General features: G+C 62.7%; 45 protein-coding genes (2 of these 45 cut by a window edge). 21 read left to right on the forward strand and 24 right to left on the reverse strand.

What is annotated here, in order from left to right; all coding sequences use genetic code 11:
* Positions 1-1,937, forward strand: partial view of a hypothetical protein gene (locus ACSSV3_RS00260; protein WP_354325214.1) — the 3' portion only. 43 nt of this gene lie to the left of the window's left edge; the window shows 1,937 of its 1,980 coding nt (coding positions 44-1,980); the start codon falls outside the window, past its left edge; the stop codon is at positions 1,935-1,937.
* 47 nt (positions 1,938-1,984) lie between these two features.
* Here ACSSV3_RS00260 and ACSSV3_RS00265 read toward each other — a convergent pair whose 3' ends face one another.
* From ACSSV3_RS00265 to nadB, 3 genes are all read right to left on the reverse strand, one after another.
* A complete protein-coding gene (locus ACSSV3_RS00265; RefSeq protein WP_354325212.1) occupies positions 1,985-2,875 on the reverse strand; it encodes an alpha/beta fold hydrolase in 891 nt (296 codons plus the stop codon).
* 38 nt (positions 2,876-2,913) lie between these two features.
* Positions 2,914-3,840 carry a TraB/GumN family protein gene (locus ACSSV3_RS00270; protein ID WP_354325210.1) on the reverse strand — a complete coding sequence of 309 codons (927 nt, stop codon included), beginning with the start codon at positions 3,838-3,840 and terminating at the stop codon, positions 2,914-2,916.
* Positions 3,841-4,042: 202 nt separating this feature from the next.
* Complete coding sequence (nadB, locus tag ACSSV3_RS00275; RefSeq protein ID WP_354325209.1) at positions 4,043-5,644, reverse strand: L-aspartate oxidase; 1,602 nt, start codon at positions 5,642-5,644, stop codon at positions 4,043-4,045.
* 211 nt (positions 5,645-5,855) lie between these two features.
* Between nadB and ACSSV3_RS00280 the strand changes: the two genes are divergently transcribed.
* Complete coding sequence (locus tag ACSSV3_RS00280) at positions 5,856-6,014, forward strand: hypothetical protein (RefSeq protein ID WP_354325207.1); 159 nt, start codon at positions 5,856-5,858, stop codon at positions 6,012-6,014.
* Positions 6,015-6,039: 25 nt separating this feature from the next.
* Here the strand turns inward: ACSSV3_RS00280 and ACSSV3_RS00285 are convergent, their stop codons facing one another.
* On the reverse strand, positions 6,040-6,993 hold the full coding sequence (locus ACSSV3_RS00285) for an ABC transporter ATP-binding protein (protein WP_354325206.1): 954 nt from the start codon (positions 6,991-6,993) through the stop codon (positions 6,040-6,042).
* Positions 6,994-7,066: 73 nt separating this feature from the next.
* Between ACSSV3_RS00285 and ACSSV3_RS00290 the strand changes: the two genes are divergently transcribed.
* Positions 7,067-7,327 carry a zinc-finger domain-containing protein gene (locus ACSSV3_RS00290; protein ID WP_354325204.1) on the forward strand — a complete coding sequence of 87 codons (261 nt, stop codon included), beginning with the start codon at positions 7,067-7,069 and terminating at the stop codon, positions 7,325-7,327.
* Positions 7,328-7,393: 66 nt separating this feature from the next.
* Positions 7,394-7,873 (forward strand): hypothetical protein, encoded by a 480-nt coding sequence (locus ACSSV3_RS00295; RefSeq protein WP_354325202.1) that lies wholly within the window; start codon positions 7,394-7,396, stop codon positions 7,871-7,873.
* A 12-nt stretch (positions 7,874-7,885) separates the two neighbouring features.
* Here ACSSV3_RS00295 and ACSSV3_RS00300 read toward each other — a convergent pair whose 3' ends face one another.
* The 5 genes from ACSSV3_RS00300 to ACSSV3_RS00320 form a co-directional block, all read right to left on the reverse strand.
* The gene (locus ACSSV3_RS00300) at positions 7,886-8,860 is read right to left on the reverse strand and encodes an NAD(P)H-dependent flavin oxidoreductase (protein WP_354325201.1); all 975 of its coding nucleotides are present in this window, start codon (positions 8,858-8,860) and stop codon (positions 7,886-7,888) included.
* Positions 8,861-8,994: 134 nt separating this feature from the next.
* Entirely contained in the window at positions 8,995-9,627 is a 633-nt protein-coding gene (locus ACSSV3_RS00305; protein ID WP_354325199.1) for a YceI family protein, read from the reverse strand.
* A gap of 88 nt (positions 9,628-9,715) precedes the next feature.
* Positions 9,716-11,332 carry a glutamine-hydrolyzing GMP synthase gene (gene guaA / locus ACSSV3_RS00310; RefSeq protein WP_354325197.1) on the reverse strand — a complete coding sequence of 539 codons (1,617 nt, stop codon included), beginning with the start codon at positions 11,330-11,332 and terminating at the stop codon, positions 9,716-9,718.
* A 475-nt stretch (positions 11,333-11,807) separates the two neighbouring features.
* Positions 11,808-12,683, reverse strand: a complete 876-nt coding sequence (locus ACSSV3_RS00315) for a hypothetical protein (RefSeq protein WP_354325195.1) — start codon at positions 12,681-12,683, stop codon at positions 11,808-11,810.
* A gap of 138 nt (positions 12,684-12,821) precedes the next feature.
* The gene (locus ACSSV3_RS00320) at positions 12,822-14,378 is read right to left on the reverse strand and encodes a class I adenylate-forming enzyme family protein (protein ID WP_354325194.1); all 1,557 of its coding nucleotides are present in this window, start codon (positions 14,376-14,378) and stop codon (positions 12,822-12,824) included.
* Between the two features lie 57 nt (positions 14,379-14,435).
* Between ACSSV3_RS00320 and ACSSV3_RS00325 the strand changes: the two genes are divergently transcribed.
* On the forward strand, positions 14,436-15,242 hold the full coding sequence (locus ACSSV3_RS00325) for a PIG-L family deacetylase (RefSeq protein ID WP_354325192.1): 807 nt from the start codon (positions 14,436-14,438) through the stop codon (positions 15,240-15,242).
* Positions 15,243-15,251: 9 nt separating this feature from the next.
* Here the strand turns inward: ACSSV3_RS00325 and ACSSV3_RS00330 are convergent, their stop codons facing one another.
* The gene (locus ACSSV3_RS00330) at positions 15,252-16,679 is read right to left on the reverse strand and encodes a M20/M25/M40 family metallo-hydrolase (RefSeq protein WP_354325191.1); all 1,428 of its coding nucleotides are present in this window, start codon (positions 16,677-16,679) and stop codon (positions 15,252-15,254) included.
* 105 nt (positions 16,680-16,784) lie between these two features.
* Here ACSSV3_RS00330 and gyrB point away from each other — a divergent pair, with 105 nt between their 5' ends.
* From gyrB to ACSSV3_RS00345, 3 genes are read left to right on the forward strand one after another with little or no spacing between them, the layout of a single operon-like run.
* Positions 16,785-19,358 carry a DNA topoisomerase (ATP-hydrolyzing) subunit B gene (gene gyrB / locus ACSSV3_RS00335; RefSeq protein ID WP_454184725.1) on the forward strand — a complete coding sequence of 858 codons (2,574 nt, stop codon included), beginning with the start codon at positions 16,785-16,787 and terminating at the stop codon, positions 19,356-19,358.
* A 27-nt stretch (positions 19,359-19,385) separates the two neighbouring features.
* Positions 19,386-20,543, forward strand: a complete 1,158-nt coding sequence (locus tag ACSSV3_RS00340; protein ID WP_354325189.1) for an AI-2E family transporter — start codon at positions 19,386-19,388, stop codon at positions 20,541-20,543.
* A 5-nt stretch (positions 20,544-20,548) separates the two neighbouring features.
* Complete coding sequence (locus ACSSV3_RS00345; protein WP_354325188.1) at positions 20,549-21,325, forward strand: M50 family metallopeptidase; 777 nt, start codon at positions 20,549-20,551, stop codon at positions 21,323-21,325.
* Positions 21,326-21,332: 7 nt separating this feature from the next.
* Here ACSSV3_RS00345 and ACSSV3_RS00350 read toward each other — a convergent pair whose 3' ends face one another.
* The 6 genes from ACSSV3_RS00350 to ACSSV3_RS00375 all read right to left on the reverse strand — a co-directional run bounded on the left by ACSSV3_RS00350 (position 21,333) and on the right by ACSSV3_RS00375 (position 26,900).
* Complete coding sequence (locus tag ACSSV3_RS00350; RefSeq protein WP_354325187.1) at positions 21,333-21,974, reverse strand: hypothetical protein; 642 nt, start codon at positions 21,972-21,974, stop codon at positions 21,333-21,335.
* A 123-nt stretch (positions 21,975-22,097) separates the two neighbouring features.
* Entirely contained in the window at positions 22,098-22,727 is a 630-nt protein-coding gene (locus ACSSV3_RS00355) for a lysophospholipid acyltransferase family protein (RefSeq protein ID WP_354325186.1), read from the reverse strand.
* 93 nt (positions 22,728-22,820) lie between these two features.
* Entirely contained in the window at positions 22,821-23,579 is a 759-nt protein-coding gene (locus ACSSV3_RS00360) for a flavodoxin family protein (RefSeq protein WP_354325185.1), read from the reverse strand.
* A gap of 87 nt (positions 23,580-23,666) precedes the next feature.
* Positions 23,667-25,310 (reverse strand): carboxyl transferase domain-containing protein, encoded by a 1,644-nt coding sequence (locus tag ACSSV3_RS00365; protein ID WP_354325183.1) that lies wholly within the window; start codon positions 25,308-25,310, stop codon positions 23,667-23,669.
* A 124-nt stretch (positions 25,311-25,434) separates the two neighbouring features.
* Positions 25,435-25,737, reverse strand: coding sequence for an alkylphosphonate utilization protein (locus ACSSV3_RS00370; protein WP_354325181.1), 303 nt, complete (start codon positions 25,735-25,737; stop codon positions 25,435-25,437).
* Entirely contained in the window at positions 25,734-26,900 is a 1,167-nt protein-coding gene (locus ACSSV3_RS00375) for an isovaleryl-CoA dehydrogenase (RefSeq protein ID WP_354325179.1), read from the reverse strand. Before ACSSV3_RS00375 ends, ACSSV3_RS00370 begins: the two co-directional genes overlap by 4 nt.
* Before the next feature lie 114 nt (positions 26,901-27,014).
* Here ACSSV3_RS00375 and ACSSV3_RS00380 point away from each other — a divergent pair, with 114 nt between their 5' ends.
* Positions 27,015-27,797 (forward strand): ATP-binding cassette domain-containing protein, encoded by a 783-nt coding sequence (locus ACSSV3_RS00380; RefSeq protein WP_354325177.1) that lies wholly within the window; start codon positions 27,015-27,017, stop codon positions 27,795-27,797.
* Positions 27,797-29,335 carry an ABC transporter permease/substrate-binding protein gene (locus ACSSV3_RS00385; RefSeq protein ID WP_354325176.1) on the forward strand — a complete coding sequence of 513 codons (1,539 nt, stop codon included), beginning with the start codon at positions 27,797-27,799 and terminating at the stop codon, positions 29,333-29,335. Before ACSSV3_RS00380 ends, ACSSV3_RS00385 begins: the two co-directional genes overlap by 1 nt.
* Before the next feature lie 21 nt (positions 29,336-29,356).
* On the opposite strand, the gene ACSSV3_RS00390 is transcribed toward ACSSV3_RS00385, so the two are convergent.
* Positions 29,357-31,372, reverse strand: a complete 2,016-nt coding sequence (locus ACSSV3_RS00390; protein WP_354325173.1) for a class I SAM-dependent methyltransferase — start codon at positions 31,370-31,372, stop codon at positions 29,357-29,359.
* A complete protein-coding gene (gene lgt, locus ACSSV3_RS00395; protein WP_354325172.1) occupies positions 31,276-32,172 on the reverse strand; it encodes a prolipoprotein diacylglyceryl transferase in 897 nt (298 codons plus the stop codon). Before lgt ends, ACSSV3_RS00390 begins: the two co-directional genes overlap by 97 nt.
* 195 nt (positions 32,173-32,367) lie before the next feature.
* Between lgt and ACSSV3_RS00400 the strand changes: the two genes are divergently transcribed.
* The 3 genes from ACSSV3_RS00400 to ACSSV3_RS00410 all read left to right on the forward strand — a co-directional run bounded on the left by ACSSV3_RS00400 (position 32,368) and on the right by ACSSV3_RS00410 (position 39,730).
* Positions 32,368-34,083, forward strand: coding sequence for a class I adenylate-forming enzyme family protein (locus ACSSV3_RS00400; protein WP_354325171.1), 1,716 nt, complete (start codon positions 32,368-32,370; stop codon positions 34,081-34,083).
* Between the two features lie 66 nt (positions 34,084-34,149).
* Complete coding sequence (locus tag ACSSV3_RS00405; RefSeq protein WP_354325170.1) at positions 34,150-36,909, forward strand: [protein-PII] uridylyltransferase; 2,760 nt, start codon at positions 34,150-34,152, stop codon at positions 36,907-36,909.
* Between the two features lie 112 nt (positions 36,910-37,021).
* Positions 37,022-39,730: a TonB-dependent receptor gene (locus ACSSV3_RS00410; RefSeq protein ID WP_354325168.1), complete on the forward strand. Its 2,709-nt coding sequence runs from the start codon at positions 37,022-37,024 to the stop codon at positions 39,728-39,730.
* A gap of 85 nt (positions 39,731-39,815) precedes the next feature.
* Here ACSSV3_RS00410 and ACSSV3_RS00415 read toward each other — a convergent pair whose 3' ends face one another.
* Positions 39,816-40,478: a YggS family pyridoxal phosphate-dependent enzyme gene (locus ACSSV3_RS00415; protein WP_354325167.1), complete on the reverse strand. Its 663-nt coding sequence runs from the start codon at positions 40,476-40,478 to the stop codon at positions 39,816-39,818.
* Here ACSSV3_RS00415 and ACSSV3_RS00420 point away from each other — a divergent pair.
* From ACSSV3_RS00420 to ACSSV3_RS00445, 6 genes are all read left to right on the forward strand, one after another.
* Positions 40,477-41,034 carry a thiamine phosphate synthase gene (locus ACSSV3_RS00420; RefSeq protein ID WP_354325166.1) on the forward strand — a complete coding sequence of 186 codons (558 nt, stop codon included), beginning with the start codon at positions 40,477-40,479 and terminating at the stop codon, positions 41,032-41,034. The genes ACSSV3_RS00415 and ACSSV3_RS00420 overlap by 2 nt on opposite strands.
* 76 nt (positions 41,035-41,110) lie before the next feature.
* Positions 41,111-43,507: an FtsK/SpoIIIE family DNA translocase gene (locus ACSSV3_RS00425; protein ID WP_354325165.1), complete on the forward strand. Its 2,397-nt coding sequence runs from the start codon at positions 41,111-41,113 to the stop codon at positions 43,505-43,507.
* 142 nt (positions 43,508-43,649) lie between these two features.
* Positions 43,650-46,028 (forward strand): TonB-dependent receptor, encoded by a 2,379-nt coding sequence (locus ACSSV3_RS00430; protein ID WP_354325164.1) that lies wholly within the window; start codon positions 43,650-43,652, stop codon positions 46,026-46,028.
* A 185-nt stretch (positions 46,029-46,213) separates the two neighbouring features.
* Positions 46,214-47,128, forward strand: coding sequence for a hypothetical protein (locus ACSSV3_RS00435; RefSeq protein WP_354325163.1), 915 nt, complete (start codon positions 46,214-46,216; stop codon positions 47,126-47,128).
* Entirely contained in the window at positions 47,118-48,167 is a 1,050-nt protein-coding gene (locus ACSSV3_RS00440; protein ID WP_354325314.1) for a 7TM domain-containing protein, read from the forward strand. Before ACSSV3_RS00435 ends, ACSSV3_RS00440 begins: the two co-directional genes overlap by 11 nt.
* Positions 48,160-49,104, forward strand: coding sequence for a sugar-transfer associated ATP-grasp domain-containing protein (locus tag ACSSV3_RS00445; protein WP_354325162.1), 945 nt, complete (start codon positions 48,160-48,162; stop codon positions 49,102-49,104). The genes ACSSV3_RS00440 and ACSSV3_RS00445 overlap by 8 nt, the downstream gene beginning before the upstream one ends.
* On the opposite strand, the gene ACSSV3_RS00450 is transcribed toward ACSSV3_RS00445, so the two are convergent.
* The 3 genes from ACSSV3_RS00450 to ACSSV3_RS00460 are packed head-to-tail and all read right to left on the reverse strand — an operon-like array spanning position 49,082 to position 51,912.
* The gene (locus tag ACSSV3_RS00450) at positions 49,082-49,660 is read right to left on the reverse strand and encodes a GDYXXLXY domain-containing protein (RefSeq protein ID WP_354325161.1); all 579 of its coding nucleotides are present in this window, start codon (positions 49,658-49,660) and stop codon (positions 49,082-49,084) included. The genes ACSSV3_RS00445 and ACSSV3_RS00450 overlap by 23 nt on opposite strands.
* Positions 49,657-50,811, reverse strand: coding sequence for a DUF2157 domain-containing protein (locus ACSSV3_RS00455; RefSeq protein ID WP_354325160.1), 1,155 nt, complete (start codon positions 50,809-50,811; stop codon positions 49,657-49,659). The genes ACSSV3_RS00450 and ACSSV3_RS00455 overlap by 4 nt, the downstream gene beginning before the upstream one ends.
* 42 nt (positions 50,812-50,853) lie before the next feature.
* On the reverse strand, positions 50,854-51,912 hold the full coding sequence (locus ACSSV3_RS00460; RefSeq protein ID WP_354325159.1) for a substrate-binding domain-containing protein: 1,059 nt from the start codon (positions 51,910-51,912) through the stop codon (positions 50,854-50,856).
* Positions 51,913-52,097: 185 nt separating this feature from the next.
* On the opposite strand from ACSSV3_RS00460, the gene ACSSV3_RS00465 reads away from it, so the two are divergent.
* Complete coding sequence (locus tag ACSSV3_RS00465; RefSeq protein ID WP_354325157.1) at positions 52,098-53,846, forward strand: sensor domain-containing diguanylate cyclase; 1,749 nt, start codon at positions 52,098-52,100, stop codon at positions 53,844-53,846.
* On the opposite strand, the gene ACSSV3_RS00470 is transcribed toward ACSSV3_RS00465, so the two are convergent.
* Both ACSSV3_RS00470 and ACSSV3_RS00475 read right to left on the reverse strand, forming a co-directional pair.
* Positions 53,843-54,247 (reverse strand): acyl-CoA thioesterase, encoded by a 405-nt coding sequence (locus ACSSV3_RS00470; RefSeq protein ID WP_354325155.1) that lies wholly within the window; start codon positions 54,245-54,247, stop codon positions 53,843-53,845. The two genes, ACSSV3_RS00465 and ACSSV3_RS00470, sit on opposite strands and share 4 nt — an antisense overlap.
* On the reverse strand, positions 54,244-56,463 hold the full coding sequence (locus tag ACSSV3_RS00475; RefSeq protein ID WP_354325154.1) for a S9 family peptidase: 2,220 nt from the start codon (positions 56,461-56,463) through the stop codon (positions 54,244-54,246). Before ACSSV3_RS00475 ends, ACSSV3_RS00470 begins: the two co-directional genes overlap by 4 nt.
* Positions 56,464-56,583: 120 nt before the next feature.
* On the opposite strand from ACSSV3_RS00475, the gene ACSSV3_RS00480 reads away from it, so the two are divergent.
* On the forward strand, positions 56,584-57,671 hold the 5' portion of the coding sequence (locus tag ACSSV3_RS00480) for an aminopeptidase P family protein (protein ID WP_354325312.1). It continues 757 nt past the right edge of the window; the window shows 1,088 of its 1,845 coding nt (coding positions 1-1,088); the start codon lies at positions 56,584-56,586; the stop codon falls past the right edge of the window.

The raw sequence follows: 57,671 nt of genomic DNA on the forward strand, positions 1-57,671 counted from the left end.
CGCGGCTTGCGCTGGGGGTCACCGGCCACCGCGCCACCAATCCTGCATTTTCCGCGAATAGCGCAGCGATCACGGATGCGCTGGCCAGGCTGTTCGCACGGATCGAGGGGATCGCGGCAGGCCTCCGCGGCAATCAGGGCGCGGTGCGACTGCACAGCCTGCTGGTTGACGGCACCGATCAGGTGGCTGGCGAACTGGCGCTGGCGCGCGGGTGGGAACTGGTGGTGCCGATGCCGTTCGGGGCCGATCTCAACCTTGCGATCAACGCCCATCCGACGACCCCGGCCGATGCCGCCGCGCTATGCCGCGGGCAGCCGGCCGCCGATCCGCAGGTGGAGGCGCATGCCGCTGCAATCCGGTCGATCACGGCGCGCGCGCATCTGTTCGAACTGGCCGATCGCGATGCGCAGATCGAAACGCTGTTGCTGGCGACCCTCACCAATCCGCAAGACCGCGACGCGGCCCGCTCCTATGAAGCGCTTGTTTCGGGCAATGTCGCGCTCGCCGGGCGGGTGATGATCGAACGCACCGATCTTGTGGTCGCGGTGTGGGATGGCAAGATCGCCAATCTGCCGGGCGGCACCGGCCACACGATCATCAGCGCGCTGGAAATGGGCACACCGGTGTTGCTGATTGATCCGACCGCGCCGCAAGAATGGTCGATCCTGACCCGGCCAGAGGAGCTTGGGCATCCCGAACGCAACAACGCCCCCGATGCGGTGCGACAGGCGCGGCTTGAGGCGACCATTCGCGCCGCGATGGTGGCGCAAGGTTGGCACCCGCAGGGGCCAAGGCGCGAACAGTGGCGCGCCCGCTCCAGTTTCGCCTTCAGTCTCTATCGCCTGATCGAGCGGGTGTTTGGCGAAGGCACCCTGATCCCCGGCCGGATGCGGATCGAATACGAGGCACCCGATGCCATCAGCACCGGCAGTGCAGCCGGTTTGCTGGCGGCGGCGGAGGCGGCGCCGGGCGCAGACCCTCTGCTCGTAGCCCGGCTGCGCGGAGTGTTGCTGCCCATGTTCGCCCGGGCTGATGGCATCGCCAGCCGTCTTTCCGATGCCTATCGCAGCGGCATGTGCGTCAACTTCGTGCTCGCCGCGTTGGCGGTGATCATCGGCCTAGCCTTCTACCCGTTCGGCCTTGCGGAGGTGAAATGGGTGTTTGCCTCGGCCGAACTGCTGCTGCTGGCGGGGATTCTGGTTATCACGCTTGCCGGATCGCGCCTTGGCTGGCACCGGCGCTGGTTCGAAATGCGGCGGGTTGCCGAATATCTGCGCCACGCGCCCGGCCTGCTGCTGCTCGGCGTGTCACGCCCGACGGGGCGCTGGCCACGAAAAGGCGGACGCGGGCACGAAGCCGAATGGCCCGAACATTTCGCTCGCCACGCGCTGCGTGAAGCCGGTCTGCCCCGAATCCGTCTGACCCGCGCCTATCTGCGCGCCTGCCTTGAAGGAGTAGTGCTTCCCCATGTCGCGGCCCAGCGCGCCTATCATGAGGTCAAGGCCGCGCGGCTGGAACGCGTTCACCACCGGCTTGACCGGCTGGCGGGGGCCAGCTTTCTGCTCGCGGTAATTTCGGTTCTGGCCTATCTGCTGCTCAAATTCGCGGCACTCGCGGGCGTGGCACCCACAGACTGGGCGAGCGACCTTTCGCCGCTCTTCACCTTCTTTGGCGTCGCCTTTCCAACCCTCGGCGCGAATATCGCCGGGGTGCGCTATTTCGGCGATTTCGAGCGGTTCGGAGCGATTTCGCGCGCGGCGGCAGAACGGTTGGGTGAGGTCGAAACGCGCATCGGTTTGCTGTTGTCAGGCACCGACACGGCGCTCAGCTATGAAGCCGCCGCCGAACTCCTGCACGCGGTGGATGATGCAGTGGTGGGTGAAATCGAAAGCTGGCAGGCGGTTTTCGGCGCGAAGCACCTTGCGCTTCCGGCCTGATCCCGGTCGTCCCGACTCTGCCGTATCCACCCCAATCCCCGCCGACCTCAAACACCGCGTGCGTGGGTGACGATCTCACCCGCAATCCGATCAATCAGCGGCATCGGGATATCGTGGCCCCATCCGGGGATCGTTACCAGCCGCGCGCCGGGGATGTGGCGCGCGGTATCCTCACCCGCCGCCAGCTTGACCAGCGGATCATCCTCGCCGTGCAGCACCAGTGTCGGCACCCGCACATCGGCGAGGCGCGAGCGGCGGCAGCCATCGTCGATGATCGCGGCCAGTTGGCGCGGCAGGCCTGCGGGATAGACGCTACGGCGGACATTGCGCAGCACCTTTTCGCGTTGCTGCTGCGGATCGAACGGAAAGCCGGGGCTGCCGATATTGCGCGCGATGTTGAGCCCGTGGGCCACCAGCGTTTCTTCATCCATCGCGGCCAAGGGCGCGACCAGCGCGTCCATCGCGTGCTTTTCGGCCTGTGGCAGCTTGCCATTGCCGGTGGTCGACATGATCGAGGTGAGCGAACGCAGGCGCGGGCCATGATGCACCGCCATCAGCTGCGCGATCATCCCGCCCATCGATGCGCCCACAACATGCGCGGTGTCGATCTCCAGCGCATCGAGCAGTCCGATCCCGTCATGCGCCATGTCGGTGAGGGTATAGGGAACCTTGGCAGGCCAGCCAAACTTCTTGCGCAGCACCTGCGTGGCGAGCGAGGGTGCGCGTGCGCCTTCCATCTTCTGGGAGAGGCCGATGTCGCGGTTGTCGTAACGGATCACGCGGAACCCATCGCCCACCAGCGCATCAACCAGTTCATCAGGCCACAGCGTCAATTGCGCGCCCAATCCCATCACCAACAGGATCGCCTCGTTTTCGGGTTTCCCGTGGTCTTCATAGAAGATTTCGATGCGGGTGTTCGGCGTGGTGATGGTCGGCATAGGTGACGTGGCCTCTCGCGCTTGTTGTCGTTACGCGATTACTTCCACGCCGGGCCGCTGATGTCGAGGCCTTGCGCGGAAAGCCGGTCGAGGACGCCGTCGGTCTCTGCCAGCACCCGCAGCGGCACCACCGCGAGCGTCACTCCCGGTTGCCCTTGTGCCGCAGTGATATTGTCGACCCAGATGGTGCGCAATTCGCTGCCCAACGTCTCGTCTGCCCAAGGCCAGCACTGTCCCAACGCCTGTTCCAACGGGTTCGCCATCACCGCCGGGATATCATAGCGCCGCCAGTCGCTCCCTCGCTGTTCGACAATATCGGAGCCGATTTCCAGCGCATCCATCGCCGCAGTCAGGCAGCGGATGTGCGCGGCAGGCGGCGCATCGGCGAGGTTGTCGATAATATCCTCACCGCGCAAAGTGGCGGCGCGGGTGGTGGGGACGTTCGCCTTGTCCGCCGCCTTGCTCACCACGTCCGACGCATCATCGGCGGTGTCGCGGTTAAAGCGCAATTCCTTGCGCAGCATCTCGAATGAGGTGAACAGGAAGCTCTGCCGCGCATAATCTTCCTTGTGCGCCTCACCCAGCGCCTCCAGCCGCGCCCATTGCGCGTCGTCGAGGTAATCGCTGGCGACAGTCTTTTTGGGCAGCTTGGTGAACTTTGAGCCGCTGAACATCAGCCGCAGGATATCACCCGGAGAAATCTTGGGCCGCGCGCCAAGGATCACGCGCTGCGCCTGCCCGGTTGCATCCTTTAACCGGTCAGGCTGCCACGGGGTCGTTTTCGGGATCGCCCGGATCTCACCGACGAGAATGATGGTGCCGGTGGGCGTATCAATCGTCCACATCGGCGCGCCCGAACGCTGCGCGGTGACGACGATGGAGTTTTCGCTGGGGGCGGAGTCTTGGGCGGTCGCTGCGGTGGGGATCAGGGCGGCAAGGCAAAGCAAACCCAGAAACTTCGTCATCGCGGCGCCCCTTTGAAAGATGTTGCGCGCGCTACTACCGCCGCACAGATGAACCCTGTCCGAATTCCCCTACATCCGTTCGTGCTGAGCTTGTCGAAGCACCGCATTTTCTTTCAGCCCAGGCTCTGAAGGGAAAAGCAGCCCTTCGACAAGCTCAGGGCGAACGGATTTGAAGTTTGGGGTTTGCAATTGGGTTCGCGCATTAGGGCACCAGCACCGTATCCTTCGGCTCATCCGCCAGTTCGGGATAATCCAGCGTGTAGTGCAGCCCGCGGCTTTCCTTGCGGGCAAGCGCGGATTTCACGATCAGTTCCGCCGATTGCAGCAGGTTGCGCAATTCGATCAGGTCGGTCGTCACCCGGAAGCTGCCATAATATTCATCCACCTCGCGGCGCAGCAGGGCGATGCGGTGGGCGGCGCGTTCCAGCCGCTTGGTCGTCCGCACGATGCCGACATAATTCCACATGAAGCGGCGGATTTCGGTCCAGTTCTGCTTGATCACCACTTCCTCATCCGAATCGGTGACGCGGCTTTCGTCCCACGGCAGGATCGCGGGCGGCGCTTCCAATGTGTCCCAGCGCGCAAGGATGTCCTTCGCCGCAGCCTCGCCGAACACGAAGCATTCGAGCAAGCTGTTCGACGCCAGCCGGTTTGCGCCGTGCAGCCCGCTTTCGGTGCATTCCCCCGCCGCCCACAGGCCCGGCATGTCGGTGCGCGCGGCCAAGTCCACCACCACCCCGCCGCAGGTGTAATGCTGCGCGGGCACCACCGGGATTGGCGCCATGGTCATGTCGATGCCGATGGTCAGCAGCTTGTCGTAAATCGTCGGGAAGTGTCGCTGCACGAAATCGGCGGGCTGATGGCTGATGTCGAGATGGACGTAATCGAGCCCGTGGCGCTTGATCTCGGCATCGATCGCGCGGGCGACGACATCGCGCGGGGCGAGCTCCATGCGCTCTGCATCATATAGCTCCATGAACCGCTGCCCGGTGCGCGGGTTGATCAGCCGCCCACCTTCGCCCCGCACCGCTTCGGTGATAAGGAAGTTCTTGATTTCAAGGCTGTAAAGACAGGTCGGGTGGAACTGCATCATCTCCATATTGGAAACCCGCGCGCCCGCCCGCCACGCCATCGAAATCCCATCGCCGGTCGCGCCGCGCGGCGCGGTCGAGAATTGATAGACGCGGCCCGCACCCCCGCTCGCCAGCACGGTCGCGCGCGCGACATGGCGTTCGACGTGTCCGGTTTCTTCGTTGAGCGCATAGACCCCCCACACGCGCCCGGCGGCCGAAAACTGTTCGCGGTGGCGATCGGTGATCAGGTCAATGCAGGTGCGGCCCGGCAGCAGGGTGATATTGGGATTGGCATTGGCCGCCGCCAGCAGCGCCGATTGCACCGCCCAGCCGGTCGCATCATCGACATGGACGATGCGGCGGTGCGAATGGCCGCCTTCGCGCGTCAGGTGGAGCGAATCAGCATCGCGGTTGAACGGCACGCCCAATTCGCACAGGCGGTCGATGGATTGCGGCGCGCGCTCGATCACGAATTCGACCGTCGCGCGGTCATTCAGCCCCGCGCCCGCCACCATCGTATCGCGCACGTGATTTTCAAAAGTGTCGCCAGTATCGAGCACGGCGGCGATCCCGCCTTGCGCCCAGGCGGTTGATCCGCCGGTGAGCGTGCCTTTGGCCAGCACCAGCACGCGCCGCGTTTGCGCCAGCGCCAACGCCGCCGTCAGCCCGGCCGCGCCCGAACCGATAACCACCACGTCATGCGCGTGCCCGCTTGCATCCTGCTTTGTCATGTCCGTGCCATGACGCGCAACGCTGCGTGGAGCAAGCGCGATGCTTTGTAACACAGGCTTAAGGAACCAAAGGTAGTGATCATGCGAAGGTAGCAGTGCAGCCTGCTGTTTTGTCCTGATGACCCCCGCGCATCAGCAGTGTCTGATGCGGTCGATCATCGCTAAACACGCCTGCTGGCTGTTACGATTTTCTCACCGGAGCATGGCTGTCGTGTCCGTATTTTCATTTTTCGGATGCCGGGTGGGCCGCCACCAGCCCTTGCGCCGTGAGGTGGCCTGGGACGGGCGGCACTATGTCGGCACCTGCCGTCATTGCGGGGAGCCGGTTCAGCGGCACGGACACCGCGACTGGCGCAAACGCGAGGACTGAGGCCGCCGTCGGGCTGCCGCGCGGTTCAGCCAGCGGTGCCGGTCAACTGCACAAACACATCTTCCAGATCCGCCTCACGGGTGGTGACGTCTTCGATGGTAAGCCCCTGTTCCTGCAAGATCGCGAGCACTTGTCCGGCGCTGAGGCGATCCTTGTCATAGGTCACTTCAACTGCGCGGGCACCGTCCCAGCTGGCCTTCACAAACGCCTCATGCGCGGGCGCGGCGGCCAGATCATCGGCTACAGTCACCGCAACTATCTTTTCGCGCGCCATGCCGATCAGTTCCTGCGTCGGTTTGTTCGCTATCAGTTGCCCGTGGTTGATGATGGCGATGCGATCACACAATTCCTCGGCCTCTTCGAGATAATGCGTGGTCAGCACCACGGTCACCCCCTCGCGGTTCAGCTCGCTGACCAGCTCCCACAATTGGCGGCGCAGTTCGACATCGACCCCGGCGGTGGGTTCATCCAGCACCAGGATCGGCGGCGAATGCACCATCGCCTTGGCCACCAGCAGCCGCCGTTTCATCCCGCCCGACAGCGTGCGGGCATAGGCGTTACGCTTATCCGCCAGCCGCACCGCCGCCAGCAGTTCCTCGCTGCGCCGAAACGCGCCGGGAACGCCGTAGAACCCCGCCTGATTTTCCAGCACTTCATAGGGCGTGAAAAACGGGTCGAACACAATTTCCTGCGGCACAATCCCGATTGATCGGCTGGCATTGCGGCGGTTGCGATCAATGTCGAAACCCCAGATTTCGCACGCGCCGCTGGTCTTGTTGACCAGCCCGGCAAGGATGTTGATCAGCGTCGATTTGCCTGCGCCATTGGGGCCGAGCAGGCCGAAGATCGACCCTTCGGGCACATCGAAACTGACCCCGCCCAGCGCCAGCTTGCCTTCTATCGTCGTGCCGTTTGCGCCCTTGGCCGGGGCATAGCGTTTGACGAGGTTTTCAATCCGGATGGCGGGTGCTGCGGTCATGGGATCAGCCCTAGGCAAGCTGCCTTTCAAAGGCAATTGAACTCAGCGCCTTCGCCCTGTATCGGCTGGTTCCATGAACATTCCCCCACCTGAAGTCCTGCTGGTCGATACGCGGCGTGTGAGCTGCGATGGTTCCAGCGGCATCCGCGGCGGCGCTGGCTATCGTCCGGCGGCGCTGGGCCACCCGCGCGTCTTCCTTGAGATTGACGAGCATGGCTATGTCGATTGCGGCTATTGCGACCGCCGGTTCGTACTGCGCGGCGGCCCGGCCGACGGCGCTGATCAGACGGCCTTGCCCGATATAGCTGCGGGGGCCAGTCCGGCGCGCGCCTGATTTCGCTCAGCGCCGGTTCAGGCACGCAGCGGTATTGTCCCGCTAACTCTGCAAGGAGATTGTGCGATGCCCCGTTTGCCTGTCCGTTCCCGCGCCATGATCGGCGGTCTCGCCGCCACACTTGCGCTTGGCCTCGCCTGGCCCGTCGCCGCCCAGACCGAGGGCGCACCGGAAGTTGAGGCAGAGGCTGATCCAGCGCCGATGACCAAGGGCGAGAAGCGGCTCGCCAAGCTGCTCGAAGGCCGGGTCGCAGGCGAGCCGGTCAGCTGCATCCGCACCCAGCGCACCGCGCAGATGCAGACCATTGATCGCACCGCTTACGTCTATGGCCGGGGCCACACGATCTATGTCCAGCGCACCGATGCGCCCGAGCAGATTGACGATAACGACACGCTGGTGATCAACCGCTTCATTTCTGGCGAACTATGCCGGGTCGATAACGCGACCACCTTTGATCCCTTTAGCGGCATTTTCACCGGCGTCGTCTTCTTCGACGATTTCGTGCCCTATACTCGGGTCAAGGCGGATGTGCCCGGCGAAGGTTGACCCGAGGTTGCTCTAACCCCGCGCCATCGCCTGCATCCGGGCGATGATTTCCTCGGCCTGAAGCATGATCCGGTCGATCAGTTCCTGACAGGTCGGGATATCGTGGATCAGCCCGGCAACCATGCCGCAGCTCCACGCACCCTTGTCCATATCGCCTTCCATCATGATCGACGGGTAAACCCCGGCGACTTCGGGCAAGATGTCCTGGATGGTGATGGCATCGCCCAGTTCCTTTTCCTTGACGATCAGCCGTTCGACAGCGGCGTTGTTGAGCACACGCTCAGTGTTCTTCAGCGAGCGCATCACTAGCCGCGTGTCCAGTTCGCTCGCGGCGAGAATCGCCTGCTTCACGTTGTCATGCACCGGGGCCTCTTTGGTGGCGATGAAGCGGGTGCCCATGTTCATCCCCTGCGCGCCCATTGCAAGGCTGGCGATCAGGCTGCGGCCATCGGCCATCCCGCCGCTGGAAACGAATGGGATTTCGAGTTCATCGGCCGCGCGCGGCAGCAGGATGAAATTGGGCACGTCGTCCTCCCCCGGATGGCCGCCGCATTCGAACCCGTCGACGCTCACCGCATCGCAGCCGATATCCTGCGCCTTGAGGCTGTGGCGCACGCTGGTGCATTTGTGAATCACCTTGATCCCCGCATCCTTTAAATGCGGCAACAGGTCGACCGGGTTGCGCCCGGCGGTTTCAACCACCTTCACGCCGCCGTCGATCACCGCTTTGACCAACCCCGGATAATCGGGCGGGGTCAGGGTCGGCAGGATGGTGAGGTTCACGCCGAACGGCTTGTCGGTCATGTCCTTGCAGCGCGCGATTTCGTTCGCGAGCTTTTCTGGCGAGCCCTGCGTCAGCCCGGTGATGATCCCCAGCCCGCCCGCGTTGGACACCGCCGCCGCCATTTCGGCAAAGCCGACATAGTGCATCCCGCCCTGAATAATCGGATGCTGGATGCCGAACATTTCGGTGATGGCGGTTTTCATGGCGTGTGCTCTCCCGTGCAAGGCTGCATTGGGGTAGGACACAAGCCTGTTTGGCGGAGGCTTTCAACCCCGCTTTTGACAAGCGCACGCGGCAATGCTGCGCGCCGTAACGTCAGCTGCGATAAAATTGCCTCTTAGGAACGCGTGAACGAGAGCGTGAAGGTTACTGGAACCGCAGGCGTGATCGAGGGTAACTGCGCCAGCGCGCGCAATTCGCCCAGTTCATCGGTCAGTTCGAACATGTCGGTGCTGATGATCACCGGCGCGGTCGGCACCACAGTGACGCGGTCCGCCGAAACGCGGGTGACAAGCACTTCGGTCTCGATTTCCTGCTCGACACCTTTGATCGCCACACTTGCCGTCAACGGACGGGTAATCGACTGGCCGACCGCCAGCGCTGCGAAGGCTGCCGGGTCAAGCTTTGCCGTCACCACCGCTTTGGGATTGCCCGCCACATCGAAGAAAATCTCGCGCATCCGTTCGTTCCGGATGTCGATCCCGGTGTTGACCGAGGCCAGATCAATGTCGAGCGTCGCCGTGCCATCGGCCGCAACGCTGCCCGCCAGCGAATCAAACCGGTTGGCCTCAGCAATCTCGCCCGCCTTGATGCTGACGTAAGAAAGCCGCGAATCCGCCGGATCAAGCGTCCATACGCCTTCGGTCAGCGGGGCGACCTGTTCGGCAGCGGGCGCGCTGGCCTGTTCAGTGCAGGCGGACAGGCCGAGCGTGAGCGCCGCGACCAGAGCAATGGAACGAAGAGTCTGCATCACAGGCAAAAACCTCTCAAACAGGATATTGGTGCAAGCGATATGCGATTCTTCGCTTTGCCGAAAGGGGGGAACGCAATGCGGCGCGCTACTCCCACTCGATCGTCCCCGGCGGTTTGCTGGTGTAATCATACACCACGCGGTTGATGCCCTTGACCTCGTTGACGATGCGGGTGGCCACGCGGGTCAGGAACCCGGCGTCATAGGGGAACACGTCCGCTGTCATTCCGTCGGTGGAGGTGACGGCGCGCAGTGCGCAGACCCAATCATAGGTGCGGCTATCGCCCATCACGCCCACGGTCTTGACCGGCAGCAGCACCGCAAACGCCTGCCAGATTGCATCATAAAGCCCCGCGTTGCGGATTTCTTCGAGGTAGATTGCATCGGCCTTGCGCAGAATATCGCAGCGATCCTTGGTCACTTCGCCGGGGATGCGGATCGCGAGGCCGGGGCCGGGGAAGGGGTGACGCCCAACGAAAGCATCGGGCAGGCCCAATTCGCGCCCCAGATCACGCACTTCGTCCTTGAACAATTCGCGCAAAGGCTCGACCAGCTGCATATTCATGCGTTCGGGCAGACCGCCGACATTGTGGTGACTTTTGATCGTGACGCTCGGCCCACCGGTGAAGCTGACGCTCTCGATCACATCGGGGTAAAGCGTGCCCTGCGCGAGGAAATCCGCGCCGCCGATTTTCTTCGCTTCGGCCTCGAACACGTCGATGAAGGTCTTGCCGATGAACTTACGCTTGGCTTCGGGATCGGTAAGACCCGCGAGGCCATCAAGGAACAGCTCCTCCGCCTCCACATGCACCAGCGGGATGTTGTAATGATCGCGGAACAGGGTGACGACCTGATCGGCCTCGTTCATGCGCATCAGCCCGTGATCGACAAATACGCAGGTCAGCTGATCACCAATCGCTTCGTGAATCAGCACCGCCGCGACCGCCGAATCGACCCCGCCTGACAGGCCGCAGATCACCCGCTTGTCGCCAACCTGCGCACGGATTTCGGCAATCTTGGTCTTGCGGAATTCGGCCATCGTCCAATCGCCCGCCAGCCCGCAGACATGGCGCACGAAATTGGCGATCAGCTTGCCGCCATCGGGGGTGTGGACGACTTCCGGGTGGAACTGGGTGCCGTAGAACCTGCGCGCTTCGTCAGCGATCACCGCAAATGGCGCGCCGTCGGAGGTGGCGACAATCTCGAAACCGGGGGCGAACTGCGTTACCTTGTCGCCGTGGCTCATCCACACCTGATGGCGTTCACCCACACCCCACAGCCCGTCAAACAGCGCGCATTCGGCGGTTACAGTTAGGAAGGCGCGGCCAAATTCGCCGCCTTCTCCCGTCTCATGTCCGGGTCGCACTTCGCCGCCGAGCTGATGGCTCATCACCTGCTGGCCATAACAAATACCAAGGATCGGCACGCCCGCATCGAACAGTATCTGCGGCGCGCGGGGGCTGCCATCATCGGGCACGCTGGCGGGGGAGCCGGACAGGATGATCCCTTTGGGCTTCAACCGGTGGAACGCCGCTTCGGCCTGGGTGAAGGGGGCGATTTCGGAATAGACCCCGGCCTCGCGCACGCGGCGCGCGATCAACTGGGTCACTTGCGACCCGAAATCGACGATCAGAATGCAATCCGAGACGACATTGGCGGAAGCAGGGGAATCGCCGGGTGCAGGATGGGAAGGGTGCGGGTTCATGGGCGCGAATTACGGCAGGGCAGCCCGCGCTGTCCAGCGCTGCTGCGCTGCGGACGGAATATTTTGCACCGCTGTCGAAGCGCATCGATGGACACGCTGCACAACGTCCGCGCCGCAACAGGTATTACCACACTGTTGTTGCGCTTCATGCAACTAAGCTTGGCGTTTTCGCATTTGAATTCGATGCAATCGAACACCATTTGAAACCGTAAGCGATCGGGTGCCGGGCCCCTCTCTCCAAACCGGCCTTCTCTTTGCGAGATGATCGCTCGGCAGCGTTGGCCGGATACGGCCTGTCTGCCCGCCTGCCTGACCGGCAGGATTGGCCAGCCCTCCCCCTCGCTCGGCCATCCTGCCCAGTCGATTGCTCGCCACCTCAGGGTTCGGGCACGCAGCGAAAGAGACGCGGCCACCCCCTCCCCCCTAGAATAGTGGCCGCGTCTCAACCGGCTTTAACCAACCCGGACATCGCACACTATTTCGACAGCTTGATGGACCAGCGGCCATAGCCGCCCACTGTGACATTGCCGTCGGACGTCAGGTTGAAGCTCGTATCTTGAGAAATATACCAAGGCACGGCCTCGTGTTGTGCGCGGGAGAGGAAAGTGACTGTCGCAAGACTACCATCATCATTGACCGTATAAGTCACGTCGCTTCGTGCCGCGACCGATGGTTTATTGAAGTCATAGACCGAACCCGTTCCCTTGCCGAATCCATCAGTATTGGGTCCTAGGTTAAAACTGATCCCGACCTGGACGCCATTGCTGGAATAAACCGATCCATATGTCATTAACGGCTGGCTGGCCTTCCAGTTACCGACAAAAGCTTTTTGGGCGGCGGCGATCTTGGCCTTCTCTTCGCGCTCTTCTTCCGCAGCCTGTTTCTTGGCTGCTTCAACTGCGGTTTTTTCTTCGCTTGATCCCTTAATGATCGGGTTTTCAAATGCGCTTACTGGATTTCCGTCAAAAAATTTGAACTCCAATTTCTCTCTTTCAACCTTCCAGTCATCGCTGCCGATTGGTTCGCCCCGCGTGAATAATATAGCTGGAATTTCAGTGCCCTTCTGCTTGGTTATCTTGATAACCGGGCGTTCTCCGACATAATCCACCACTTCCGCGAAGTCTTCTTCGAGCACCAGATTCATCTTTACGCGCGAACGATAGATTGGCTCTATTTCGTCACCCACATTTTGCGATGCTTGAATTTCTATGTCCTGTGCATCAATGCCTTCGGGCAGTTCCATTTCCAGAAACTGATCGATGTCTTCAGATTGCGGCCCCTCGAAAGATGGCCCGCACGAACTTAGTGCAAATGCCGCGCAGGAAGCGGCCAGAATTGAATATGCCCTCATCTACAATTCCTATCTGTGGAAAGCTTTGTCCCCTTCGATAACCCCGTCGGCAGTCTGCAAATTATTGGCTCTCCGTCAACCCGCTTGCATTTTATGGTTGACGTCTAATCGAGCGATATATGCTGCACTTGCGGGCGCTCAAAACGCATCTCCAACCAGCCGCTCGGCTTCTTCGCGCAGCTCGCTTTTGAGCAGTTTGCCGATGTGGCTGCGCGGCATTTCGGCGATGGTGTAGAGCGCAGCGAGCCGCTGGGTCTTGCCCAGCCGCGCGTTCACCGCCGCCATGATCGCATCGCAGTCGCCCGCGCCAGTGTTCAGCACGACGAAGCCGACCGGGCTTTCCCCCCAGTTGCGTGACGGCACGCCCACCACCGCAGCCTCGACCACGCCCGCCTCTTTCAGCAATTCCGCCTCAAGATCGCTGGGGTAGATATTGAACCCGCCCGAGATGATCATGTCCTTGGCGCGGCCCACCAGTTCGACAAAGCCATCGGCGTCCACCCGGCCAATATCGCCCATCCGCATCCACGCCTCACCCGTGGCAGGATCGATCCACTGCGCTTCCTGTGTCTTGTCCGGGCGGTTTTTGTAGCCACTCATCATGGTCAGGCTGCGGCCGATAAGGTTGCCCGGCGTGCCGGGCGGCATTTCGCGGTCATCGTCATCAAGAACCTTCAACTCGCTGCCCGGCGCGGGGCGGCCCACGGTGTGGAGCTTGTCGGGGAATTCGTGGCACGCCAGCAGGCAGACGACGCCGCCTTCGGTCATCGAATAAATCTCGATCAGCGCGCCCGGCATCCGCCGCAGCACCTCGCGCTTCAATTCCGCCGGGAAGGGGGCGGAGGTGCAATATTTGAGCTGGAGCGCCGACAGGTCGAAGCTGTCGAAATCCGCAAAATCCATCAGCCGTTGATACTGCACCGGCACCAGCATGGTGATGGTGGTGCGGTCAGCCTGCGCATGGGCGAGCCATTTGGCGCAATCGAATTTGCCCATCACCCGCACACAGCCGCCCGCCAGCAGCACCGGCAGAAACGCGACCATCGTGGTGTTGGAATAGAGCGGGGTCGAAGCGAGCGAGCGGACAGCTATCCCGGCTTCCAGAAACGACAGCCCAGTCGTCGCAAACTGCCGCCAGCGCATCTGGTGCGAATGGACGATGCCCTTGGGAATGCCGGTGGTGCCGCTGGAATAGATGATGTTGAACGGGTCTTTGAGGTCGGGCGTGAACGCGGGCGCGCGGGCACCCGGCGGGGCCATCCACGTATCGATGCTTTCCAGCGGCACGCGGATCAGGTCGGCCATGAAATCGGGGCCGAGTTCCGCTGACTTGGCCGCGTCGATGAACAGATGGATCGCGCCTGAGTCCTTCGCCATACCTTCAAGCTGTTCGGGCGAGGCGCTGGTCGTCAGCGGCGCAGCCACCCCGCCCGCGCGCACCGCGGCGAGGAACACCAGCGCATACTCAACGCTGGAGGTGCCAAGGATCGCCACCGATTGCCCGCGCTGCAATCCGGTCTCAACCAGCCGCGCCGCCAGCCGCTCGATCAGCCCAGCCAGTTCGGCCCAATGCACTTCGCGTCGCTCGTCGATCAGGGCGAGGTCATCCCCCTTGATCTGCGACCATTCCATCAGGATATCGGGGAAGGAGCCGAAGGGTTCGGCGAGGTGGGCGGTCATGATTGCTGTGTTCATGCAAATCTGCATAACCGGGCCAAAGCCAAGCGCAAAGGGTTTGGAAGGAGGGTGAGGATGATCCGGCAAGCAATAGTGGCAGCACTGGCCGCATTGGTAACAGCCCCGGCAGTGGGAAGCGCGCAGGAACAGGTTGCCGAGCATTTGCGGGTGACCGCCGTGCTGGCGCACCCTGATGACGAACTGCCGATGGCGCCTGCGCTCGCTGCGCTTTCGCGGCAGGGTCATTTTGTCACCATCATCCATGCCACTGCGGGCGATGCCGGGCCGGGCGTTTCTGATCTTGCTCCGGGCGAACAGCTAGCGAAGATCCGCCGCCAAGAGGCGCAGTGCGCAGCCACGGCGCTGGGGGTGTCGGTGGTGGACAACCTTGGCTGGGGTGACGGGCGGCTATGGCAGGAAGCGCGCGGAAGGGTGGCCCAAGCGGACACGCTCGTTGCCGCAATATCCGCGCAGGTCGCCGATGCTGACCTGATCCTCACCTGGGGGCCCGATGGCGGCTATGGGCACGCCGACCACCGCATGGTGAGCGCGCTTGCCACACAGGTCGTGCAGGCCATGCCCACCGCGACCCGCCCCAAGCTGCTTTATGTCGGCATCCCCGCCGGACGCTTGCCGCCGGTGCCCGAAATGGCGCAATGGGCCACCACCGACCCTGCGCTGCTGACCGAAAGCATCGCCTACACTCCCGCCGATCTCGCCGCCGCCAGCGCCGCTGCGCAGTGCCACGAAACCCAGTTCGACGCCGCCACCCGCGCCGGGATGATGCCGCTGTTCGACGCCACGATCTGGCAGGGAAAGGTGCATTTTCGCGAAGCATTTGGGCGACCGTTCAACTGGCCACCCGCCAAACCGGCGGAGTGAACCACCCGCCTATTTCGGATTCGCCAACGCCTTGACCAGGTCGAACAGGTAATCGCGTCCGGTATAGACCGCCTTGACCTCTAGCCGTTCGTTGAGGCCATGAGCGCCATTGCCGTCAGGATCGCCCCATGCGCCGGGAACGCCGTAGGTGGGGATCCCCGCACTGCCGATGTAAACTGCATCGGTCGCTCCGGTCGACATGGCCGGGATCACCGGCACGCCGGGAAAATACTTCGCCGCCAGCGCTTCCATCGGACCGGTGATTGCGGGATCGAGCGGCGGGGGTGTGGCGATCGGCTTGTCAGCCCGCGCAAACGAAATCGCGACCGCGTTGTCATCGACCACAGCGGCCAGCTGATCCTTGATTTCGGCGGGGCTATGGCCGGGGAAAATACGGCAGTTGACGTTCGATTCGACCCGCTGCGGCAGCGCATTGACCGCATGCCCGCCTTCGATCATCGTCGCTACGCAGGTCGTGCGCAGCATCGAATGCATCGCCTTGTCCTGGTTGACCAGCGCCATCGCCTCAGGGTTGTCGAGGTTCTCGGTCAGCGCGACCATCGCCTTGCCCAGTGCATCGGGCCGCAAAGCGCCCGCCTTGGCGAAGAAGGCGCGGGTGGTGTCGTTGAGCTCGGCCGGAAATTCGTGCGCACCGATCTTTTCGAGCGCCGCCGCCAGCCGGTAGATAGCGTTGTCGGGCACCGGTTGTGAGCTGTGCCCGCCCGGATTGGTCACCACCAGCTTGTAGTCCTGATAGACCTTTTCGCCAACCTGCACGGTCTGGACCAGCAGATGGCCCTTGCCATCGGTGCGCCCGCCGCCGCCTTCGTTGAGTGCGAACGCGGCATCGATCAGGTCGCGCTTTTTGGTGGACAGGTACTGCGCCCCGTTGAATGCGGTGTCGGTCTCCTCGCCGCAGGTCAGCGCCAGCTTGATCGTGCGCTTGGGCTTGGCGTTGGCCTCCTTCAGCCGGATCATCGTGTCGGCCCAGGCTGCGGCCATGAATTTGTCATCGGCGATCCCGCGCGCGTAATAATAGCCGCCTTCCTCGATCAGCTTGAACGGTTCGCGCACCCAATCCTCGCGCTTGGCTTCGACCACGTCGATGTGAGCAAGCAGCAGCATCGGCTTGAGCGACTTTGACGTCCCCGGCAGCACAGCTACCAGCCCGCCATCCTTGGGGTGCTCGGGAACCGAGAACTGGGTGATCTGGTCATCGGCAAAACCGGCTGCCTTGAGCCGGGTGGCGATCTGCGCCGATGCCTGGGTGCAACTGCCGCTGGACACCGTGGTGTCGGTTTCAACCAGCTCCTTGTAAAGAGCAAAGAACTGCTGCTGATCGGGGCGCAAATCGCCCATGGTGCCGGTTGGCGTCTGTGCTGCCAGCGGCGTAGCGACCAGAGCGGCAGCCGCAAGGGCGGTAATCGGCTTCTTCATGTCAGCACTCCCTGATAACTTCGAGGCTGTCATAACGAATTCGCCTGTGGATGAAAGCGGCCACTGCGGCTTCCGGAATGGCCCCCTCGTGCCTATATGATCGGTATGAGCGAAACCCCTCCCGACAGTCCCGCCAGCACACCTATGAACCAGAAGCAAATGGGTGACTACGGCGCGGATTCGATCAAGGTCCTCAAGGGCCTTGACGCAGTGCGCAAGCGCCCCGGCATGTATATCGGCGATACCGACGATGGCAGCGGCCTGCACCACATGGTGTTCGAAGTCAGCGACAACGCGATTGACGAGGCGCTGGCAGGCCATTGTGACCTCGTGCTGATCGAACTGAACCCCGATGGTTCGGTGTCTGTCGAAGATAACGGGCGCGGTATTCCTACCGGGATGCACACCGAAGAAGGCGTGTCTGCCGCCGAAGTCATCATGACCCAGCTGCACGCCGGCGGCAAGTTTGAAAACACCTCTGACGACAATGCCTACAAGGTTTCCGGCGGCCTCCACGGCGTCGGCGTGTCGGTGGTCAACGCGCTATCCGAATGGCTCGAACTGGTGATCTGGCGCGAAGGCAAGTCGCACTGGATGCGGTTTGAACATGGCGATGCGGTCGCCCCGCTGGTGGTCACCGGCGATGCGCCGCCGGTTGCCAGCAATGGCGATGACAATGGCCTCAAAAAAGGCACCCGCGTCACCTTCAAGGCCAGCCACGACACCTTCAAGAACGTTACCGAGTACGATTTCGAAAAGCTCGAACACCGTTACCGCGAATTGGCGTTCCTCAATTCGGGCGTGCGGATCAAGCTGCGCGATCTGCGCCACGAGGACGTGCTCGAACATGATCTTTATTACGAAGGCGGGATCGCGGCTTTCGTCAAATATCTTGACCGCAACAAGCAGGCACTGATCCCCGAACCGATTTCGGTCTCGGCGGAAAAAGACGGCATCGGGATCGATGTCGCCTTGGAATGGAACGATTCCTATTACGAAAACGTGCTCGCCTTCACCAACAACATCCCGCAGCGCGACGGCGGCACGCACTTAGCCGCGTTCCGCGCCGCGCTGACCCGCACGCTCAATAATTATGCAGAGCGTTCGGGGATGTTGAAGAAGGAGAAGGTCAGCCTGTCGGGTGAGGATATGCGCGAAGGCCTGACCGCGATTGTCAGCGTGAAACTGCCCGATCCCAAATTTGGCAGCCAGACCAAGGATAAACTCGTCTCCTCCGAAGTGCGCCAGCCGCTGGAAGCGCTGATGGGTGAGAAGATGAGCGAATGGCTGGAGGAAAATCCGGCCGATGCGCGCTCGATCATCCAGAAAGTGATCGACGCCGCCGCCGCGCGCGAAGCCGCCCGCCGCGCCCGCGAAATGAGCCGCAAGGGCGCGATGAGCATCGCCAGCCTGCCCGGCAAGCTGGCCGATTGTCAGGAACGCGATCCCGCCAAGTCCGAACTGTTCCTGGTCGAAGGCGATTCTGCCGGTGGCAGCGCCAAACAGGGCCGTGACCGCAAAACGCAGGCGATCCTGCCATTGAAGGGCAAGATCCTGAATGTCGAACGCGCGCGGTTTGACCGGATCATTTCGTCCAAGGAAGTCGGCACGCTGATCCAGGCGATGGGCACCGGCATCCGCGATGAATTCAATCTGGAAAAGCTGCGCTATCACAAGATCGTGATCATGACCGACGCTGACGTCGATGGCGCGCATATCCGCACGCTGCTGCTCACCTTCTTCCACCGCCAGATGCCCGATATCATCCGCGCCGGGCACCTGTTCATCGCCCAGCCGCCGCTGTTCAAGGTCGCCAAGGGGCGTAGCGAGGTTTACCTGAAGGATCAGCCTGCGCTCGATCGCTATCTGGTCGATGCCGGACTGCAAGGCCGGGTGCTGGAAACCGCAGACGGCGCACGCGGCGGGGCGGATTTGCGCACGCTGGTGGATCAGGCGCTGCGATTGAAGAACCTGCTGACCTTCGTGCCGCGCCGTTATGATAGCGGAATTGTCGAACAGATGGCGCTGGTCGGCGCGCTCGAACCCGGATTGGCGGGAGAGGCGCTGACTGCGGCACTAGCCCGTGCCGCCGGACGACTGGGTGCAGGCGACCGTGAAGCCCGGTGGAGCGCATCGCTACGCGACGATGGCTCGGTGATTTTCGAACGCCTGTGGCGCGGGGTCACTGATGTGCACGAAATCGACGCGCGGTTCCTGTCCAGCACCGAGGCCCACAAGCTCCACGGGCTCGCCGCGGCGCAGGCCGATGCCTACGCCTCGCCCGTCCAACTGGTGCGCGCAGGCGATGCCGCCGCTGACGAGCCGGAAGCGGCGCCCGCCAGCGATGATCCGCTGGCCGGAGAGGCTGAGGAAGCCGCCCCCGCGCCTGCCGCCACGTTTGACGGTTCGATCAGCCGCCCGACGCAGCTGCTCGATGCGATCTTCGCCGCCGGTCGCAAGGGCCTTTCGATCAGCCGCTATAAGGGGCTGGGCGAGATGAACGCGGAACAATTATGGGAAACCACGCTCGATCCCGACAACCGCGCGCTGTTGCAGGTCAAGGTCGAGGATGCCGATGTCACCGACGAAATCTTCACCCGGTTGATGGGTGACGTCGTCGAACCGCGCCGCGAATTCATTCAGGATAATGCGCTCAACGTGGCGAACCTCGACGTTTAGGCACTTACAGGGAACGAACCGAAGGCCATGAATCAACAGCCGCACCGCACCGAGGAATTGCAGCACGCAAGCTTCCTGATAATCCTTGCGGTGGTCAGCCTGTTGATGGCGGTCATCATCTTGCCGTTTGCCCAGCCGCTATTGTGGGCGGGGCTGGCAGCGATCATGTTCCAGCCGCTATATCGCAATATCCTGCGGCGAATGGGGGGGCGGCGCAATCCGGCGGCGGGGGTATCGCTGCTGGTGATTTTCTTCGTCGTGATGGTTCCCGCGCTGTGGATCGCCGCGCTGGTGGCGCAGCAAGCGATCAGACTGGTCGCCGCCTTGCAGCAGCAACCGGTGGATCTGGCCGCGCTGTTCAATTCTGTTTACGGCGCGCTGCCGTCAACCGCGCAGGAAGCGATCGACCGCAGCGGCTGGGCCGACATGGCGAATGTCCAGACGCGGATACAGGAATTGCTCAGCGAAAGCGCCGGGATGATTGCCAGTCAGGCGGTTTCGATCGGCAGCGGCGCGCTCGGCTTCCTCCTGTCGTTCGGCGTTGCGCTTTATGTGATGTATTTCCTGCTGCGCGATGGCGAGCGGATCGGACGCACGGTGATGCGGGCGATCCCGGTTGAGCGCAGCATTGCCGAACGTCTGGCTGAACGATTCCTCGGGATCGTGCGCGCGACGATCAAGGGCACCGGCGTGGTGGCGTTGGTGCAGGGCGCACTCGGCACGATCACGCTGATGATTGCGGGCGTGCCATCGGCGCTGTTGTTCGGGGTGATCATGGCGATTTTTGCGCTGGTTCCGGTGATCGGATCGGGCGCGGTGTGGTTGCCGGCGGGACTATACCTGCTGTTGATCGGTGATTACTGGCAGGGCCTGTTCGTGCTGCTGACCGGGTTCTTCATCATCTCCTCGGCCGATAATGTGCTGCGCCCGATACTGGTCGGGCGCGACACTGGTATTCCTGACTGGATCGTCCTCATCACGACTCTGGGTGGGATCAGCATGGCGGGTTTTTCGGGAATTGTCCTAGGCCCGCTGGTGGCCGGACTGTTTCTGGCCAGCTGGTCGATCCTGCGCGAACAGCGTGACGAGGACGAGGAAGCGCTGCGGATCACGGTCGATGTGACCGGGCGGGTTCCGGATGCCGAAGACAAGGACGCAGGGCCCGCGCCTGCCGAGGCTGGCTGAGGCCGATGCGATCGCTTGTTACCCCCGGCAGTCAGGGTGAAGCGGTCGGTCGGCTGGTGCTGGCCGGACTGGTGGTGGTGATGCTGCCTGCGCTGCCATTTGGCACCTATCTGATCTATCCCTTCGCCATCCTGACAACCTGGTTTCACGAAATGGGCCATGGGCTGACTGCGCTGGCGCTGGGGCAGCAATTTCAGCAATTGATGATCTTTGCCAGCGGCTCGGGCGTCGCGCAGAGCCAGGTCGCGGCTGATGCCTCGCGCTTCACGCTCGCCGCAATTGCGGCAGGCGGGCCATTGGCGCCGAGCGCGGTCGGAGCCCTGCTGATCGTCGCCAGCGCGCATCCGCGGCTGTGGCGCCCCGTGCTGTGGTTATCGGCGGCGGCGATTCTGGCGAGCGTGGCGATCTGGGTGCGGTCGCCAGTCGGTTATACCATGCTGCCGCTGGTGGCGGCGGTGTTGGTGCTGGTTGCATGGCGCGCATCGCCTGGGTTCGTGCGCTTTACCCTGCAATTCTTAGGTGTGCTGGGGGCGATGAGCATGCTGCGCGATTTCCATTACCTGTTCACCGAACAGGCCGTGATCGAGGGGCAATCGATACTGTCAGACACCGGACAAATCGCTGCGGAAATGGGCCTGCCTCACTGGTTCTGGGCGGCGGCGATCCTGCTGGTATCGGCGCTGATGGTGGGCGCGGCGCTCAAATATGCGCTCGCCGAACAGCGCCTGCGTCCGCCGCCGCGCAAACTGCCCGCCAATGTGCTGCAGTTCCGCCGGGACTAGGGCGCTTTCAGAACGACGCCACTTTCAGCGTGTTGACACCCGAAGCATCCGGGCCAGTCTCGCCCGATAATCCGATAAACATCGTGTCGACGATTCGTGCGAGTTTCTGCTCGGTCAGCTTCTCACCGAGATAGATCAGCGCATCGGGCAGGGTGTAGTTGGACATCATCTGGTTGATCAGCGACAGCGCCTCATCAATTTCCAGCCCCGCAAAGAACCCTTCGGCCTGGGCTTCTGCAATCAGCTCGCACAGGTAGTGATCGGCCAGATCGACATAGGAACGCACCTTTTCAAAATTGGCCGCGCCCATTTCGCACAGAATGGTGAAATGTTCGGGGTCTTCGCGGAACCGCGCCTGCGAGATGGTGAAGCGGCGGCGGAAGAATTCGAACATCTTGCGCGGCGGCGGGAGATTGCTTGCCAGCACCTCCTCCATCACCGCCATATGCGGGGCGAGCCAAGTCTGCGCGATCGCATCGAACAGATCGTCATAATCGGCAAACAGGGCTTCGAACCGTGCGCGGGTCAGCCCGCTTTCGGCCATGGCGATAGTCCACGGAATCTCTGATCCGCGCTCTTTCACCAGATCGAGCACATGGCGCGCAATCCGCTCACGCTCTTCCTCGCGTAGGGTGGGGTTGAGAGCCATGGGTCAGCGCGCCTCCTTTGCTGGGATGCAACATAGGCGAAGCGGACGCAGGCTTAAAGGGCGCGACTTGCCATTTGTGCGGCGAAACAGGGCGGTTGGTCGATTAGCGCGGTTTCCGGCAGTTCAAACATCGTTTTTGCCCGCGATAATATCGCGCGCCTGCTGTTCAAGCACTTTGAACCGCTCGTAATCGGGCAGCTTTGCGCGGAACCACTCGGCGATTTTCAGCAAGTCCTCGCCATAATTGCCGGTCGGCAACATTGGCGGGCCGAAACTGACGATCAGGTTGGCATTATCGGCAAAGGCGGGGACGATCGGGACATTGGCCGCGCGCGCGATGTGGTAGAAGCCGGATTTCCACTTGCCGTCCGATTTGCGGGTGCCTTCGACCGCGATCACCAGCGCCAGTTCATCGCGGGCGGCGAATTCGGCCGCAACCTGCTGGGTGGCGTTGGTGCTTTTGCGGCGATCAATCGGGATGCCGCCCATGTCGAGCATGAAGTTGCGCATGATGCCGGTGAACAGCGTGTGCTTGCCCATGAAGTTGGGCTTGATACCTTCTTCGTGTGTCGCGCCGGTGAAGAACACGAAATCCCAGTTGGAAGTATGCGGCGCGCCCGCGATCACGTATTTTTTCAGGTGGCGGGGCAGGCCGCCGTCGATCTTCCAGCCTCTTAGGTGATAGATCACGAGAATGATCCGGCGCACAATGCGCGATAGCCAGCCGACCTTGCGGATTTCGTCGTGTAGCAAGTGCCTGACCCCTCTTCGCTAGCGTTTCTGACTAACAGTTACGTTGCGGAATGCGAGAGGTATTCAAGCGACTGACGGCTTGCCTTTCGCCGCTTATGCGCGGTGTTCGGGATTTTCGAAATCCGCGCGGCAGCCCGCCTCCCATGCCTTGCGATTGTTGCCGTGGTTGGGAATGCCGCCTGCATTTTTCATCATCCGGGCCAGATGCATCAGATTCCAAGTCATAATTGTCGTGTTGCGTTGGGTGAAATCGTTGTCGAAGCCGATCGTTTCGTCTCCGATTTTATCACCATAAGAGGGGCCAGGCCCTGCCTCGCCGATCCAGCCACAATCGGCCTGCGGCGGAATTACAAAGCCGAGATGTTGAAGCGCATACAGGATTGTCATCGCGCTATGCTTGATGCCGTCCTCGTTGCCCGTAATCACCGCGCCGCCTGTCTTGCCGTAATAAATGCTCTGCCCCTTTTCATTGAGCATTCCCGACATGGCATAAAGACGCTCAATAACCAGACGGCACAGTGAACTTTCTTCGCCCAGCCAGATGGGCGTGCCCAGAACAACGATGTCGGCCGCCGCCACTGTTTCCCATACCTGCGGCCAGTCATCATGCTCCCAGCCATGCTCGGTCATGTCCGGTTGCACGCCGGTGGCTATGCGCAACGAAGCGGGATGGACTGTGCTGACCGCGATCCCGTTCTTCTCCATGATGTGCTGCGCCACACGCATCAGAAGCCCGGTATGCGAGGCATTCTCATCGCGTTTTAGGGTGCAGTTGATGAAGACCGCCCTGAGATCGGTGAAATCATGCGTGTTTGTTTCGCACAATTCGGTCTGCTTGGGGTTGAGTGCCATATGCTGTCCTCCCGTTGCTGTTTATGGAACCAGCGCTTGAAAGGGGAACGGGTTCCCTTGCGCTGGTGACGAGCGGACGCGGAAACCTCACATCCTAAACACGCCAAAGCGGGGCGCTTCTGCAATTGGTGCCTCAAGACACGCCGCAAAAGCAAGCCCCAGTACATCGCGCGTTTGCACCGGATCGACCACGCCGTCGTCCCACAGGCGGGCGGTGGCGTAGTAGGGGTTGCCTTCGTCTTCGTATTTCTGGCGGATCGGGGCCTTGAAGGCCTCGGCTTCATCGGGGGTCCAGCTGTCGGCGTCGCGGTGGACGGTGGCCAGCACGCTCGCCGCCTGCTCCCCGCCCATCACCGAAATGCGCGCATTGGGCCAGGTGAACATGAAGCGCGGGGAATAGGCCCGCCCGCACATCCCGTAATTGCCCGCGCCAAAGCTGCCGCCGATCACCACGGTGACTTTCGGTACGGTCGCGGTGGCCACGGCGGTCACCAGCTTCGCCCCGTGCTTGGCAATGCCTTCCGCTTCGTATCTCCCGCCGACCATGAAGCCGCTGATATTCTGCAAGAACAGCAGCGGAATGCGGCGCTGGCAGGCGAGTTCGATGAAATGCGCGCCCTTGACCGCGCTTTCGCTGAACAGCACGCCATTATTAGCAAGGATCGCGACCGGCATCCCCCAGATATGGGCGAAGCCGCACACCAGCGTCGATCCGTAGTGCGCCTTGAACTCGTGGAATTCGCTGCCGTCGACCAGCCGCGCGATCACTTCCTTAACGTCATAGGGCGCGCGCACATCATCGGGGATGAGGGCGTAGAGGTCTTCGGCGTCGAACTTTGGCGGGCGGGGGTCTTTGATCCCGGGGTGAATCCCCGCAGAGGCGGGGATCTCGTGCAACCCGCGGGAGGCCCCCGCCTGCGCGGGGGCGCAGTGGGAGATTATATCGCGCACGATGGTGAGCGCGTGTTCGTCATTCTCGGCCAAATGATCGACCACGCCCGATTTCTTGGCGTGCAGATCGCCACCGCCCAAATCCTCGGCACTGATCTCCTCGCCCGTCGCAGCCTTCACCAGCGGCGGGCCGGCAAGGAAAATCGTGCCTTGGTTGCGCACGATCACGCTCTCGTCCGACATGGCGGGGACGTATGCGCCCCCTGCGGTGCAGCTCCCCATCACGCAGGCGATCTGCGGAATGCCCAGCGCCGACATATTCGCCTGATTGAAGAAGATGCGCCCGAAGTGGTCGCGATCGGGAAAGACCTCCGCCTGATGCGGCAGGTTCGCCCCGCCGCTGTCGACCAGATAGATGCACGGCAGGCGGTTCTCCTGCGCAATCTCCTGCGCGCGCAGGTGTTTCTTGACCGTCATCGGGTAGTAGGTGCCGCCCTTCACGGTCGCATCATTGCACACGATCATGCACTGGCGGCCCGACACGCGCCCCACCCCGCAGATGATCGAGGCGCCGTTGACGTCACCTTCATACATCCCGTTCGCCGCGAGTTGCCCGATTTCGAGGAACGGCGAACCGGGGTCAAGCAGCCGCTCCACCCGCTCGCGGGGAAGCAGCTTGCCGCGCGAGATATGCCGCTCGCGATGCTTCTCCGGCCCGCCCAGCGCGGCTTCGGCCACGGCGGCGCGAAGCTGCTGCGCCAGCGCGAGGTTATGCGCGAAGCGGGCCTTCGCCTCGGGGCTTTCACGGTCGAGTTTGGTGGTGAGGGTGGGGGCGGTCATGTCGAATTTTCTCCGTCATGCTGAACTTGTTTCAGCATCCATTTCTCCACCCGCAACAACTGTTCCAGTTTGCGCGATGGGCCCTGAAACAAGTTCAGGGTGACAAGCTTGGTTTGGCTTCCGCTCACCGCTTCCGCACAAACTCGGCGCGCAGCACAAGGCCCTTGATGCCGGGATATTTGCAGTCGATTTCCTGCGCGTCGCCGGTCAGGCGGATCGATTTGATCAGGGTGCCTTGCTTGAGCGTCTGGCCCGCGCCCTTGACCTCCAAGTCCTTGATCAGCGTCACCGCATCGCCATCGGCGAGCAGGTTGCCGACTGCATCGCGCACCTCGACCGCGTCCTCCGCGGCGCGCTTGGCGGCGAGTTCGGACGCAGCCATCCACTCCCCGCTCGCTTCGTCGTAAACGTAGTCGTCGTCGCTCATCCTGCTGCTCCAATCAATTCTCGCCCGATCAGCATTCGCCTGATCTCGTTCGTCCCCGCGCCGATGTCGAGCAGCTTGGCGTCGCGCATATAGCGTTCCACCGGCCAGTCGGTGGTGTAGCCTGCCCCACCCAGCGCCTGCACGCTCTCGGCAGCCACCTTGAAGGCGTTTTCGCTCGCGAGCAAAATCACCCCCGCCGCATCGAACCGCGTCGTCTGACCCGCATCGCACGCCTTGGCGACCGCATAGGTGTAGGCACGGGCCGATTGCAGGGCGACATACATGTCGGCAACCTTGGCCTGCATCAGCTGGAACGAGCCAATCGGCTTCCCGAACTGCTTCCTCTCGCGCAGGTAGGGGATCACCGTGTCGAGGCAGGCCTGCATGATCCCGAGCTGCAATCCGGCCAGAACCACGCGCTCGTAATCCAGCCCGCTCATCAGCACGCCGACCCCGCCGTTCAGCGGCCCCATGATGCGGTCTTCGGGGATGAAGCAATCGCTGAACACCAGCTCTGCCGTGGGCGAGCCTTTCATGCCGACCTTGCTGATTTTCTGGCCGATAGCAAAACCCTCGTCGCCCTTTTCGATCAGGAAGGCGGTGATGCCGCGCGATCCGGCGTGGCCATCGGTCTTGGCATAGACCACCAACGTATCGGCCTCGGGCGCGTTGGTGATCCAGAACTTGGTGCCGTTGAGCACATACCCGCCCTGAACTTCCTCGGCCTTCAGCTTCATCGAAACCACGTCCGACCCCGCGCCCGCTTCGGACATGGCGAGGCTGCCGACGTGTTCGCCAGAGATCAGCTTGGGCAGGTATTTCGCCTTCTGCTCGTCATTCCCCCAGCGGCGGATCTGGTTCAAACAGAGGTTGGAATGCGCGCCGTAGCTGAGGCCGACGCTGGCGCTGGCGCGGCTGACTTCTTCCACCGCGATCACGTGTTCGAGATAGCCCAGCCCCAGCCCGCCCCATTCTTCCTCAACCGTGATGCCGTGCAGGCCCAATGCCCCCATCGGCTCCCACAATTCGCGCGGGAAACGGTCTTCACGGTCGGTGCGGTCAGCCAAGGGCGCGATCTGTTCATCGGCGAAGCGCGCGGTGGTGTCGCGGATCATCTCGGCGGCCTCGCCAAGCTGGAAGTCGAAATCGGGGGTGGCGCGCATGATTTGTTCCCGGCTGCGTAATGATTGTTCTGGCAATGCGCATAGCAAGCAGCGCTGCAAAGGCCAATCGGGCAAAGCTGGCACAATCGCCTGATCACCGCTAACCCCGCGCCGATGACTGCCGCCGCGCCCATTCTGCTGTTTGATCGTGTGATCTGCCGCTTTGGCGATATCACTGCGGTCGGCGGCGTTACCTGCGACATCGCGGCGGGCAGTTTCGTGGCATTGGTGGGCGCATCGGGATCGGGCAAGTCGACGCTGCTCAAAACGGTCAACACGCTGGTCGCGCCAACCGAAGGCCGGGTGCTGTTCGGCGGCGAGGATGTGAGCGCCCTCAACCCTGCGCGCCTGCGCCGCCGGGTCGGTTATGTGTTTCAGGGGGTGGGCCTGTTCCCGCATTTCCCGGTTGGCGAAAACATTGCCATCGGGCCAAGGCTGGCGGGCGAGAAACTGCCACCTGAACGGATCGCCGAACTGCTGGAGCTGGTCGAACTCGAGCCCGCGATGGCGTGCCGGATGCCCGATGAACTCAGCGGCGGGCAGCGCCAGCGGGTCGGGGTGGCGCGGGCGCTGGCGGGGGAACCGGAACTGTTGATCATGGATGAACCCTTCGGCGCGCTTGATCCCGTCACCCGCGCGGCGCTCGGCAACAAGGTGCGTGAATTGCACGGGGCGCTGGGCCTCACCACGGTGATGGTGACGCATGACATGGCCGAGGCCTTGCTGCTGGCGGACCGGGTGCTGGTGATGGATGGCGGGCGGATTGTCGCCGATGAAACCCCGCGTGCGCTGCTGGCGGGGGAAGGCGGCGACGTGGCGCAGGGTCTCGTCGCTGTCCCACGCGAACAGGCCGAACGCCTCGCCGCGATGGAAGGCCCCAAGGATAGGGGTGCCTGATGGGCGATATCTGGGACATCCTCCCCGGTCTGGGTGACAAGCTCGCCGCGCACGTGGTGCTCTCGGCCAGCGCGATTGGCCTCGCCATGCTGATTGCGCTGCCGATGGCAGTGTGGGCCAGCCGTTCGCCAGTGGTGGCGCGGATCACCTTGGGGCTGGCGAGTCTGGTGCAAACCATCCCCGCGCTGGCGCTGCTGGCGCTGTTCTTCCCGCTGCTGCTCAGCTTGCGCGCGGTGTTCGGTCAAGGCCTGCCGACACTGGGGTTCCTGCCCGCGCTGATGGCGCTGACGCTCTATGCGCTGCTGCCGATCCTGCGCAACGCGGTTACGGCGCAGGCCAATCTCGACCCCGGCGTGCTGGAGGCGGCAGACGGGGTGGGCATGACCCGCTGGCAGAAACTGACGCTGGTCGAAGCGCCGCTATCCGCGCCCTTCATCATGGCGGGCATCCGCACCGCGAGCGTGTGGACGATTGGCGCAGCAACTCTCGCCACCACCATCGGCCAGCCGAGCCTTGGCGATCCGATCTTCGCGGGTCTGCAAACCCAGAACTGGGCGCTGGTGCTGGCGGGCTGTGTGGCAAGCGCGGGGCTGGCGCTGGCGGCGGATAACCTGCTGTGGGTGATCGAGGTCGGGCTGGCCAGGCGTTCGCGCTGGATGACCTTTGGCGGGATGGCGGTGGTAATGCTGGGCATCCTCGCCGCGCTGTGGGCGCAAAATGCGGGCAGTGATGATCGCCGCATCGTGATCGCGTCCAAGCAGTTTTCAGAACAATATATCCTCGCCCAATTGATCGGCGCTCGGCTGGAGGCGGCGGGTTACGCGGTCGAATATCGCGACGGGCTGGGCAGCGCGGTGGTGCATTCTGCGGTCGCGTCCTCCGCCATCGATATCTCGGTTGATTACACCGGCACGGTCTGGACGAATTACCTCAAACGCGCGGACAATCCGGGGCGTGAGGCGATGTATGAAACCATCCGCGAATGGGAGTGGCGCACCAACGGGGTCAGGGTGCTGGGCCGTCTGGGGTTTGAAAACGCCTATGCTTTTGCCATGCGCGAAGATCGGGCGGCGGAATTGGGGGTGGCCTCGCTCACCGACCTGGTCGCCGTCGCGCCGCGTCTGACGGTGGGCGGCGACCCGGAGTTTTTCGAGCGGCCCGAATGGATCGCGGTGCGCGATGCCTATGGCTTGCGCTTCGCCGGAACGCGCAATTTCGCGCCGACGTTCATGTATAATGCGCTACAATCGGGCGAGGCGGATGTGATCAGCGCCTATACCTCTGACGGGCGGATCACGGCTGACAGGCTGGTGGTGCTGGCCGATCCCAAGGGCGCGCTGCCGAGCTATGACGCGATGCTGATGCTGTCGCCCCGGATTGCGCAGGATCAAGGCGTGATCGCCGCGCTAACCCCGCTGATCGGCGCGATCAGTGTTGAGGCGATGCGCGAGGCCAATCTGGCGGTTGACCGTGAGGATGCGGCGAAAATGACGCCCAAGGCGGCGGCGGCACAATTGGCGGTAAAAGCGGGTCTTTAGAGCAGGCCGAGTATCAGGGTCTTATTCAAACCCCACCCCGAACGGCCAGCGCCGCCCGCACATACCGAGCACTTTGAACAAGGTGCCCATATGGGTTGATTCCACCAGCCGATCACGCTGACGTTTGAGCTTGTCTGCCTCTTTGGGATTGCGCCGCTGGAGCGCTTCCAGCCGCGTATCGATCCCCATCTGTCGCAGCCATTCGCCCTGCATCTGCACCCCCATCACGTCAGCGCCGTGCTGACGGGCGATCTGCTGGAGCAGTTCGAAATCGACATGCGCGGTGATATCGGCATCACCCGGATGCGCGAAGACATCGACCTTCTGATGCGCCTTGAGCGCTTGCAAGGTCGATCCGGCGCGCAATTCGGTCTGGCCATAATCGATAATCAGCGCCGCCCCGCCTTGATTGGTCAGGCGCTGCGCAAGCTCGCCCATCACCGCTACGGCCGCCGGACTGGTTTCGATCATCGATCCCTGACTGGCGCGCGCCCAGCCTGATGGCACCAAGTGATCCATCCGCTCCTTGCCTGTGCCAAAGGTGAAGGCGTCGCCTTCCAGCCCGACCACCCGTTCAAACCAGCCGTCGGCCGAGCGCACCAGTTGATGCACCGGCAATGCATCAAAAAATTCGTTGGCGACAACCAGCAGCGGGGCATCATCGGGCAAGGTCGAAAGGTCGTGGTGGTGATGGCAGCCGGGAAATATCTCGCGCTGGAGCCTGCGCAAGGTCGCCGAGGTTTCGACAAAATGCACCTGCGGCACGAAATCATAGCGCGCCGCCGTGCTCAGCGCATCGCGCGCCAGCGTGCCGCGACCGGGGCCAAGTTCGACATAGTGGATGTGTTTGCGGCTGCCCATCCGCACCCACAGATCCGCCAGCCATAGCCCGACCAGTTCACCGAACATCTGGGTGACTTCGGGCGCAGTGATGAAATCACCCTGATCGCCAAGCGGATCACGGCTGGCATAATAGCGCGCGTTGCTTTCGCCCATGTAATGCGCAAGGCTGATCGGGCCGGTTTCGCGGATCAGGCGGCGCAGGGTCTTGCCGACATCAACATTGGCGCGCGCGGCGACTTCGGCTTCGAGCCGGGCCTGTTCTTCGGTGGCGGCTTGTTGGGCGGCGGCCAAGGCAGCGGCTTCGGCAGCTTCGGCTTCCAGACGAGCACGCTCTTCGGCTTCTGCCTTGGCCTTGGCTTCTGCTTCGGCCTTGGCTTTGGCCTTGGCCTTGGCTTCAGCAGCGGCCTTGGCTTCGGCAGCGGCCTTTTCGCGAGCCTCGCGTTCAGCGCGCGCCGCGGCTGCGCGGCGCGCTTTCTCCTCGGCTGCCGCGCGGTCTTTTGCTTCTGCGACGGCCTTGGCTTTGGCGCGCGCTTCGGCTTCGGCTTGTTTGCGCGCTTCGGCTTCGCGGCGAGCCTGTTCCTCGGCGGCGGCCTTGGCCTCAGCTTCGGCCTTGCGGCGAGCTAGCTCTTCAGCCTCGGCCTTGGCTTTGGCCGCTGCTTTGGCCTTTGCTTCGGCTTCCTTGCGTGCCTTTTCTTCGGCCTCTGCCTTAGCCTTGGCTTCGGCGGCAGCCTTGGCTTCAGCGTCCGCCTTAGCTTTTGCTTCTGCCTTGGCCTTGGCTTCTGCCTTGGCCTTGGCTTCGGCGTCGGCCCGTTCGCGTGCTTCGCGTTCGGCGCGGGCGCGCGCCTCGGCTTCTAACTTGGCCTTGGCTTCGCGGCGGGCCTTGTCCTGCGCTTCGGCAGCTGCTTTGGCCTCCGCCTCGGCTTGGGCCTGCTCACGGGCTTGCTGCTCGGCAAGCGCCTTGGCTTCGGCGTCCGCCTTGGCGCGGGCGGCTGCTTCTGCCGCCGCGCGCGCCGCTTCGCGATCAGCCTCAGGCTCGGGATCGATCAGCCGTAGCGCGCTTTTCCACGCGCGCGCACCGCCAGCCCCCGGCTCGGCGGTCAGGTCGGTTGCACGCCCCCGCTCGCCAGCGGTTTGTTCCGCAGCGCGAAGAACACGACAATCAATCCAGTCAGTATCAGCGGTATAGTCAGCCATTGGCCCATCGATAGCCCGGTCCGGGCGGCAAAGTCAGCCAGTTGTGCATCAGGCTGACGAAAAAACTCGTTAACGAAGCGCGCCATTCCGATGCCGAGTGTGAATACCCCCGCCAGCAGGCCGGGGCGATAGCGCGCGCGGGTTTTCCAGAACAGCAGCATCATGATGATCAGCAGCGCCAGCCCTTCCAGCCCGGCCTGATACAATTGGCTGGGGTGGCGTGGCAGTTCATCGGCGGCGGGGAACACCATCGCCCAGGGCACGTCGGTCACCCGCCCCCACAGTTCACCATTGATGAAATTGGCGAGCCGCCCCAGCAGCATCCCCATCGGCACGCCAACCGCGACATAATCCACCACCCGGATGAAATTCAGCCGGTCGCGCCATGATACCCACGCCATCGCCGCCGCCACGCCCAGCAGGCCGCCATGAAACGCCATGCCGCCATCCCACAAACGCAGCAATTTCCAACTGACAAAACCATCGCCCGAAAAATCCGTGAAGGCGCTGGGGATGCCGGTGTCCCCCCCTGTATAAAACGCCGCATAGCCCAGCCGCCCGCCGATAATCACCCCCAGCGTGCAATAGAAAAACAGATCATCGGCATGGCGCTGCGCCATCGGTGCGCCGGGCTGTTTGAGCATCTTTGATGTGTGCCAATAGGCAAAGATCACCCCGATCAGGTATGCCAGCGAATAGAACCGCAGCGTAAAAAACCCCAGATCGATCCCCGGCCGCAGGCCCAGCTCTGCCCAGTAGATCGGATCGGCAGCGCCGCTTACGGCAAGTAGTGACAGCACGGGGCGAACCTCTTAATGACAATGGAAAGTCGTATCGGCGGGCCGGACATGGCCCTTGCCGCGTTGGCGCTTCTGGCACAGCGCGCGGGGCAGGGGAAGGGGCGCTCGGTTGCCACCAAGGCTTGGGACACGCAGCCCGGGACGCACTCCATGTGCGCCCGGACTTGTTTATAAATGAGAGAGGAAGGACACCGCATGCCCACCCCACTGGACAATGCGCTTGAAGCGATCGTTACCGGCCTGACCGCACCGGGCCAGCCGTTTGCCACCGCGCCATTTGTGCGCGACGGCGTGGAAATGCCTGCCTTCGTCGCCGCTCCGCCGACACTGGCGCATTATTTTGCGTATTTCTCCAATGAACACAAAGATGCACTGTTTCTCGTCGATGGCGATGTGCGGCTCAGCTTTGGCGATACCTATGCGGCGGCCACTTGCGTGGCGGAAAGTCTGGTGCACGATCACGGGATCGAAAAGGGCGACCGGGTGGGTATCGCCGCGCGCAATTCGGCCAACTGGATCATCGCCTATATGGGGATCATCATGGCGGGCGGCTGCGCGACGCTGCTCAATGGCTTTTCGTCGGGAGAAGAGCTCGCCTACGCAATCGATCTGGCCGAATGCAAACTGGTGCTGGCCGATGAAGGCCGCGCCGCACGGCTTGAAGGGCGCGATCATCCGGCTGCGCTCGCGCTGTTCACTCACAGCAATCAGCCCGCACAAGGGCTTGCGCAGATCTGGCGCGTGCCCGAAGGCACCAGCGCGGCGATGGCGATGCTGGGCATGCTTGGCCCGGATGACATGGCCACCATCCTCTACACCTCGGGTTCGACCGGCAAATCGAAGGGCGCGTGGTCGGATCATCGCGGCGTTGTCAACGCCATCATGAACTATGTCTGCCAAAGCGCGATGGCCAAGGTGCATCTGGAAAGCCAGGGCGACGTGTTGAGCGATCAGCCCTGCGCACTGGTCGCGGTGCCGCTGTTCCACGTGACGGGCGAAGTGCCGCTGATGCTGCAAAGCTTCGCGATCGGGCGCAAGCTGGTGCTGATGCCGAAATGGGACGCAGGGCTAGCGATCCGGCTGATGGCAGAGGAAAAGGTGTCCTATTTCGTCGGTGTGCCTTTGATGAGCTACGAAATTGCCAATCACCCCGACCGCGAAAATTACGACCTGTCGGCGTGCAAGAGCTTCGCCGCAGGCGGTGCGCCGCGCCCGGTTGAACACGTCACCCGGATCAAGGAAGCCTTCCCCGGTGCCTTCCCGCTGCTCGGTTATGGTCTGACAGAAACCAACGCCATCGGCTGCGGCAATTTCAACGAAAATTACCTCGCCAAGCCGGGTTCAACCGGGCGCCCGTCAAAACCGATGGTCGATCTGCGCATTCTGGATGATGCGGGCAATGAACTTGCCAATGGTGAAGTGGGTGAGGTCTGCATCCGATCGGTCGCCAATTTCCGCGGATACTGGAAGAATGACGAAGCAACCGCGGCGGCCTTTACCGACAACGGCTTCTTCCGCACCGGCGATCTGGGCTATCTCGACGCAGACGACTACCTGTTCATTGTTGACCGAAAGAAAGACATCATCATCCGCGGCGGCGAGAATATCACCTGCATCGAGGTGGAAGACGCGATCTATGCGCATGACGATGTCGGCGAATGTTCGGTATTCGGCCTGCCCGATGAACGCTTTGGCGAAGTCCCGGCGGCGGTATACCGGATGAAGGATGGTCATGCCGCGATCACCCCCGGACAGCTGCGCGCCTTCCTGCTCGAACGGATCGCGCCGTTCAAGGTGCCGCTCGAACATCAGATATGGATCACTGACGAGGCGCTACCCCGGCTCGGCACGCAGAAGATCGACAAGCGCGCAGTCAAGGCGCGTTATACCAATGCCACGGCGACGGCCTGATCCGCTGATCTGTGCGGGTCGCATTACCAAACGCCGGGTCGGCGGGCTGATGCAGAGCGCCTTGGCATGAAGCCCCGGCGTGTCCCCGATCAGCGCGCGATCATTGACCGGCGCGCCCTGGCAGAGCAGGTCGCCGCGCTGTTTGCGGCGGGCGGCGAGGGGGCGCGCGGCGATATCGTCAAGGCGCTGCGCCGCGCGCTTGACGATGGCCGCGCCGAACTCGTGCGCAGGCTGGCGGCAGCGCCATCGGCGGGGCACGATGTCACCAGCGGCTATTCCTTCCTGACCGATCAACTGCTGCGGGTGATCCACGATCACGTCACCACGCATCTCTACCCCGTCCCCAATCGCACTGCGGCTGAACGGCTCGCGATTCTGGCGGTGGGCGGATACGGGCGCGCCGAAATGGCGCCGCATTCAGATATCGACATCGCCTTCATCACCCCGATGCGCCGTTCGCCGTGGTGCGAACAGGTGATCGAGGCGATGCTGTATCTGCTGTGGGATCTGGGCCTAAAGGTGGGCCATTCGAGCCGCACGGTGATCGACACGATGCGGATGGCGAAGGATGATCTCACCATCTGCACCGCGCTGCTCGAAGGGCGGTTGGTGTGGGGCGATCAGGTGCTTTACGAAGAACTGCGCACGCGGTTCTGGGGCGAGGTCGTCAAGGGCAGCGAGCGCCAGTTTCTCACCCAGAAACTGGCCGAACGCGACGCGCGGCACAAACGGATGGGCGACAGCCGCTATGTCGTCGAACCCAACATCAAGGAAGGCAAAGGCGCACTGCGCGACCTGCAAACGCTCTACTGGATCGGCAAATATGTCCACCGCGTCGGCAGTGCCGCCGAACTGGTCGACGTCGGGCTGCTGACGGCATCCGAATATCGCAGTTTCCGCCGGGCCGAAGGGTTTCTGCTGGCGGTGCGCTGCCATATGCACATCCTTGCCGACCGGGCTGAGGATCGCCTGACCTTCGATCTGCAACGCGCCGTGGCTGAACGGATGCAATTTGCTGATCGCCCCGGCAAAAGCGCGGTCGAACGCTTCATGCAGTATTACTTCCTGCAGGTGAAACGGGTCGGCAGCCTGACCGGCGTGTTCCTGGCCCATCTTGACGAGGAGTTCGCCAAAAAACGCCCGCGCACCGGGTTCTTTGCCGGGTGGACACAGCGCAAGCGCGCATTCAAGGGCTATGTCGTCGACGGCGGGCGATTGCGCGCGCCGGGCGATGACTGGTTCCGACAAGACCCGGTGCGGCTGGTCGAAGTGTTTCAACTGGCAGAGGCCGAAGGGCTGGAAGTGCACCCCGAAACCATGCGACTTGCTGGCCGCGATGCCAAGCTGATCGATGGCAAGGTGCGCCGTGACAAGCGCGCCAATGCGCTGTTCCTAAGCCTGCTTTCCGGACGCAAAGACCCCGAACCTGCGCTGCGCTGGATGAACGAGGCTGGGGTGCTTGGCCGGTTCGTGCCCGATTTCGGGCGCGTCAATGCGCAGATGCAGTTCGATATGTATCACCACTACACGGTCGATGAACACACCATCCGCGCGATCGGCCTGCTGAGCCAGATTGAACGCGGGCTGCTCGCCGCCGATCACCCGCGAGGCACCCGCGAATTTCCCAAGCTCGCCTCGCGCCGGGCGCTGTATGTCGCGGTGCTGCTGCACGATATCGCCAAGGGGCGCGGCGGCGATCATTCGGTGCTGGGGGCGGATGTGGCGCACCGGCTGTGCCCGCGCTTTGGCCTCGACCAGAAGGAAACCGATCTGGTCGCCTGGCTGGTTCTGCAACACCTGTTGATGAGCCGCACCGCGCAGAAACGCGATCTGACCGACCCCAAGACGATCGAGGATTTCGCGGGCGAGGTGCAAAGCCTTGAACGGCTGCGCAATCTCGCGATCCTGACCGCGGTGGATATCCGCGCGGTCGGGCCGGGCACCTGGAACAGCTGGAAAGCGCAGCTTTTGGGTGAGCTTTACGATGCCACCCAGGAACGCCTGCGGCTGGGCCACAAGGGCACCGGGCGCAAACAGCGGGTCGCCGCCCGGAAAGATGCGGTCGCTCGGCTGCTGGGCGATCGCGATGATCTGGTCGACAGCGCGGGTGCGCTACTGGGCGATGCCTACTGGATTGCCGAGCCCGAAGACATCATCGCCAGCAACCTTGCCCAATATGATGCCGCGCGCGCGGCGGGCGAACAACTTTCGATCCACTGCGAGGTTGACGAGACGCGCGGTGCAACCCGCGTCAGCGTGATCGCGGCTGACCATCCGGGGCTGTTCTACCGCATGGCGGGCGGCATCCACGTGGCGGGCGCAAATATCATCGATGCGCGCATCCACACCGCCAAAAGCGGCTATGCTTTCGACAATTTTCTGGTGCAGGATCAGCACGGTCAGCCATTCCGCGAAGCCGCGCAGATGGACCGCATCGCCAAGGGTATCCGCGACGCGCTGCTCGCCCGGATCGAACTGGTGCCCAAGCTGGCGGCGCGCCCGCTCGCCCATTCGCGCGCGCGCGCCTTCGATGTCGCCCCGCGCGTCGGGTTCGATAATGACGCGTCGAACAATTTCACCGTGATCGAAGTGACCGCGCGCGACCGTCCGGCGCTGCTCAACCGCCTCGCCCATGCGCTGTATAAGGCCAACCTGATCGTTCATTCGGCGCATATCACCGCCTATGGCGAAGCGGCAGCGGATACGTTTTATGTCACCGATCTGACTGGCGAAAAGGTAAAAGCGCCCGAACGGCTGGCCGATATCGAAGCGGCACTGCTCGACGCGGCGAGTGATCGCCGGCAAGCGGAGATGGAAGAGGCATAGAAGCAACAGGTGCCGGAAAATTTGCCGGGCGGCTGAGTAATAGTTTGCGTTGCGGATGTCTCGGTTGCATTTCGATACGCAAAGAACAAAATTCTCAAGGGAGGGGTAATTTATGAAAAGTATCACGTCACTTCGCGCAATTGCGATGCTGGGGGCCGGCATGGTTCTGGCGCCACAATCGGCGTTGGCGCAGGATGCCGACGCAGAAGATAGCGATGCTTATTCAGGCAACGTCATCGTCGTGACCGCGCAAGGGCGCTCACAATCGCTGGCTGACGTCCCCGTGGCGATTTCGGCCATTTCGGCTGATATGCTTGAAAAATCGGGCGTTACTGACATTCGCGAATTGACCCAGGTGGCACCATCGCTGCTGGTGTCGTCCACCGGCAACGAAGCCAATGGATCGGCGCGTATTCGCGGTATCGGCACTGTGGGCGACAACCCCGGCCTTGAAAGTTCGGTCACGGTGTTTGTCGACGGCGTTTACCGGTCACGTTCGGGCAACGCGATGAGCGAGCTTGGCCCGATTGACCGGATTGAAATCCTGCGCGGCCCGCAGGGCACGCTCAGCGGGCGCAACTCAACGGCGGGTATGATCAATATCTATACCGCGCCGCCAGAATTCGATTTCAGTGGCTATGGCGCAGCAAGTTACGGGAACTTTGATTCCATCCGCCTCGAAGGCGGGGTCAATGCGCCGCTCAGCGATACTGTGGCCGCGCGCATTGATGGCGTGTTTTTTGAACGTGATGGATTTTTCAAGGATCTCACCAACAATACCGATATCAACAACCGGGATCGCTATCTGGTTCGCACGCAGGTGCTGTTCGAACCCACCAGCGATTTCAGCCTCCGTTTGGTTGGCGACTATTCCAGGAAGACCGAGGCGTGCTGCGCGGCCACTTTCGTCCAGCCTGATTTTGCTCCGCTGGCAACCATCAGCCCGGGATTTGATCCATTTACTCGTCCCACCAGCGGCGCTGCCCTGACCAGCACGAGCAACCCGATCGTACCAGTTTTGCTGGCGCTGGGTCAGGATCCGCGCGGCCTGACACAAGACACTTTCAACCGCGATATTTTCCCCACCGCCGGGCGTTCCTACGAAGGCAAGACCGAAGATTACGGCGTTTCCGGTGAAATCAACTGGGATTTGGGCCCGATCAAGTTGACGTCCATCACCGGCTATCGCGAATTTGAAAACAACCAGGCGTCAGACACTGACTATACGACGGTTGACATTCTGTTTCGGGCGCCCGGCAAAGATGCAGGCGCGCGTCAGTTCAAGACCTTCACCCAGGAATTGCGGTTCAACGGCACCCTGTTTGACGACAGGATCGACTGGCTCGTGGGCGGATTTTATTCGCACGAAAAGCTGGAAACGCGCGATAACCTGCGGTTTGGCACTCAGTATGGCACGTTTGTAGCCTGCCGCATTGCTATCGCCATCAACCCGGCACTGGTAAACCCGTCCGCGCAAAATTGCTTTGGCCCGAACATGGCCGCGCTGACTGGTGCGAATAACGGAGCGGGCGCATTTGGCGCTGCGACACCGGCTTTCGTCGCGGCGATCAACAACCTTGGCAGCATCAGCGATGCTGGCGGTACTGGTGATGTATTTAACCAGACGAGTGAAAATTTTGCGATTTTCACCCACAATATCGTCCACCTTACCGATACTGTCGATTTGACTGTGGGCCTTCGTTACACCGACGAAAGCAAGGATTTGCGCGGCGCCTTCAGTAACGACAACACCATCTGCCCGGCGAACCGGGCGCTGATGAACGGCTTTTTGGGCGTGCCTGCACTGGCTGGCCTCGCCGGCGGCCTGATTGCTCTGTCGTGCCAGGGCAATTCCACTTCCGAACTCGACGGGGTCAATATCTCCGATTCGCGTGACGAAGATGAATTTACCGGCACTGCAGTGCTCAGTTGGAAACCGACACCCGATCTGATGACCTACGGGTCATACTCGCGCGGGTATAAGGCGGGCGGGTTCAACCTTGATCGGTCTGCGCTGGCGAACCCCGTCTTCCTTGATGTGTCCAATTTGAATGTCGGCAATCTGCAATTTGGCGAAGAAAAAGTCGATTCCTATGAAATCGGGGCGAAATACTCCACTCGTGAATTCGGCATTAGTTTTGCAGCCTTCCGTCAGGAATTCAGTAATTTCCAATTGAACACCTTCAACGGATCGGTGTTTCTGGTTCAGAATGTCAATTCTTGCGGAACCAACCTGGGCGGTGCTGATCGGGACGCGAGCGCAGCGACTGGCGCGTGTGCGCTTGACCAGATCAAACCCGGCGTGGTTGCCGAAGGTTTCGAAATCGAAGCAACGGTGAATCCGACGGACGATCTGGGCTTCACCCTGGGCCTGACCTATTCCGATACCAGTTATGAAAATGACCTGATCGGCGATGATACCGGTGCCCCGCTTGACCCCGCCTTGCGTCTGTTGCCGGGTGATAATCTTTCGAATGCTCCGGAAGTTACCGCCACTGCATCCGTTTCGTGGACCCCGGAATTGACGAGCGACGGATTGCGCGGGCTGGTGTTCTTCAACGCGCGCATGGTCGATGATTTCAACACCGGCTCCGATCTGTTGTTCGGCAAGGAGCAGGACGGCTTCATCATCGTCAACGGACGCATCGGCCTGACCAATATCGCAGGCCGGTTCTCGATCGAAGGCTGGGCGCAAAACCTGTTCAACAAGGATTACACGCAGGTTGCCTTCAACACGCCGTTCGTCGCACCGCAGCAAACCTTCTCGGCATTCCTGGCCGAGCCGCGGACTTACGGTGTGACCGTGCGCGGCAAGTTCTAAGCGGTTTGTAATCACCCGCAACAAGGGGCGCTCCGGCAACGGGGCGCCCTTTTTTGTCGCCTACCGCTGCGCTGCTTGAGGCGGATTACCCCCGCGCGCCGAACAGCGCGGTGCCCACCCGCACATGGCTTGCACCCAGCATCACTGCGGTTTCATAATCGCCGCTCATCCCCATGCTGAGGCCGGTGAGCCCATGATCCGCCGCCAGCTTCGCCAGCAACGCAAAAAACGGCGCGGCTTCGGTGTCGGCGGGCGGGATGCACATCAGCCCGGCAAGCGGCACATCGGCGGCGCGCACGGCGGCAATGAACGCGGGCAGTTCGCTGATCGGGCAGCCGCCCTTCTGCGGTTCATCCCCGATATTGACCTGCACGAAACACGGCACGCGTCGCGCCGCCTTGTCCATCGCCCTGGCCAGCGCGGCGAGCAGGCTCGGCCGGTCGAGCGCATGGATATAATCGAACAGCGCGACCGCTTCTTCGGCCTTGTTCGATTGCAACTGGCCGATCAGGTGCAGTTCGATATCGGGATATTCCGCGCGCAGGGCAGGCCACTTGGCAGCTGCTTCCTGCACCCGGTTTTCGCCGAACACGCGCTGACCCGCTGCGATCAGCGGGACAATCGCTTCGGGGCCGTGGGTCTTGCTGACCGCGATCAGCGTGACATCCGCAGGTGTGCGCCGCGCGGGCTTGCACACCTTGGCGATATTGGCGCGGACGGTTTCGAGGCGGGAGGCTGCATTATTCATGGTGCCGCTCTATAGCGGGTCGATGACGCGCGCCAATCCCCTGCCCGCCCTGTGGCTGCTGAGCGATGAACGCAATGACGCGGTGCTGGAGCACGCGCTCGCACACCTGCCGCGCGGCAATGCCTTCGTGTTCAGGCACTACCATCTTGACGACAAGGCCCGCCACCAGCGGTTCGATGCACTTGCCGCAGCCGCGCGCACGGTCGATCATCTGGTGATCCTGTCCGGTCCGGCCGAACTGGCGCAGGAATGGGGCGCGGATGGAATCTACGGCCCGCCGGAAAAGCTCGACAAGCTCCCTGGCCTGCTGCGCCTTGCCGCCGCGCATAACGCACGCGAGATCCTGCTTGCCAACCGCGCCGGGGCCGACGGCCTGTTCCTGTCGCCCGTCTTCCCGACCCGCTCGCATCCCGGCGACGAATGCCTTGGCCCCGAAAAGTTTCGCGAACTCGCCGTGCAGGCCGAAATGCCGGTGATCGCGCTTGGCGGCATGACGGCAGAGCGTGCCCGCGAACTCGATTGGCGGCGCTGGGCGGCTATTGATGGGTTGAGTTGAGAGCACGGTCCGTCGCACATCGCTTGACCCGGACTCGCGTAGGATTCATGATGTGTTCCACGCAGGAGACAAACACATGGCCAGCCGCGCGGCCCTACCCAGCAAAACCGGTCGCAAGACCGATGCCGAATGGCGCGCAGGTCTGCGCCGGTCGTTGCGGCGCCTTGCGCAGATGACAGGCGCGGGGCTGCTGCTGGCGGCAGCGGTGTTCCTTGCGCTGGCGCTCATCAGCTACACCCAGACCGACCCCAGCCCGTCGACCGCCGCTGATCCGGCGCAGGTCGCCAACTGGATGGGCGCGCCCGGCGCATGGGTGGCCGACCGGGTCTTGCTGATTTTCGGCCTGCCCGGCGTGCTGCTGTTGCCGCTGCTGTATATCTCGGCGCGCAAGCTGTGGCGCGATGTGGAGAATGGCGATGCGCCCGAAACCACGCCGTGGTGGCTGCCCACGGGCCTGTTGCTGATCGCGATGACGTTGATCGCCGCCGTGCTGGCGCTCGCTTTTCAGTCGCCGGGCGGCACCTTGCCCGCGCAGGCGGGGGGGCTGGCCGGGTTGCTTGGCGCTGGCGCGATTCAGGCGGTGGCGGCGCGGTTCGGCGCTGAGGCGCAGGGCTGGGTGATTTTTGGCGCGGCGTTTGTCTGCCTCGCGGTCGGGGTGGCATTGCTGACCCGGATCTTCGCGATCGATTGGCGGATGTTACTGAGCCTGCCCGATTTCCTTGGCGGCGGATCGCTGGGCGGGATGCTGCGCCGTCTGCCGCTGCCCGGTCGCAAGCGCGCCGCCGCGTTGGCGTTCACCGGGGATGACGATGATGCCCCCGCCGTCCGCCCGCGCCGCGTTGCCAAAGGTGCAACGCCGCCGGCCGATGACCGCCCGCGCCGCGCGCCCGAAATCAGCGATCCCTCCGCCCCGCCAAAACGCGCGCTGGCCCCCAAGACCGCGCAGGCCGATATGTTCGCCGCCTACAACCTGCCCAGCCTCGATTTGCTGGCCGAACCGCCCGCGGATAAAGCGCCAAAGCTCGACAAGATGGCGCTGGAACGCAACGCCCGGCTGCTCGAAAATGTGCTCGATGATTTCAACGTGAAGGGTGAAATTACCGCCGTGCGCACCGGCCCGGTGGTGACGATGTACGAATTGGAACCCGCGCCGGGGATCAAGGCCAGCCGGGTAATTGGCCTTGCCGAAGACATTGCCCGCAACATGAGCGCGATTTCCGCGCGCGTTGCGCCGATCCCCGGGCGCACCGTCATGGGCATCGAACTACCCAATCAGGATCGCCAGATGGTGATGCTGAAAGAACTCGCCGCCTGCGCCGATTTTGCCGAGGCCAAGGGCAGCCTGCCGATCATTCTGGGCAAGGACATCGCGGGCGAACCGATTATCGCCGATCTCGCCGCGATGCCGCACTTGCTGGTCGCGGGGACAACCGGATCGGGCAAGTCGGTCGGGCTGAACGTGATCCTGCTGAGCCTGCTGTATCGCTTCACGCCGTCCGAATTGCGCCTGATCCTGATCGATCCCAAGGTGCTCGAACTCAAGACCTATGACGATATCCCGCACCTGCTCTCCCCCGTGGTGACAGAGCCGCACAAATCGGTGCGCGCGCTGAAATGGGCGGTCGAGGAGATGGAGCGGCGTTACCGGATGATGAGCGCGGTCAGCAGCCGCAATATCCATTCCTTCAATGAAAAAGTCAGCGCCGCGATCGCCAAGGGCAAGCCGCTCGGCCGCCGGGTGCAGACCGGGTTCGATCCTGAAACCGGCGAACAGATGTTCGAGGAAGAACAGCTCGATTACCAGCCGCTCCCGCAGATCGTGCTGATCGTTGACGAACTCGCCGACCTGATGGTGACGATCGGCAAGGAAATCGAAGTGCTGATCCAGCGCCTCAGCCAGAAGTCACGCGCGGCGGGTATCCACCTGATCATGGCGACCCAGCGCCCCTCGGTCGATGTCATCACCGGGGTGATCAAGGCCAACCTGCCGACCCGCATCAGCTTCAAAGTCACCAGCCGGATCGACAGCCGCACGATTCTGGGCGAGCAGGGTGCGGAACAGCTGCTGGGCAAGGGCGATATGCTCTACAAACCCAACACCGGCGCGATGGTGCGCGTCCACGGCCCGTTCGTTTCGGATGAGGAAGTGGAAGCCGTCGCCGATTTCTGGCGCGGTCAGGGCGCGCCCGAATATGTCGACGCCGTGACCGAAGAACCCGAAGACGGCGGGTTCGGGTTCGAGGATGAATTCACCGCTTCCGACAACCCCGAAGAACGCAAATATCGTCAGGCCTGCCAGATCGTCATCGAAAACCAGAAGGCATCGGGTTCGTGGCTCCAACGCCAGATGGGGGTTGGCTACAACACTGCGGCCAAGTGGATCGAGCGGATGGAGGAAGACGGTCTTGTCGGCCCCGCCAACCATGTTGGCCGTCGCGAGATTTACCGCGATCGGGATGGCAATCCGCTGTAAGGTCGATCGGTAGGGCGATGCAGGAATGCAACGTCTTGGAACTGTAAATCCGCTGTAACGCGCACTTCATCACACCGTCGCCGCCGCGTCACCAACACCTGCCACGGGCAAGGCCTCTCTCCACCAAGAAGGGCCTGCTTAGATGCTCCGCACCCCGCTTTCGCGCGTCTCGTTGATCGCGCTTACCGCCTCGTTGACTGGCGCGCTTGCCACCACCTCTCAGACCTCGTTTGCGCAAGATGCCGAAGGCCCGGCGGCTGATGAAAAGACATACGGCAACCAGATTGTTGTGACGGCCCAAAAGGTCGAACAGCGCGTTCAGGACGTGCCGATCACCATCACCGCCACCAGCGGCGAACGGATCAGGCAGCTGGGCGTTACCGATCTGGATGAGCTTTCCAATTACGTCCCCGGCCTGCTGATTCAGGAACAGAGCGCCAATAACCCTGGCATTGTCATTCGCGGCATCACTTCGGACAGCGGCTCCTCGCAGCAAGGCCCGCGCGTCACGCTTTATTACAACGGCGTCGACATCTCGCGCTCGCGCGGGTCGTATCAGGCGATCTACGATCTCGAACGCGTCGAGGTGATCAAAGGCCCGCAGGCAACCTTGTTCGGCACCGCATCCGCCGTGGGCGCGATCAGCCTTGTCTCGGCCCGCCCGCGCGAAGGGTTTTCAGGCGAGATCCGCGGCGGCTATGGCAATTTCGACCAGACATTGCTCGGCGGACACCTGAACGCCGGGTCGGACGTGCTGGCCGCGCGCATCGCGTTTGAATGGCGCACCCGCGATGGCTTTATCGAAAACCTCAACCCGGCGCAGGAAGAAGAACTCTATGCGCAGGATCAGTTCGGCGTGCGCGGATCGATCCGCTACGCACCCACCGCCGATTTCACGCTCGATCTGATCGCCACCTATGACCAGCAGCGCAATGGCGGCACCCCGTTCGTTTCGGGCACCTTCCCGGCCTTCGCAGGCGCACCGGGTGGCCCGGCCAATGCGTTCGAGGACGCCAATCTTGGCGGCAATCCGGCGGGCGCGGCAGTGTTGGGTGACGATCAGTTGGGCCTGAACCGCGAAGTGTACGACCTCAACCTTACCGCCGAATACCAGTTCGCCGACGACTGGACCTTCACCACCGTCAACGGCTACCGCGAATTCGACAGCCGCGAAGTGTTCGACGCCGATGGCACGGCTGCCCCGTTCCTTGAATTCACCGAGATCGCCGACGGTTGGCAGGTCAGCCACGAAGGCCGCTTTACCTATCAGGGCAGCGCTCTGCGCGCGAGCGCGGGGTGGAACATCTTCATCGAGGATGGCGCGCAAAACGTGCCCTTCGCGACCGAGGAAGGGCTGTTCCTGCAATGCCTGTCGGGCCTGTTCGGTGCGCCGCTGATCCCCGGCATCCCCTGTGTCGCGGCAGACGGTTCTGTCCCGTCAACGGCAGTCACGGGCCTTTTGACGTCAGGCGCTTTTCAGGCGATCCCCTACGCTTCGGTGTTCGAAAATCAGGGCCGCAACGAAGCCTATTCGGTGTTCGCCGACGCCACCTGGATCGCCACCGATGCGTTGGAGCTGACCGCGGGCCTGCGCTTCCTTGATGAAGATCGCGAATCGGGCTTCTTTGCCAATGTCCCAAACAGCGTACTGAGCGGTGCCCCGCTGATCCCCGGCCAGATCGATACAGGCGGCCAGACCTTCACCGCCAAGGACAGCTTTACGGCGTGGCTGCCGCGCTTCAACGCGCTTTACCGCATCAACGATGACGTCAACGTGTTCGCCACCATTTCCAAGGGCCGCCGTTCGCCAGTGGTGCAGCTCGGTGCGCGGCGCGACGGGGCCAATGTCGTCCCCAACCGGACTGACGTTCCGCAAGAAACGGTGTGGAACTACGAAGGCGGGATCAAGCTGGCCAGCGGCCCCGTTTCGGGATCACTGGGCGTCTATTATCAGGAATACAAAGGCTTTCAGGTCAGCGTGGCGGAAGTTGATGCGGGCGGCAACCCGACCGGAACCTTCGTGACGCGAAGCGCGGGCAGCGCCTCGAACCTTGGGGTAGAGGGGGAATTGTTGGTCGAGGCTACTGACTGGCTGCAACTGTTCGGCAATTTCGGCTATATCGACGGCGGCATCGACAAGGACGGCGCGTTCTCGCCCGCGTTTTCGGGCGCGCGGTTCCGCCTGCAGCCCGAATTTCAGGCATCGGGCGGTTTCAGCGTCGATTATGACATGGGCAACGGTATGCGCTTCTTCGCCACGCCCAGCGTCACGCATCGCAGCCGCATCTTCTTCGAAGTGCCGAACAATCCGCTGATCTCACAAAAGGCGGTAACGCTGGTGAATGCGCGGGCCGGCGTCAGCTTTGGCGATGATCGTTATGAAATTGCCGGTTTCATCCGCAATGCATTCGACAAGAAATACCTGCTCGACGCGGGCAATACCGGCGGCGCGTTTGGCATTCCCACCTTCATCCCGGCAGAACCGCAGTTTTACGGGGTGGAAGTGTCCGCCCGCTTCTGATCGGAATACCCGACCCAAAGTCATGGCCCAAGCCACAACCTTGGGCATGAGGGGCGGAGGGCCGATAGCGGCCTTCCGCCCCTTTTGCGTTCAAGGAAGCGATCCCAACTATGGTTTATGACCGTGGTTAGGAATTCCTAAACACCCTTGCCGTAGCCCCACGTAAGTCAACGGGGGCTAAATCAATGATTCAATCCATGCGCGCGCTCGGCGGTCTGATGGCCGCATTGTTTGCTGTGCTGGTTGCCGACCCTGCTTCGGCGAAAGATGGGGGCTGGCGGCTTGAACCCGATGCGCGGATCGAAGTGCAGACGGTCAGCGCCGAAACCACCACCCGCGATAGTGATCTGGTCGTCGATGGCGAGGCGATCAGTGTGCGCGGGCAGGTTGGGGTGGCGCTGGAAAAGCGCGGGGTGCGGCTGCGGCTTGAAGCCGACCGGATCGAGGTATTCCGGCTTGGCGAAGCGCGGCGCAACATTGCCCGCGACCGGTTCACCGCGACCGTCCAAACCGATATCGAAAAGGACTGGGAACTCCAGCTTCAGGCCCGCCATTTCGATGACATGGTTTCGGTGGAAAGCAACGACACCGATGAATGGCAGGGTTCTGCCCGGCTGACGTGGGAATCCGATCGCAAGCACCGCGTCAGGCTGCAAGGCACCTGGCGCGAGCGGGAATATGAAAATGGCGCGCTGGCCGAAACCACCGGTGAAGGCCCGCGCGTTGATGCGGAATATCGCCGCCGGTTCGGGCGTTACCACTATCTGGCGTTTGATCTGCGCGCGGAATCGATCAAATCCGATGATCTGCGGCGCGGCTTTGAACGCGAATCCGCCGGGGTTGCCTACACTCGCCCGATCACCCCCGATCTGCGCGTGCGCCCGGCCATCGAAGTGATCCGCACCCGGTTCGACAACCGCCTCACCGATAATGGTGAACCGCGCCGCGACAAACTTGTCGCCCCCGAAGTCGAACTGCTGTGGTGGCCGGGCAAGTGGCGCATCGAGGCTGAGGCTAAATACATCTTTGCCGGCAGCAACGAACCTGCCCGCGAACGCGAGGGTTATCGGCTGTCATTATCGGTTGGATATGCATTCTGAGCTGATCTCCAGACTCAGCCAGATATGGAAGCGCGCGACCCCGCAGGTCAGGCGCCCTTTCTACATAGGCATAGCTGTCGGCGCGATCATCGCGGCGCTGGTGGCGCTTGGCCTTGCCAATACTTCAACCTTCTTTGCCCTGCCATCCTCGTTCGAAGGGGTGGCGACGTCGCAGGCGATCTGGGGGCTGAAGCCATCGAACCTGCTGATGGTGTTGCCGCTGGGCGCATTTCTGGTGGTGCTGGCGCGCAGCTTTATCGGATTGAAGGCGTTCGGGCTGTTCACCCCGATGCTGATCGCGTTGGCGTTCCTGCAAATCGGCCCGGTGATGGGGCCGGTGGTGCTGGGATCGTCGGTGCTGGCGGGCATGATTGTCACCCCCACCTTGCTCAAATTGCGGATGACACGCGTCGGGTTTCTGGGCGTGCTGATTTCGCTGATCGTGCTGGTGCTGGTGGCCTTGCTGATGATCCTCGATACCCAGCTGCAGGTCGATGCCTTCCCGGTGATCGTGTGTGCGCTGGTTGTCGAACGCTGGTTCAAACAATGGGACAAGGACGGGCCGAAACCAGCGGCGAAGATGGCGTTCAACACCTTCATTCTGGCGGTGGTCATCCAATTCGTGATGGTATCGGATTTTGCGATGGCGCTGATCGAATGGTCTCCGCTGCTGATGCCGGCATTCACAGGTGTCGCGATTGCGGTGCTTGGCCGCTATCGCGGCCTGCGGCTTTCGGAAATCGGGCGGTTTGCGCCGATCTGGCTCGAACGGCGGCGGCAGGCGCGGCAAAAGGCCAACCCGGACCAGCTCGAACTTGATCTTGAACCGATCAGCCGGGAGGAAGCGCTGGAACGCGCACCTCCGCTCCACGGCGTTTGGGTGATCGATTCGCCAGCGGATCTCACCCCCGGGCGGCGAAGGCGGGTTCCGCAACCGATCAAACCCAACAAGGAGGCGCAGTTTGCGCCTCGTCTTGACGCATCCGGGCGGCCGCTGATCCACAACGCCTGGATCATCCGGACGGCAGAGGATGTTTGATATGTTCGGGCTGTTACGCAAAAAGACGGTGAATTATGACGCGCTCAGCAAACTGCGCCCCCCGCAGCTTGCCCGTATCGACGAAATTCTCGGGATCAATATGCGCAACGCGCTGATCCAGAAATATAATCCGCGCAGCGCGATTGAGCGGGCGCGTGACAAGGTGGCAGCCAAGGTGGCGCTGGAGGCCGCCGGGATCGCCTGTACCGGCACGGTCGCGGTGATCGACACCCACCAGAAACTGGTAGAATTCAAGCCGAGCCGCGACATGCCCAATGCCTGGGCGATCAAGCCCGCACGCGGATCGCAGGGTGACGGCATTCTCCTGGCGGTGCGCCGCGAAGGCAATACCTGGTTCAAGGGATCGGGCGCGCCGCTGACCGAAGAAGCGGTGATGCATCACATCCAGAAGGTGGTTGATGGCGGCTTTTCGGGCGATTCCGCAGCGGAGGATGCCGCGCTGATCGAACCGCTGATCATCGCTGACCCGGCGCTGGCCAGCATCGTGCCCGAAGGCCTGCCCGATCTGCGCGTCATCAGCCTGCATTACACCCCGCTGATGGCGATGGTGCGGCTGCCGACGCTTGAATCCGATGGCAAGGCCAACCTCCACCAGCGCGCGATTGGGGCGGGGATCGACATGGTCACCGGCAAAATTACCCGCGCGGTGGTGAAAGGCACGCCGATCACGCATCACCCCGATACCGGCGTCAATCTGATCGGGTTCGAGATTCCGGGCTGGGAGCGGGTGCTGGAGCTCGCCTCAAGGTGCGGCCCCGCCGTGGGGCTGGGCTATTGCGGCGCGGACATCGTGCTTGACGTCAATGACGGCCCGCTGGTGATCGAGGTCAACGCCCATCCCGGGATCGAAATCCAGAACATCTGTCAGGCGGGGCTAAAGGTGCGGATCGCCGCTACGGGCGAGAATTTCCGCTAGATCCAACCATAATCGCAGGCGGCATGGTGGGCGGCTGATCCTGCGCATCGCGTTCAGCCTGTTCGGCGGGGGTCAGCGGACGGAAGCGGATGGCGATGGGCGTGAAGCTGCCATCCTCGCGCTGGCGGATGGTGACGATCCCGCGTTGGTCACGGTTGCGCAGTTCCTCCTCCAGCGCCAGCGCGCGGTCTTGCCCGACATACAGGCGTCCGCGCATCAGCGCATCCCAGCTATAGACCCCCGAAAGATCGGCGCGCAGCGGATGATCGCAGGCGGCACGTTCAGCCGCCGTCTCGGCCACTGTCACGCTGACAAGGTCAGGCGCCGCACCTGCAAGGCACAGCATTTCGGGCCCGGCATCGCGCCATCCACCCAGCCCCGGCCAATCATAGCTGAACTCGACATAGTGCCCGCGCAGATAATCGCGCGGGTCATAGCCCTGGATCGGCACCTCCCATTCGGTGCCCTGACGGTAGGTATGGTCGCCCATGCCCCACACGCCCGCAAGCCCGATCAGCGGAAGCACGACAGCGGCCAAGCGCGTCAGGCGGTTCATGCGCCCACCCCTTCATTCTTCGGCGCGAAGTTGCGCGACACCCGCACTGCGGCCCATGCGATGCCGAGGATCAACAGGCCCGCCATGATCAGCCCGGCACCGCTGAGCAACAGGTCGCTCGCCAATTCAAAGCTGAGGATGATGAGACGCAGCGCGATGACCGCCACCGCCAGCTGAAACACGCCGCGCCAATGCGCCGTCAGTGCCGCAGCCGCGATCCCGACCCACAGCGCCATGAACAGCGCGGCGGCGGGAACGGTCAGATCATTCGCGCCGTAAGCCAGCGGCAGCGCCAGCCCCGCGCCGGCAATGATCGCGCCCGCCATCTGGCCCGAGATGCCCGGCCGCGCCAGCACCACGCCAAGCCCCGCCAGCACCGCAACCGCGCCGCCCATCACCATGCTCGCCAGATCCCTCAACATCCGGGTATCACCGAACTCTCCGATGCTGGCGATGAAAGTCGCAAACGACGCTCCGGCCACGGCATAGGCCAATGCCAGCTGCTCCAGCCGCCGCCAGAAATCAGGCCGGGCGCCGCGGGCGCGAAGCCACGCCGCCAAGGGCGCAAATCCCACCGGCAGTGCGGTGACAAATGCCAGCCACAACAGCCGCCCCGTGCCCGGATCGCGCATCACACCATAATCTGTGCTGGCGGTGGCATATTCCCACGCGCACCACACGCTGCCGCCCAGTACCGCCAGCGCGGCTGGCCAGCTGCGGCCCATCATCAGCAATAACGGCGCGAACAGTGCCAGCCACACCGCCAGCGGTTTCCACAGCGGCGAGGATGTCTGGTAAACCTGCCCCAGATGTCCGAAAAAGGTGAGGCCCAGCGCGGCGGTGACAAACAACAGCGCCTCCACCGCCCACGGCGATGCTGCCGCCAGCCGCGCTTCACGCCAGAACAGCGCCGCCAATCCGGCGATAATCAGCGCAAGGTGGACGCCAAGCCGCACTTGGCCGGGGATGTCCTCCCAATTGGCGGCCACCACCGACACCAGCCCCAAGGCGATGGCGAGCGCGCCGATCCCGAACACCGCCCATAATGCCAGCGGGCGGGAATGGGCGGTTTCATAGGCGAGCAACCGGTCGCGCGTCTCCGCGTCGATCAGGCCGGCGGTGTGCCACAGGGCAATCTTGCGCGCGCTCATCACGGCAGATTACCCGGTCCGCACACGCGCCGCAACTGCGGGTTATTTGGCGGCGAGTTCTTCCTTGGTCAGGATTGGCTGCTCGCTGACCTTGGCGGCATTCACCTGCATCGCTTCGGGCGGCATCGCCACCATCCCGATCTTCGCCAACGGGCCATCCTTGCCCCAGCTCTTGACCCATTCCTGCATGAAGTTTTCAAGGCCGGGGATCGCGCGCATATGCGCTTTCTTGACGTAGATATACAGCGGGCGCGCGCCCGGATAGGCAAAGCTGGAGATGTTATCATAGGTCGGATCGACCCCGTTCATCGGCAGCCCCTGCACCCGGTCGCTGTTTTCTTCGAGATAGGAGAACCCGAAAATGCCGACCGTGCGCGGATTGCCGATGATCTTCTGGACGATCAGATTATCCTGTTCCCCCTGATCGACATAGCCGCCATCGCTGCGCACTTCGGTGCAGATTTGCTTGTAGCTGTCTTCGTCGCTGTCCTTGAGCGCCTTCATTTCCGGGTTGGTGGCGCAACCAACTTCGAGCACCAGTTCCTTCAACGCATCGCGCGTGCCCGATGTGCTGGGCGGGCCATACACGATGATCGGGTCGGCCGGCAGCGACGGGTCGACATCCTTCCAGGTTTTGGTGGTCTGCGGCTTGCCATAGGGCTTGGCCGCAAGCGCTTCGTAAACTGTTTTGGGCGACAGGTTGAGCATGATCCCGCCCTTGGCCGAAGCAAAGGCGATCCCGTCGAGCCCTACCTGCAATTCGATGACCTCTGTCACGTTATTGGCAACGCAGGCTTCGAATTCGGAAGCCTTTATCCGGCGCGAGGCATGGGCCATGTCGGGGGTGTTGGGGCCAAGGCCGGAACAGAACAGCTTGATCCCATTGCCGGTGCCGGTCGATTCTATCAGCGGCGATCCGGGGTTCGACCGGGCGAAATTCTCCGCCACCACCTTGGCGAAGGGATAGACCGTCGACGATCCAACCGCATGAACCGAATTGCGCGCGCTGCCACCGCCCGAATCGCAGGCGGAAAGCGCAAGGCTTGCCAGCGCGATGGCAGTGCCGAACTTGGCAAATGATGTGATGCGGTGCTGTGTCATGATTGATCCTGATCGTTCCTATACTGGCGCGGTAGGCCTGAAACATGACAGCTATATGACGAAAACCGGGGCGATCAAGCCAGCCCATTGATATGGCGCAACCGCATGACTTGCGGCGAAATTTGCTCCGAAATGGCGGGGCGACTTAACAGCATCGTAAGAGCTTGGATGATAGGCACCGCGGCATGGCAAGACTGCGCCTTCTGATCCGACTGTGTATCGCAGCTGTGCTGCTGGCGATGTTCGTCGCCCGACCGGCGTCGGCGGAGGATCGGACGTTGCCCAGCTTCGCGCCTGCCTGCCATGCCGCGACATCGCTTGACGAGACCGCCGAAGCGATGGTGCCGCGTGCTTCGTGGACCTGTTCGGATAACGGCTGGCGCGCAGGTTCGCCCGCAGTCTGGCTGCGGTTTGAGGCGGATAGCTGGCAAGGTGCGTTGCCGCCGCGCCAGTTTTTCAGCCGGATTGCGCGGTTCGACGCGATCACCTTCCACGCGCTCGATACTGATGGCACGATGCGGACAGCGCGCTTTGCCGAGGCCGATGGCCAACCCTTTCCTGAAGGCCCTGTGTTCCAGCTGCCGCTGCCCGAAATTACCCCGCAAACAAGCCTGCTGATGGTGCGGATCGAAGGCCCGCATTCGGTGCCGCTGCTAACCGAAGCGCGGATCACCCATGATCAGTCACGGGCCGAATGGTCGCAAACCAATATGCTGCTGCTGGCTTTCGTGGTCGGGATGCTGGTTCTGCCGCTGCTGTTCGACGTCAATTTCTTCATCGTGCTGCGCGAAAAATTTGTGGTTCTGCACGCGATGATGGTTGCCGCGATGATGGTCTATGTGACCTTTGCAGGCGGGCTGATAACCGCGTTTGTCACGGTGCCGGTGGCGGCGATGGCGATCATCACCGCGCTTTCCTCGGCCATCGGGATAGGGTTGTCGGCGATCTTTCTTGCCACCTTCCTTGAACGCGGCGCGCAATCGCGGCTGATGCGCCGGATCACGATCATGGTGGGCTATTTCACCATCATCGTCCCGGGGTTCTTTGCCTTTCAGTTCGATGCGACCCAGCCGTTTGACGATCAGGCCTATCTGATCGCCTTCCTGCCGGTGCTGGTGATTATCAGCGCCGCCGTGGCCGAAGCCTTGCTGCGCGGCAGCCGTTCGGCGCGCTTTATCGCAATGGCGTGGACGCCGGTGATCATCGCAACGGCCGAACGTCTGCTGCGTGGGCTGGGCTGGTATGTCGGCCCGCCAAGCCTTGATCAGATGCTTTACATCGCGGTGGGGATCGAAGTGGTGGTGATCAGCCTCGCCATCGCCGACCGTTTCCTGGCGCTGCGGCGCGAACGTGACGCTGCGCTGACCGAGGCGCGGATGCTGGAACAGCTTTCGACCCGCGATTCGCTCACCGGGTTGATGAACCGCCGCGCCATCGAAGCGCGCTTTGATCAGCTGTTGGCGCAGGGTTTCCATACCTTTGCGCTGGTTGATCTTGACCGGTTCAAGTCGATTAATGATCTGCATGGCCACCAGATCGGTGATGCCTCGCTGGTGGCCTGTGCGGGCGCGCTGCGCGCTGAAGGCGACCGGAACTCGATCGCGGTGCGATTGGGCGGCGAGGAATTTGTGGTGCTGCTGCGCGGTGAACGCACATTGGAACGCGCCGAGGCTTTGCGTCAGGCGATCCCGCAGCGCATTGCCACGGAAGTGTCAGGGCTTAGCCTGCCGGTGACGGCCAGCATGGGCGTGATCGTGCTGGCCGATGGCGACCGCCACAAGATGGCGTTCAGCGATTTCTACGCCCGTGCCGATGCGCTGATGTATGAAGCCAAGGCGGCTGGCCGCAACCGCCTTGCCTATGCGCGCCTGACCGTATTCAACACCGCTCCCAAGAACCGCCGGAAACGCAGGGCCGCGGACAAGGCTGCCTAATCGGCCTGAAACGGCGCGAGAACCTCGGGCCGCACCCGTGCCAGCCGCCCGCTCGCCCGGTCGATCATCGCCCAGCTGGTCGCCGCGCTGACGAGGCGTTTGCCGCCCGCATCGGTGAACTCAACGCGCCGCAGCGATTTCGCGCCCTGGGCCGGGCCTTCGATCCACGTCGTGCCGGTAACGCTCGCGCCCTCGGCGATATTGCCGCGATAATCGATTTCGTGCCGCACCACGACCCAGAAGAACGCCGCCTTGTCTTCGGGCCGCGCCGCCGCTTCCCAGTGCGCGGTGGCGAGATCCTGAATCCACTGCACCCACACCGTGTTGTTGACATGGCCGAGCTCATCGATGTGCTGCGGTGCGGCCACGAAGGTGCGGGTGAAGTGGGCGGGTTTACTCACCGCTCCCCCGCCATCCCCATCTGCCACAGGATGAAGGCGAACTCCTCCGCCGTTTCCTTGAGGCTGTTCCAACGGCCCGATTGTCCGCCGTGGCCTGCGCCCATGTTGGTCTTCAGCAGCAGCAGATTGTCGTCGGTCTTGAGTTCGCGCAGCTTGGCGACCCATTTGGCGGGTTCCCAATAGGTCACGCGCGGATCGTTCAGCCCCGCTGTCACCAGCATCGGTGGGTAATCGCGCGCCGCCACCTGATCATAGGGCGAATAGGACAGGATATAGGCGAACGCCGCCTTGTCGGTGATCGGGTTGCCCCATTCCTGCCACTCGCCCGGCGTCAGCGGCAGATCCTTGTTCAGCATCGTGTTCAGCACATCGACAAACGGCACGTGCGCGACAATCGCGCCATATTGCGCGGGGTCTTGGTTGATGATCGCGCCCATCAACTCGCCGCCCGCCGAACCGCCGCTCGCCGTGACCATGCCTTCCGCGGTGTAGCCCTGCGCGATCAACCCGCGGCCTGCGTCGACGAAATCGTTGAAGGTGTTGGCGCGTTCGAACAGCTTGCCTTGCAGATACCAGCGCCGCCCCAGATCATCGCCGCCGCGAATATGCGCGATGGCATAGGCAAAGCCGCGATCCACAAGGGAAAGGCGCGTGGTCGAAAAGCCCGGCGGGATGGCGTAGCCATAGGCGCCGTAAGCATAAAGATGCAGCGGCCCCGGCCCTTCGATCCCGGCCTTCTTGAGGATGTCCGCGCGGTCTTTCCGCATCACGATGCTGACCGGCACCATCGTCCCATCGCGCGCCTGCACGGTGAGGCGCTGCGTGGTGTAGAGGCTGGCATCGTAACCGCTGGGGATTTCCTGCGTCTTCAATGTCGTCAGCCCGCCCGTCGCGACGTCGTAATCATAGACGGTGCTGGGCGTGACCATGCTCTGATAGGACAGCCGCAGCTTGCTCACCGCATATTCGGGATTGTCCGAAAGACCGGCAGTATAGCTTGCCTCGGGAAAGGTGATCGGGGTGATGTTGGCCGGATCGGCGTAGGAACGCAGCTGGATCTGATCGAGCCCGCCCAATCGCCCTTCGGTGACGAAGAAATCCTTGAACAGGTCAAATTCGGTCAGATAAAACTCGTCCGAACCCGCGATCACCGTTTGCCAATCGCCGGGCGTTTTCAGATCAGCCTTGGCGAGGCGGAAGTTGATGTGATCGTCGTTGGTCAACACCCACAATTCGCCATCCCTGACATCGACCGAATATTCGACGCCCTTGTTGCGCGCCTTCACCAGAATCGGCTCAGCCGTTGGATTGGCAGCCGGGACGAGGCGCACTTCGCTGGTTTCATTGTCGCCGGTGGCGATGATCAGCCAGTCTTCCTGCGCCGATAGCCCCGCCCCGACGCCGAAGGACTGGTCTTCTTCCTTGTAGAGCGTCACGTCCTGCTCAACCGGGGTGCCGATCACGTGCAGCCTGGCTTCGAGCGTGCGCCATTCCTCGGTCGAGGGGCCGTAAACCAGCGCGGTGTCATTCGCGACCCAGGTCAGCCCGCCGCGCAGGTTGGTGAGTTCATCGGGCAACAACTCGCCGGTCTGCAGATCCTTGATCCGCGCGGTGTAGCGTTCGCCGCCCGAAGTGTCGGTGGAAAACGCGAGAAACCGCCCGTTCTGGCTGATCGAGGCTGCGCCAAGGCGGAAATATTCGAGGCCCTCAGCGAGACTGTTTTCATCGAGCAGTAGCTGCGCCTCGCCCCCCGCCGCAGGTTTGCGCCAATGCTTGCGATATTGCGCGCCTTCCTCGAACTCGCTCCAGTAGAGGAACTCGCCATCCTTCTGCGGAACGGTGCTGTCGTCTTCCTTGATGCGGGCGCGCATTTCGGTGAACAGCGCCTCGGTCAGCGGGGCTTGGGCTGCCATCTTCGCTTCGAAATAGGCGTTTTCCGCCTTCACGTGGGCCAGCACGTCCTCATCATCCACCACCGGATAGGATTTGTCATACAGCCAGTCATAGGGGTCTTCGATGGTGATCCCGTGGTGGGTGTAGGTGTGTGCGCGCTTTTCAGCGACGGGCGGCTTGATCTCGGTAACGGTAGCAGGTGCGGCGGCAGATGTGGTCACGCGGGATTGTTCCTCGTTGGGGGCGGCGATGGCGGCAGCAGGGGCAAAGGTGGTGGCGGCAAGCGCGATGGCAAGCGCGCGCTTGCTGATCCTTGTGGTCATTGGCGGCAGTCCCCGTCTTAGGTCTGGGTGGAAACACAGCCCGGTTGGGCCTATGTTGGCGGTTCTAACGATACATTCCCGCGCGGCAAGAGCCTGCGCCCACGCCTGAGGATTGAACCGATGCTGATGCAAACTCACGAAGCCCGCCTTACCGCCCTGCGCGCAGAATTGAAGCGGCGCGGGGTAGATGGGTTCATCATCCCGATCAGCGATGAACATATGAGCGAATATGTCGGCAATTACGCTCAGCGGTTGAACTGGCTGACCGGGTTTGGCGGATCGGCGGGGTTCGCTGCGGTGACGCTCGATCATGCGGCTATCTTCGTCGATGGGCGCTACACCGTGCAGGTGCGCCAGCAGGTTGATGAAAAGCTGTTCGATTACAGAAGCGTGCCCGCCGACACGCTGGCCGGATGGCTGGCCGAGGTGTGCGCTGCCAAAGACGAAGGGGGCGCGAAGGTCGCCTATGATCCGTGGCTGCACACCTGGGGCTGGGTCGATGCGCTGGAACGTCAGGTAAACCCGCGCGGCATCACGCTGGTGCCCGCAACAAACAACCCGATTGACGCAGTGTGGGCGGATCGCCCCACGCCTTCGCCTGCGGCGGCGATGGTGCATGATGACGCGCGCGCCGGGCAATCCTCGGCGGAAAAGCGCGCTCTGGTGGCCGATTGGCTGGCGAAGGAAGGCCATGATGCGGTGGTGATCCCGGCGCTCGATTCGATTGCGTGGCTGCTCAACATTCGCGGGCAAGACGTGGCGCATACGCCCGTCGCGCTGTCCTATGTGATCGCGCATAAGGACGGCAGCGCCGAACTGTTCATCGCGCCAGAGAAAGTCACGCCCGAACTCACCCGCCACCTAGGCAACGCGGTAACGGTGCGCGAACGCGCCGCGTTTGAAGGCGCGCTGACGGGCGAACTGGCGGGCAAAAGCGTCAGCCTCGATCCCGATTTCGCGGTGGTCGGGATCGCGCAGGCGCTGCGAGCCGGGGGCGCGCAGTTCACCTTCAAACGCGATCCGACGATCCTTGCCAAAGCGATCAAGAACGATTGCGAACAACAGGGCCACCGCGATGCACAGGCGCGCGACGGGGCGGCGGTGTCGCGCTTCCTGCGCTGGCTCGAAGGGGAGGCACCAAAGGGCGGGGTGGATGAACTCACCGCCGCCGCCAAGCTCGCCGAGTTTCGGGCGATGGATCCGGGCCT

It is taken from the genome of Porphyrobacter sp. MBR-49 (genome assembly GCF_053628655.1).

Coding starts and splice junctions, on each gene's coding strand:
- ACSSV3_RS00265 (WP_354325212.1), bottom strand. CDS start 2,875: ATGCCGACCATCACCACGCCGAACACCCGCATCGAAATCTTCTATGAA.
- ACSSV3_RS00270 (WP_354325210.1), bottom strand. CDS start 3,840: ATGACGAAGTTTCTGGGTTTGCTTTGCCTTGCCGCCCTGATCCCCACC.
- nadB (WP_354325209.1), bottom strand. CDS start 5,644: ATGACAAAGCAGGATGCAAGCGGGCACGCGCATGACGTGGTGGTTATC.
- ACSSV3_RS00285 (WP_354325206.1), bottom strand. CDS start 6,993: ATGACCGCAGCACCCGCCATCCGGATTGAAAACCTCGTCAAACGCTAT.
- ACSSV3_RS00290 (WP_354325204.1), top strand. CDS start 7,067: ATGAACATTCCCCCACCTGAAGTCCTGCTGGTCGATACGCGGCGTGTG.
- ACSSV3_RS00295 (WP_354325202.1), top strand. CDS start 7,394: ATGCCCCGTTTGCCTGTCCGTTCCCGCGCCATGATCGGCGGTCTCGCC.
- ACSSV3_RS00300 (WP_354325201.1), bottom strand. CDS start 8,860: ATGAAAACCGCCATCACCGAAATGTTCGGCATCCAGCATCCGATTATT.
- ACSSV3_RS00305 (WP_354325199.1), bottom strand. CDS start 9,627: ATGCAGACTCTTCGTTCCATTGCTCTGGTCGCGGCGCTCACGCTCGGC.
- guaA (WP_354325197.1), bottom strand. CDS start 11,332: ATGAACCCGCACCCTTCCCATCCTGCACCCGGCGATTCCCCTGCTTCC.
- ACSSV3_RS00315 (WP_354325195.1), bottom strand. CDS start 12,683: ATGAGGGCATATTCAATTCTGGCCGCTTCCTGCGCGGCATTTGCACTA.
- ACSSV3_RS00320 (WP_354325194.1), bottom strand. CDS start 14,378: ATGAACACAGCAATCATGACCGCCCACCTCGCCGAACCCTTCGGCTCC.
- ACSSV3_RS00325 (WP_354325192.1), top strand. CDS start 14,436: ATGATCCGGCAAGCAATAGTGGCAGCACTGGCCGCATTGGTAACAGCC.
- ACSSV3_RS00330 (WP_354325191.1), bottom strand. CDS start 16,679: ATGAAGAAGCCGATTACCGCCCTTGCGGCTGCCGCTCTGGTCGCTACG.
- gyrB (WP_454184725.1), top strand. CDS start 16,785: ATGAGCGAAACCCCTCCCGACAGTCCCGCCAGCACACCTATGAACCAG.
- ACSSV3_RS00340 (WP_354325189.1), top strand. CDS start 19,386: ATGAATCAACAGCCGCACCGCACCGAGGAATTGCAGCACGCAAGCTTC.
- ACSSV3_RS00345 (WP_354325188.1), top strand. CDS start 20,549: ATGCGATCGCTTGTTACCCCCGGCAGTCAGGGTGAAGCGGTCGGTCGG.
- ACSSV3_RS00350 (WP_354325187.1), bottom strand. CDS start 21,974: ATGGCTCTCAACCCCACCCTACGCGAGGAAGAGCGTGAGCGGATTGCG.
- ACSSV3_RS00360 (WP_354325185.1), bottom strand. CDS start 23,579: ATGGCACTCAACCCCAAGCAGACCGAATTGTGCGAAACAAACACGCAT.
- ACSSV3_RS00365 (WP_354325183.1), bottom strand. CDS start 25,310: ATGACCGCCCCCACCCTCACCACCAAACTCGACCGTGAAAGCCCCGAG.
- ACSSV3_RS00370 (WP_354325181.1), bottom strand. CDS start 25,737: ATGAGCGACGACGACTACGTTTACGACGAAGCGAGCGGGGAGTGGATG.
- ACSSV3_RS00375 (WP_354325179.1), bottom strand. CDS start 26,900: ATGCGCGCCACCCCCGATTTCGACTTCCAGCTTGGCGAGGCCGCCGAG.
- ACSSV3_RS00380 (WP_354325177.1), top strand. CDS start 27,015: ATGACTGCCGCCGCGCCCATTCTGCTGTTTGATCGTGTGATCTGCCGC.
- ACSSV3_RS00385 (WP_354325176.1), top strand. CDS start 27,797: ATGGGCGATATCTGGGACATCCTCCCCGGTCTGGGTGACAAGCTCGCC.
- ACSSV3_RS00390 (WP_354325173.1), bottom strand. CDS start 31,372: ATGGCTGACTATACCGCTGATACTGACTGGATTGATTGTCGTGTTCTT.
- ACSSV3_RS00400 (WP_354325171.1), top strand. CDS start 32,368: ATGCCCACCCCACTGGACAATGCGCTTGAAGCGATCGTTACCGGCCTG.
- ACSSV3_RS00405 (WP_354325170.1), top strand. CDS start 34,150: ATGAAGCCCCGGCGTGTCCCCGATCAGCGCGCGATCATTGACCGGCGC.
- ACSSV3_RS00410 (WP_354325168.1), top strand. CDS start 37,022: ATGAAAAGTATCACGTCACTTCGCGCAATTGCGATGCTGGGGGCCGGC.
- ACSSV3_RS00420 (WP_354325166.1), top strand. CDS start 40,477: ATGGTGCCGCTCTATAGCGGGTCGATGACGCGCGCCAATCCCCTGCCC.
- ACSSV3_RS00415 (WP_354325167.1), bottom strand. CDS start 40,478: ATGAATAATGCAGCCTCCCGCCTCGAAACCGTCCGCGCCAATATCGCC.
- ACSSV3_RS00425 (WP_354325165.1), top strand. CDS start 41,111: ATGGCCAGCCGCGCGGCCCTACCCAGCAAAACCGGTCGCAAGACCGAT.
- ACSSV3_RS00430 (WP_354325164.1), top strand. CDS start 43,650: ATGCTCCGCACCCCGCTTTCGCGCGTCTCGTTGATCGCGCTTACCGCC.
- ACSSV3_RS00435 (WP_354325163.1), top strand. CDS start 46,214: ATGATTCAATCCATGCGCGCGCTCGGCGGTCTGATGGCCGCATTGTTT.
- ACSSV3_RS00440 (WP_354325314.1), top strand. CDS start 47,118: ATGCATTCTGAGCTGATCTCCAGACTCAGCCAGATATGGAAGCGCGCG.
- ACSSV3_RS00445 (WP_354325162.1), top strand. CDS start 48,160: ATGTTTGATATGTTCGGGCTGTTACGCAAAAAGACGGTGAATTATGAC.
- ACSSV3_RS00450 (WP_354325161.1), bottom strand. CDS start 49,660: ATGAACCGCCTGACGCGCTTGGCCGCTGTCGTGCTTCCGCTGATCGGG.
- ACSSV3_RS00455 (WP_354325160.1), bottom strand. CDS start 50,811: ATGAGCGCGCGCAAGATTGCCCTGTGGCACACCGCCGGCCTGATCGAC.
- ACSSV3_RS00460 (WP_354325159.1), bottom strand. CDS start 51,912: ATGACACAGCACCGCATCACATCATTTGCCAAGTTCGGCACTGCCATC.
- ACSSV3_RS00465 (WP_354325157.1), top strand. CDS start 52,098: ATGGCAAGACTGCGCCTTCTGATCCGACTGTGTATCGCAGCTGTGCTG.
- ACSSV3_RS00475 (WP_354325154.1), bottom strand. CDS start 56,463: ATGACCACAAGGATCAGCAAGCGCGCGCTTGCCATCGCGCTTGCCGCC.